The following is a 51,411-nucleotide window of genomic DNA, read 5'->3' as shown; positions in this document are numbered from 1 at the left end:
TGGCCACGCCGGCGGCCTGCAGCCGGCGTGCCAGTGGTGCAGCAAACCACAAACGCACGTCGTGCTTGGTCGCCGGTGCCGGCGTACCCAATTCTTCCAGGCGCCGCAGGCCTGCGAGCACCTGGTTCAACGCCGTGGTTGAGCGCGGCCCGGTGGCCAACAGGCTGGCCAGCGCTTCCTGTTCATGACGCAGCGCCAGCTGCGCGAGCGTGGCGCGAATCGCGCGTAGCGCACGCAGGGCCAGGCTTTCCGTCCACTCGATGTCGGGATCGGCCGACAGCCAACGGTCGGCCACGTCGACCGCCGCCACGCCCTGCAGCCAGGCGCGTATGGCGGCGTACTGGGCACGGGTTACATCGATGGCTTGATTTGAGTTTTTCATCAACTCACCTACTCAATTGGCGTGCCTGAATCTTCTTCGCTCGCGCGCTCGCGTTGCTCCAGCTGGGCCTCGCACTCGGGCAAACAGCAACCGCTGTAGCGCAGCGCGTAGTGGATCTCGTCGTAGAAAGCGACCGGCCGCTTCCTGTCGTCGCTGCCGCTTGCGGTAGTGCGGCGCCTGTTCCGGCTTGGGGGTGAAGGGGGCCGTAACGGCCGTTCATCTTCATGCGGTGCCTCCGGTGCACACTTATCGTGTGATCTAAGCGACACAAAAATTACGACCTATTTTCTGCAAAACCCCGCTTTTGCGGCTAAAACGCCATGCCGATAATAGCATTTATCGGCAAGGGGCGAACCAAGCGTATGCGTTTTTGTCTTACATCTTCGTATTACGTTTTCTGCTAATATTCGGTCAGGACATGCCCATGGAGGGAAACATGCAAGCCCACACCCTGTCTTTCCGCGCCGGCGACGCTTTTGTCACCGAGACGCGCGCGCTGGCCGAGCAGGCCGGCCTGAAGAGTTCCGACTACATCCGCGAAGCCGTGCGCGAGAAGAACGAGCGCATGATGGCCGAGCGCATCGCTGCGCTGTCGCGCAAGCTGTCGGCCAAGCATCTGGCGGAAAACCAAGCCATCGAGGGCTCGATCGCCGATGGCCTCGCCTAAAGTCAAACGCGGCCAGGTCTGGGCCGTCGATTTCGAGCCGCAGACCCACAAGCAGGAGCCGGGCAAGCGCAACCGCCCGGCTCTTGTCATTCAGACCAACCTGCTCAACGATGCTGGCCACGCGACCACCATCGTCATCCCGGGCACCTCGGACGTTGAGCGCGAGGACTGCTTCCCGCTGCGCGTCGCGCTGGGCCGCCTGCCGGGCCAGGCCGTCGACGAGGCGACCGATCTGCTGATCGACCAGATCCGCGCGATCTCGAACGACCGCCTGATGGGCGACAAGCCCATCACGACGCTGAACACGAATCAGCTGCGCCGCGTGGAAGATGCGCTGCGGCTTCTGATGAATCTATGACGGTCAGCCGCGGCACTGTGCAAGGCGCCACACGTTGGATCGGCTGCACCACCTGCGGTGTCCTGCGCGATCACGTTCGCGCTACCGTTCAGCTCACTCCATTCGATGCCGGCCAGGCGGCCGATACCTGGACCTGCACGTTTTGCGGCACCTCCCGTCTGCGGGCAAAGCCCTGCAGCGACCAGGACGACCGCGAGCAGCTAGAGCGTCGCGGCCAACTGCGCTTGATCGACTGAGGCACTCGAACCCTCAGCTCAGTTGAGCTGGGGTTGCGTCAGTCGCGCAGCAGCTTCAGTGGCGGGGCTTTCTTGATGACGGCCTGTTCCTGGCGGTTGATCTCTTCAGCCTGCTTTTGCCTGGCAAGGCTGGCGGCGATTTCCCGGTCACGAGCCTTCTGCGCTTCTATGCTGCGGTAGTAGAGGGCTGCGAGCAACGCTGCGACGAGTAGGGCGCCAATCACGGCCAGGACGGGGACAAGGCTGGGCTCTTTTTGCTGTTCCAATTGGCAGCTCCTTTTCTGGTGTGTATTTACTCAACTTAATTGAGTTATCGCCTTCCGGGCGCCCGCCAGCAGGTGGGCGAGTGGCGGCAGCAGCCGACACGTTCCCACAGCGACGTAGGCCAGCAGGCTGGAGTCGATGTCAGCTAGGCTAGATTAAGCTGTAGCGCTCCGATTAAGTGCGCCATATTCATTTGCGCAAATCAGGGAGTATCCGACATGCGCAGAATTAAACACCATGAAAATCAGAATTGATATTTTTTAATATCAATGTATTTGTTGTTCTTCGACAACGGAAAATATTCGTTGACTCTTTTTTGCAATTGAGTCCGTATGAAAGAAAACCCTCCTAATGGGGGGTCGCGGTGGCGAGAACCAATTGTTGTAAACTTTCCAGTTTAGGCAGTATGGGGTTACTTCACCCGCACTAGGCGGCGTTTATCAAGTCCTTGGTAGCGGCGATCGCTGCCGCATCGTACGCATCCACTTTTTCGTAGTCTGCCAGATGCCCTTTGAGCTTGGCAAAGCTTGCTGGGCTTAGCTTTGCGGCCCGGCGGGCGAAACTTTGGACCTCCTCGCGCAGGTCCGAAATGGACGACGTGGAGAGCTCCCTAGGGCCTCGGCCAAGCACAATCCAGATAGCGTTGTACCCGTATCTATCTTGGATGCCAATGGCATGCTCCAGTCTAATTTTTTGGACATGGCCGCTCAGCCAATGCTCTACCAGCGCTTTAGAAACGCCGGCAGCATTGGCAATGGCAGCGACTGAAACAGCGGTCTCGCTGCGTATGAGTTGCATTCGTTCATAGAGAGGCATCTCATGAAGCTAGCGTGCTACCCACCATAATAAATGCGGCTTCGCGTCCATAGGAAATTATGGTAATGTCTTGCGAACGCGCGAAGCCACCCGACTCGCGCGTGGGGGAGTAAAAAATCTGGCGGAACTTACCGACCAGTCAGAGAAGTGCACCTATTCGGACAAACGACGGGCACCCTCTGCAGCTAAGACAGGGTTCGAGCCTTGTTCGATGGCTTCGAGCTTGTCCAACTGCTCGGCATCGACAAGACACGCAGAGATGATGCTTTCGATGCGGGCTCGACGTTGCGAGCTGAGTGCGCCCACTCGAAGCGCAAGCGCTTGGATGCTGGGCGACAGGTTGTTCGACTGAGGGATCAATGTCTTAGGCCCCTCCCCAAGAACGATCCAGGTAGCGTTGTAGCCGTACTTTCGTTGAATTTTTATCGCGTACTGAAGCTTTATAGATTTGATCTGACCGGTTAACCACATGCTCGCCGTCCCGCTAGAGACGCCAGCCACTTCCCCGAGAGCTCCGATCTTGGTCCCTGTCTCTCTGAGGATGGTTTCGATTCGTTCGCTAAGCATCTTAGAAAACTAAGCGATTACACCCTTTGCTTATTGAGTTTATTTCCTTAGTGTTCTAAGATCGGGGCGTATGAACGCACGAGAACTGATTGCCGCCCTTGGGGGGGTCCCGAAGCTGGTGAAGTTAACCGGCTTGACAGAGGGCCGCATCTACCAATGGCAGACAGGCAACTACATCCCAAGAGCGTGGCTCAAGTTCTTCCGCGCCCGCTACCCGCGAAAGGTGGCATGGGATGAATTGGTTCTGGCTGATCACCCGCCCCGCAAGGTGGGGAGTGTTTTGAAGACTGACCCCGAGGCGCAGTCGAGTCGAGACGGCGATCGGGAAGGGAAGAAATGAAGAATGTCACGACTCACCAGATCGGCATCGTGGCCTTCTGCACTCATTAGGAGGTCCGCGGTGAATAGAAGTCCGTAGCAAGCCGCGCAAAAAGCGGCCCGCCAAGGTGTTTGCACCACCAAGGCGGGCCTAGCCAAAAGCCTACCCCAGTTTCCCAACAGAGGAACGATCTCATGGCTTCCCGCATTCTAGCAAATGCGGGCGCAGTGTTGCGCGCGTGCTTTATAGCATGCTTCTCTACTACGGCGTTGTTTCATACGACGCCCGCTGCCGCCCGCACCAACGTCCTTTGCCCGCTTGATAGTGACGGGCAACCAGGCGCCATCATCTCCTATGTGTCTGCGGGGCCTGGCTCAGCCAACTTGTGTGAACTGAGCAAGGCCAAGACACCAGAACGTGCGCCGACCATTTTGGCGGCGACGGCAATTTCCTTCTCAGCGCCTGATCGCGCCCCAACCCGATCCACTCCGAATTCCGAGGTAGGCGAGCAGCCGGCGGCTTCCAGCAAAGGAACGGGGTCCATGCTGGCTGCAGTCTTCGGTGCCATCGCCATTCGGGACAATAAAGGCGGCGCCACCGAAATCCGCTTCGAGGGTGCACCGCCAGCGGATCTACGCCTCACAGATGTGCAAGGTCGCCTGCTTCCAGCTACTTGGCGCGGCAACATCCTGAGCCTTCCGCCAGTAGCTCGGTTCACGCTGAACGGTTTCAGTCAAGCCGTCGATGTCGCTCGTGTGCAGAGCACTGAATACCAATTTCCTGCCAGCAACTTGACTGGGCTCGAACAGGTATTCGATGAGGGCGATGCTACCTATCTCGCCTTCGACGAGCCCAAAGGCGGCGTTTCGGTGCTTGGCGATGGACATTCGATCAGCGGCACGCTCAAAGGCCGGTACTACAGGCTCAATGGCATCGCAAGGCAGCTCGCTGTTATCGCTGATGGCGAGGTCGTGCATGTCGATCGCATTGCGCGGGTGCGCTTCTATGAGCGGCCTAGCACGGTGCGCCCATGAAACGCCTCGGCCCGATTCTGCTACTGGTTCTGTCTCTGTCGTCTCCAACTGCCCACGCAGATTGCCTGGACGACGCAGCGGCGTACCACCGCGTCGATGGCGCGCTCCTGCGCAGCATCGCGCTGCATGAATCGCACATGAATCCTCTGGCCATCAATCGAAATCGTGATGGCTCGCAGGACCTGGGCCTTATGCAAATCAATTCCGCGCATCTGCCACGGTTGGCCCGCTATGGCATCACGCGGCAGCAGCTGCTCGACGCTTGCATTAACGCGTATGTGGGCGCTTGGATCTTGCACGCCAACATCGACCGGTTTGGCGCGACATGGCGCGCGGTTGGCGCCTACAACGCGACGACACCCGCCAAGCAGCTCAGATATGCCAATCAGATCTACACGCGGTGGCAATCGCTGCAGCGCGCGGCATTGCCTTGATTTCTCTCTGATCTAACGAGTTCAAAACCATGCGCACATTCCATCCATTCCACCGAGCAATGCTCATCTTCTACTTGCTGACTGGCCTTGGCGTGACCGTTGACGCCCAGGCGCGAACAGCGCCGGCCCAGGCCAAAGCAGCTACGGACTGGCAAGAAATGCCTGATGGTACTTGGCAACGAATCGCCGATGCCAAGGGCGCTATGGAGCCGTCTCCTGAAGAAGGCTGGCAACTGCTCGGATCGACGCCGGCCTCACCGAGTAAATCAGTTCAAGTGCGATCGGGAGTCGCGACTGAAATGCCGAACGGTAAGCGTCCATCCGAAATCTCCCGCTCATCCGTGGCACCTGTTTCGCCACCCGCGCCGGCGGCTGATGCCTTCGTACTGGTCAGGGGCAAATCCATGCAGGCGCAACTAGAGGCGTGGGCGGCACGCGCGGGCTGGACTGTGGAATGGAATGTGCCGGACGGCTGGATCGTTCCCAACGATCAGCCTCTCGGTAACGACTTTGCGCGCGCCGCGCAACAGACGATCGAGCAGCTTGCTGCCAACGGTGCCGACGTGCAAGCGGACATTTGGAAAGGCAACCAGGTGATGGTGGTACACCAAGCAGGAGTAGGCGAATGAAAAACTGGAATCCTCAAATCAAGCCCCTGGTGGTAGCACTGATCGCCGTAACTGCTCTGCAGGGTTGCGGCATTACGCAGGTACGTGAGAACCAAGCGGCAATCGTTTCGGACGCACAGGCCAAGCTTGACGGGGCACCTCGTAGCCGCCCGGTAGTCCGGATTCACGATGGATCTTGGCTGATGGGCGAGAAGATCCGCGCAAGCAAACCGCAGCCGGAGATTTTCAGCAAGCAGGTGGTGTTCAAGGGGTCGCTCGCTAGTCTCACTGAAGCGGCGGATTGGATCGCCCAGAACGTTGGCGTACGTGCCACCGTCGAAGCTTCGGCCGCCACTATCCCGCTCCAGATGGCCCGGTCCAGCTCCGGGAACGCGCCCCAACGCATGTCGGATTTGAACGGCCCCCTGCCATCGAGCTACGGCACTGGTGCGGCGCCACTCTCACCGACCGGCGCCGCAATCTCTGCTGGCACGACGGCGAGCGCGGCGGTCGCGCCACTGGTGTTGAGCTATACCGGCAACCTGCGCGGTTTCCTTGAAACGATTGACGCACACTGGGGCGTGTGGGATCGCTACCGCGACGGCACCGTTGCATTTTTCAAGACTGAAACGCGCACCTTCCCGTTGCCAGACCTGGGCGAAGTCGCCTCAATGAATGGCTCGATTTCGGCTAACTCAACTGGGGCGGCTGGCTCGGGATCGTCCGGCACGAGCACGGCATCGACGGGCACCGGTTCATCGAGCGGTTCCGGCAACGGCGGCCAGACAGCGACGCTCGCTGTGGTATCTGATCCGTGGCTGAATCTGGAGAAGATCGCCAAGACAATCGCAGGAGCAGATGCAACAGTGGTGGCCGACAAGCATCTCGGTTCGGTAACGGTCACAGCCACGCCGCCGCAATGTGATCGCCTTGAAGAATGGGTCAAAGGTCTGGACGCCATGTTCGGCAAACAGATCGGCATTGACGTGAAGATCTATGAAGTCCGGTTGTCGCAGGAAGACAACTACGGTTTGAATCTGTCGCTTGCTTACAAGTCCGGCAACGGCCATACCGGCGCGACATTCACTGGAGCTGGTGTTCCAAGCGTAACGAGCACGGCATCGCCAATGACCTTTGGCGCCACCATCGTCGGCGGCAAGTTGGACGGCACCAAGGCCGCGCTCCAAGCGCTGTCCACCTTGGGCAATGTCTCGCGGGTTCTGCAACGCGGTGGCGTCACACAAAACGGCAAGGTTCTTGCGCTGCAGGACGCGACGCTGCAGGACTTCGTGCAAGGCACGCAAACAACGCTAGCCAGCAACGTCGGCTCTACGACGGCTATTCAAACCTCTACCAACATCTCCGGCTTCACCGGCAATTTCCGGCCCAAGGTCATCAATGGCCGAATCATGATGGTCTTCGATATGACCATCTCGGAGCTTCAACCGCTGCAAACCTTTACTTCGGGCAGCAGTGCGAGTCAGTCGACCGTCCAACTGCGAACGATGCCTCTGGCGCGCTTCGAGCAGTCGGTGGGGCTCAGGCCTGGCGAAACGCTGGTACTCACTGGCATGCGCGAGCAATCCACGAGCACAACCAACAACGGTATCGGCTCGCCGTACATGCCGCTGCTGGGCGGTGGCGTCGATGCGCAGAAGAAGGACACGATGATCGCTGTCGTCATCACTGCGCGCCTGCTCTAACCAAGGGAGATTCCGACATGAACAGAACCCTCATGAATGTCTTGGCGAGTGCGCTGCTGGCCGGTATTGCGATTTCCGCTCGCGCGCAGAACGCTTCAGCACCGCAAGCTTCTCTGGCCAGTGCCGGCGCACAGCAAGGCACGTCGTCAGCTGTCCGCCCGGCCGCCGCCGCAGGCGCGCAGCTCGGTCAAGGTGCACGCAGCTCCGAGTCCGATGAGTTGGTCAACCTGCAGAAGCAGATTCCGCTGTGGAAAGCACGTGCCGAAATCGCCAAGTACCAGGCCGAGGTCCGTAAATCGGAGCCGGCCGTGGGATTGGCCGCGCCGCTGCCGGCAGCCACCATGGCAGCAGCACAGGGGGCCGTCCCCGCAGCTGCACCGGCCGCATCCGCGCTTGCTGCAGGGCCGCGCGCGATTTCGCTGCACGCCTACGACGGCAAGTACACCGCGATGGTGGAGGTAAACGGCCAGGCGATTCCTGTACGCGCTGGCGACACGCTTGACGGCGGCTGGAAGGTCGCTGGCGTTGATGACGCGGGCATCAAGATCGTCAACGGCAAGCGTGTGCGTATTCTGAGGCCCTAACCATGGCGCACGCACTTACCTTTTCCGGTGCGAAGGGTGCTTTTGCAGTTGGTTTGTCGTGGCAACACGAGGAAAACCTGCCAAAGGCACAAAGCTTGCGCAAGCTGGCACGTCAGCTCGGGCCCAACGTGCGATGGGGCGTAGCGTTCAAGAATGCGCATGGCACCTTTCAAAGTGCGCTGTGTGAACCAATCGCAGGCGTCAAACCGTCACGGGCCAGACCTCTAGCGGCCATTGTCGCCACTGCGCATCCGCAACCCTGGGCAGGCCTGTATCACCTGGGCGGCGAGCATTACTGGTACATCGCAGTACGCCAGGGGCAAGCTGTCATCGCCGGCGGCGATCAGGTTGGCACGCTCAGCGAACTGGCTGCGATTCGCGCTTATCACCAATCGCTACCAGGCTGGACAGAGATCGAGGGCAATCTAGACGACTTGGCCAACCTTGCACGCCAGGCCACGAGCGTGCCGGCTTTACACGACGTGCAGTCTGGCTCCTGGCGGACTGCCGCGCTTGCCGTAACGGCAACTGCGCTTGTGGTGGGAACTGTCTTTGGCGGCTGGTACTTGTATGACCAACAGCAAGAGGCCGAACGCTTGGCGGCTCAGGCCCGCCAGAAGGCAGCGGCCGCGCGTAAAGCTGCTGCTGCTGCCCAGCAACGCATCCAACCTTGGCTTCGCGAGCCCACGCCGGCGATGTTCTTCGAGGCCTGCCGGGCGGCCTGGCACGAGCAGGAGTTGGCCATGCGTGGCTGGACGCTCGCCAGTTGGCATTGCAAGCCCCGTCCTGGTAACGCCCCCGAAGCTGGCCGCATTGCCATCGAGACATCGTGGAACCGAGAAGGCGGCCTTGCGGCGGATGCGCCTGGCGCACTCTCGGCTGACGGGCAGTCGGCCAATCATTCTCGTGAGGCCTCCTCGCCTTTTGGGCCGCCGGCAAATGTCGACGTGCTCCCCCTTACTGCCGCACGCAAGAACATCTGGATGCTCGCGCAGGAACATGGCTTGACTTTGCGCTTGACCGATCCACCGCCTTCGCCAGCGCAGGCGGACAAGGATGCGCCACCCCCCGATCCTTGGATTCAGGTGACGGCGAATTTCACGCTGGCCGCACCGCCCTGGTTGGATTTGGCCGCGGCTTTCGATGTAGTGCCGGGCCTGCGCGTAGTCGACCTGGGCTACGACGCGCGAGCTCAACAATGGACCGCCAACGGCACGCTTTACACCGCGCGAGGCGCGGCGCCTGTACACGGAGGAATTTGATGTTTGCCTTCCTGAACCGTTTTGTTCGCAAACCGGCGCGGCTCGATCCCGGCGAGGCTGGCCGTGGCGGTGCCGTGGCAGCCACGGACAAGGCCAATTTGGTGCCCGAACCGCCCGAAGCGCTGGCACCCCACGTCGTCTATCCGCGAGTGTTCGGCCCGCGTTTTGAACAGATCGCAGTTGATCTGAACCTGCTCTCTACAGGCCAGGCCCAGGCACTGCGCCAGCGGGCTGCGGGGCAGGGTGGGTATGTCGAATACCTGGCGCCGACGTTCGGCCTATCGTCCGAACAGGTGCAACGTGTGCTGGCCGCGCAGGGTTTTGTCGTGCACGTGGATGCACGTCACTATGGCACCCCGCGCTTTCTGGCATGGGAAGCCGCGCTACGGCGCCTGGGTGCCACGCCCCAGGTCAGAAAAGCCTCCGCTCAGGACCTGGCGGCGCTGCGCCGGGAGTTGGCCAATGCCGGGCGGCTGGACGATACCGATCTACAGACCCTGGCCAAGGCGCGTCAACTGATCGCCGATGCTGCCGCAGTCGGCGCCTCTGACATTCACATCCTGGTGCGCGAGGACCACACCGAGGTCCAGATCCGCATCAAGGGCGATCTGTGGACAGTCGCCTCGATGTCGATGCGCCGCGAGGAAGGTGAACGCCTGACGCGCTCTATGTATTCGGGCTTGGCCACCATCAAGGAGGACAGCTACAAGGCGCTGAACTTCCAGAATGCACAGATCACAGGTGAAGCGTTGCCCGGCACGGGGCTCACCTCTGTTCGGATTATTCGAGGGCCATCATTTCCGGTGGAGTCCGGTGGCGGCTTCTTGGTTGCACGTCTGCAATATCGTGATCTTGCGGCGCAATCCGAGGGCTCCCCAGAAGTTGCGAAGCGCTTGGATTTGTGCACGCCCAAAGCGCCACCGGGCGCTTTCCGCTTGGGAGAGATGGGTTACACGCCGCTGCAGGTGGAACTCGTCTCACGGCTGATGCATCGCCCGATGGGTGCTGTCATCGTGACCGGCCCTACGGGCTCGGGTAAAACTACCACGCTCTATGAATACACGCGGGAACGGGCGCGCCTGCTCCCGCATGACCGCCTGATCACCATCGAGGACCCCACCGAATACCCGATGAACTGGGCGATCCAGCTCGTCACCGACAGCAAAAGCTTTCCGCAGATGCTGACCAAGACGCTGCGCATGGACCCTGATGTTGTCCTGCTCGGCGAGATCCGCGACGCGGACGCGGGCGAGGCCACCCTGCAGGCCGCCGCAACCGGGCACCAGGTGCCCACCACGCTGCACGTGACTGACCCATTCGAGACGTTCACGCGGTTGATGGGCATGGACCATGTGCGGCTGTCACTGGAAATCATCTGCAACCACAACCTGATTATCGGCCTGATCGCGCAGCGCATCGTGCAGATGCTGTGCCCGCACTGCAGTGTACCTCTCGATCAGGCCAGCGAACAGTTGCCAGCCTACATGCTGCGAGCCTTGCATACCTGGGGGGACTTGTCCGGCGTGCGCGTGCGCGGCACGGGTTGCCCGCACTGCGACGGCAAAGGCATCGCTGGTGAGCAAGCAGTGGCCGAGGTGGTGGTGACCAGCGAAGCGCTGATGCAGGATTGCATCGAGCACGGCGTGTTGGTAGCACGTCGTAACCACCGCCGGCGTGCCGGCTCCGATAAGCCGATGATTGCCCACGCGATCGATCTTGTGCTCGCGGGCCGGCTGGACCCTCGCGATGCCCAGCGCCGAGTCGATGCCATTCCGATGCGGGATGAAATCGATCTGCCGCCGGACGAAACGTCGGAGGTGACACCATGAGCGGCCTGTCGTGGACGCTGCGCCGGCGCCTGTATCAACAGGCTTCGTCGCAACTAGATAACGGGATGACGCTTTCGCAGGTGCTTGGGGAGTTCAGCACGCGCTTAGCGCGCCGTGGGCGCAAGCGTGCCGCAGAGGCCGCCGATGAGGTTGCGCGACGGGTGGTGGACGGCGATCCCTTCGTTCTAGCTTTGGGCGACGACCTTTCGGACTTGGAGCGCAGCGTGCTCGATGCCGGCGACCAAGCCGGCCAGTTGCCGGATTCCATGCGCCTGGTGATGGAAGTGCGTGATCTCACCACGCGCCTACGTCAGAAGCTGCAGGCGAGTTTCTTCGCACCCTCCGTCTACCTGGTTAGCTTGTACGCGGTGCTGTTGTTGATTGGTGCCTCGATCGTGCCGCAGTTCCTGGACGTGCTGCCGCTCTCCAAGTGGACCGACTGGGCCTATGCGATGTACCTGATGGGGGATCTCGCCGTCGGCTGGCCGGCACCGATTTGCTTCGGCGGGCTGCTGATCTATGCCGTCTGGTCATGGTGGGCGCTGCCGCGCTGGATTGGACCCGCGCGCGCGTTCTGCGACAGGCGCTTGTTCCCCTTCACGGTGTATCGGGAAATCACCGGCTTCACCTGGTTACTGTCGTTCGTCGCGCTATTGCGCGCCGGCATCCCAGACACGGTGGCGCTGGACAACCAGATTGCGTCCGCTTCGCCGTGGCTTGCCTCGCGTCTGAAACCTATCCGCAATGGGCTGATTGATGGCCTGAGCCTACCGGAAGCCATGCGGGCTACCGGGTACGGCTTTCCATCCCCGGACTTGATCGATGAGATCGGCGCCTACGCCGGCTTTGACGACTTCACCGACAAGATCGCCGTGGCCGTGCGCCAGTACGCGGAAGTCATCGAGCGGCAACTGCTCGCGCGGGGCATGTTGATGTCGGCGGTCTTCACGGGGTTCATGTTTCTCGCTTTCGTGGTGCTGCAGCTTGGCGCCAACTCGCTTTCATCGATTCTCACGTCCGCGATGGGGCAAATCTGATGGCTCGGGCGTGATTTCACTTTTAGAGGTTATTCATGGATCGTCTTCTCGGAAACATTATCGCCATTGTTCTGACGCTCTTGGCGCTCGTCGGACTCGCCTACGCGGGCTACAACGGCTTCCAAAATCACAAGGCGGGCGTGGTAGTCAACGACGTCGCGCAGATGATTACCAATGCCCGTGCAGGGTTCTCACAAAGCAATAACGGCTATGCAAATTTCACCACGGCCAACGTTCCGGCAATGATCAACGGCGGTATGTTCCCGACCGACATGGTGCGTGGCAATACGGTCGTTGATCCATGGGGTAACCCGGTCACGCTTGCTTCGACCAATAACGCCTCGCAAGGCGTGGTCGGCTTCGGTGGCGGCGGCAGCGAGACTGCCTCGCAATGCGTGAAGGTAGCCACCGGCATGAAGGACTATGTATCACTGGACATCAACGGTCAGGTTTTTACTCAAGCGAACCTGCCGGATCAGGTCACTGCTGGTGCGGCCTGCAGCGCCACGGCCACGTTTTCCGTGACGTTCCAGTGAGCATGATGTTTCACAAGCTGGAGTCAGCGCCATGGCTTTCTTGATGCTGCCCATCATCACAGTGCTTTTTTTCCTGGGTGTCGGAGTCCAGGCCTGGCAGCTCGCGCAGGCTGTGCCCGGCGCGGGCGTGCCGGGCCGCATGGAAGCCGCGGCCAACGTGTCGGCACAACAGGCGCTGGTCTTCGGTGCGGCTTGCGTGGCAACAGCTAGCGCGACGCCGGGCCTGATTAGCGTAAGCATTTCACCAGCACTGCCAGCTGGCGTCTCGACGCCGGCTGGCGCGGTATGCATGGCTGCTGCTCGCGCTGGCGGCGGCCGCGACATCTACGGCTATATGCCGGTGGCACCCGGCGCGGCGGGATTCTTGATCCAAAACACCCAGGGCAATGCGGCGTGGTTTCGGGTCAGCAGGCAGGGCACGGCTGTGAACATGATGACCGGCGTGACCTACGCCGTGCCAACCATGATTCCCGTTGGCGCGCTGATTGATTGGGTGCAAACGACTACCTGAGGAATTGATTCATGGACGCCCTATTGGGATACATCGTCGCGCTGGTGCTGTCGATGCTAAGTCTTGCCGGCTTCACGACATGGGCCAAGGTCGGTGTCACTAACGTGCAAACTGCGGCCGTGGCGAGCCAGATGCTCGTCTTCAACAAAGCTGCGCAGCAGTACGTGCAGGACAACGCCGCTACGCTCGTGGCTCAGGCTACAGCTACTACGCCGGTGTCGGTGACCACGGCCACGTTGATCAATTCAACCCCCTCATATCTGCCTGCGGGATTTTCGTCGACCAATGCCTTCGGTCAAACCTGGCTACTACAGGTGCTGCAGCCGTCTGCGAACACGCTGCAATCCCTTGTGACCACACAGGGCGGCCGGGCGGTCACCGACGTCAAGCAGCTGGTGCAGATCGCGGCGCAGGCTGGAGCGCAAGGTGGTTTCGTGCCTTACACCGGGCAATTGGGCGACGCCACCATGACACCTAACAATGCCTATGGCGCGTTCGGCGGCTGGCGTGTGTCGCTCACCGGTTACACGAACCCTGGAAGCGGCCACCTGGCTTCGCTGTTGGCGTTTGGCGGCGCACAGGTCAACAACAACTATCTGTACCGGGTACAGGTTCCTGGACACCCGGAACTCAACCAGATGCAGACAGCGCTCGACATGACGGGCAACGACATCAACAACATCGGCAATGCGAACGCCACACAGGCGCATCTGACCGGTACTGGCGCCCCAAACACGGCATGCGCAAGCGCCGGTGCTATTCGCACCAGCGCGACGGGAACCGGCCTAGTGATCTGCAGCGCCAGCACCGGCGTCTGGGAGCCGATTGGCACCGCAGTAGCTAACGTCACCAATGGCATGCCCTGCAACAACAACGGTCAGATCGCCACAGATGCAACCAATGCCGGTTATATCTGTAAAAACAATCAATATGTGGCGATCAACAATGCGATGGGCAGATTCGCGATCAATCGCCAGTTCACAAATGTTACTGACGGTATGACCTTCGCCAAAGATAGTTGTCCCGGCGGCACGCCTTGGGCCATGTATACGCCGGGGACATTCCTTGTGAACGATACCGGCTATGTGAATCCGCCAATTGAAGGAAACCTTTTCACCGCTATCGACCAAGGCGCGGTCTGGTATGCGCAGGCATCGGCCCGCTCGTCGTCGACCTGGTACAGCGGGAACGACACCGGAAATCTTGGTGGCCAGCTCGTGGGTACGCTGACAACGGGCTGTCAGTATTGACCGAACGTGTGAGGAGAAGAGAAATGTGCAAGAAGCAAGTGGCCTTGACGGTGTTGTCCTGCGCTGCGATCTGCGCCGCGTTATTCGGTGAGGCTCAAGCGCAGCTGGTTAAATTGCCAGCCGTACCGTTCACAGTCGCGGATTGTCATCCGGGCGATCATTGGGGATCGTCGCCAAGTCATGGCGGCTTGCTGCGATGTCTGACAAACAATCCGCCGCCCGCGCCTACGTGCCCGGCGGGCAGCACCCAAACATCAGCTCCTGTGTGGAACGGGGAAGCATGGAGCCAGCCGGTGTGCGCGGTAATTCCGCCGCCTGCTCCACCGTCACCGCCGCCAGGTCACGTGGTTGTGGCAACGGCCACCACCAACAGCTGCGGAACCCTTGGGGCCTTCAATACATATGCTGACGGGACGTATGACGCAAGCAATCCCGATTGGAGCCAGTCTTTCTCTGGTACTTGGGATCAGATGTTCAGCAATGGAGCGGCATATATGAACCAGAACTACGCTCGTTACTATCAGCCGATGTACATCCCCCAGCCTTCGGACCCGAATACCGCGACCCAATACTTGTCGCGTGTCTTCTTTGTCAACAACCCGTGGGCATGTGGTGGTGGCGTGGGCTAAGTTAACCAGACCCGCCAGTTACCTCATTTCTTCGCCTTGGCCCGTGCCTGAAGAATTTCCAAGATGAGGCGTGGGACCGAAACAGTCTCGCCACGCTTCACAGATTCCTGTGAAGCTTCGCGCAGCAAGTCCTGGTGGAGTTTCTGCGGTAGGCGAACCAATACCCCTTTTTTGTCTTCAGTCATGATTGTCCTGATCAAATTTGAGAGCGAATATATTTCGCTGATAGCAAGATAGCATGCTACGATGATATCATGAACACCCAGAGAGGTCGCCTCTCGCCAAAGCTCAACTGGAGAAGAAGAATGCGAAACACCAGCCAAACAATCTGCATCACCAAGTCGCTTGCCTCGCTCTCCCTCGTTGCCGCACTCGCAGCGTGCGGTGGTGGCGGTGGAGACAGTAGCACTTCCTCGTCGACAAGCGGATCTTCAAGTTCGTCAGGAGGATCGACGTCGCAAACCGTAACTGGCACGCTATCAACGCCTCAATACACGAGCGGCAGCGCGCAAATCACGGCCTTCAATCTGCTCAATCAATACCGTGCCCAGTGCGGCATTCCCGCGCTGCAGGAGAACACCGTACTGGATCAGGCAGCACAGAGCCATGCAAAGTACATGGGCCTCAACAGCGCCATATCGGATAGCGAAACATCGGGAAGCACTGGATTTACCGGTGCGTCTTATCAAGATCGAGCGGTGGCCGCAGGATTGCCGACTTCCACGTTTAGCACAGGTGTGAGCGGAGGTGCTTCGATCACAACTAACGGCTTTACGGCTGCTCAAGCAGGGCAGATGTTTGTCAATTCCCTGCTGGCGGGGGTGTACCACGCTGCAATCGTTGCTTACCCTTCCAATACGATGGGGATTGGGGAATACGAAACGCAATCTACCAGCAGTGGTCTGGCTTGGACGAATGCGTGGGAAAGCATCAGCGTGCTGGTCAGCCAGTCTTCGATTTTTAGCAACACGCCGCTTACGTTCCCCTGCCAAGGGGTTACCGGTGTGCCGTATAAATCGACAAGCGAGAGCCCCACTCCGCCGAACGTCTCGAACTCGGGCTGGGGCACGCCGGTTGTCGTGATGGGCAACACGTCCGACACGATCATCCTGCAGAACGCATCCATGACTGGCCCGTCAGGCAGCGTTGCACTTCAGATCCTGAATTCGACAACTGACCCGAACAAAGCTCTTGGTGCATATCAGGCCGTCGCCTACCCGACGTCGCCGCTGCTGCCGAATACGCAGTATTCGGTCACTCTGACCGGCACCGTCAACGGCACGGCGTTCTCGCGTAACTTTACGTTCACGACCGGCAATGTCGTGGGTTAAAGCGCAAACGTCTTCCTGAAAAGAACCCTTCTGCTCAACAGATCACGCCCATGAAAAACGGCCCATAGTCATCTGAACGAATCGCTCGCCAAGGTGTTTGCACCACCGAAGCGCGCGTTACCGCAAAAGCCCCAGTTTCCCAACAGAGGAATGAACCATGGCACTCGCCTTTTCAGCCAAAGCGGGCGCGAATATTCGCGCCGCCTTCCATCATCTCCGTATGCGCGTGCAACGTTGCGCGCTGCGGCTGTCACAGCCTCACGCCAACGTGCGCGCGCTCACGAGCAGTGGCGTTGCCATTCCAGCCTCGCGCGGTGTCGTGTCTCGGGCGATTTTCTGTCTGCCCTCTCTGCCTGCGAGCCAGCTTACCCAGCGGATTTGCCGTTTCTGACTGTCCGTGATTTTCCGGGAGAAGTTGGCATGCACCTGACTGTTCTTGAACGGCAGGCGCTCACAGATGCCGCAGCTGAGGGCTTCGACGAAATCGAAGCAACGCTGCAGCGCCTGCAGATCGTCAATGCCGCGGCATTTCATACGCTGAGCACCTTGGCGACGCGCGTGTTCTTCGACCAGCCTGTTCGCAACGAACCGTGCCTGGCGTATGTACGCGCGCACCAGCCCAAAGGCGATTGATTCCCAACCCGCACTAGCACCAGGAGGACCTACAGCATGGCATCCGTCAACAAAGTCATCATCGTCGGCAATCTCGGCGCCGATCCCGAAACGCGCTACATGCCCAGCGGTGATGCCGTCACCAACATCCGCGTGGCGACCACCGACCGCTACAAGGACAAGGCCAGCGGCGAGATGAAGGAAACCACCGAGTGGCACCGCATCGCCTTCTTCGGTCGACTGGCCGAGATCGCCGGCGAATACCTGAAGAAGGGCTCGCAGGTCTACATCGAAGGCCGCCTCAAGACTCGCCAGTGGGAGAAGGACGGCCAGAAGCAATACAGCACCGAAATCGTCGCAGACCAACTGCAGATGCTTGGCAAGGCGCCCGGCGATCGTGGCACGGCAGGCGCTAACGATTTCGAGAGCGAAGACGAGATTCCGCTGTGATTCATCCACGGAGCCCGTCGATGAACTCGCGCGCCATCTTTCCTGACAGTCTCGCCCAGTTCTGTGCGGCCCGCGCCGGAGAGAAATACCGGCCGCACAACGGCGTCGAAGGAGAGCTTTTCATCGACGCCTGGTGCCGCAACTGCGTGCGAGCTACGCACGCCGGGATGGAACCTCTCGAATTTGATGCGAGCGCCTGCCTCATCGTCGGGGCCACCTTTGCATACACCATCGAGGACGCGCAGTACCCCAAGGAATGGCAGTACGCCCAGGACGGGCAGCCCTGCTGCACGGCATTTGTCCGCGTCGGCGAAGCCATTCCCGCGCATCGCTGTGAGCGGACCCGTGACCTTTTCGATCGGGATGCGTCATGAAGGGCTCTGCATTCCTGCTCGTCATGGCGCTATTGCCGGCGCTGGCCTTTGCCGACTGTATTGACGAAGCCGCCAGGTTCCACCAGGTCGATGCGCGCTTGGTGCGCGCCATCGCCCAGGTGGAGTCGCGGATGCACGCGGACGCCGTTGGCGCCAACAGCGATGGCAGTACCGACATCGGTCTCATGCAGATCAACTCAAGCTGGCTACCCAGCCTGGCGCGCTATGGCATCACCCGGGCGCATCTGTTTGATGCTTGTGTCAACGCCTACGTAGGAAGTTGGATTCTGTCTCGCAATATCCAGCAGCTCGGCCTCACGTGGGATGCCGTCGGGGCCTACAACGCCAAGAGCCCGGCAAAGCGTCTCGCCTACGCGCGAAAGGTCTATCAGGCGTTGGCGACGGCCAGCTCTACGCCGAGCCGCGCAATTGCCAACCCAGTAGCCTCAGTACGGCCTGTGGAGGCGCCGCGTGCTGCTGCGCGCCGCCTGCAGACGAACACGTCATCGGACATCACCATCGTCTCCTGGGAGCCACCCAATGAATGACCAGCAGACACGTGGTTTCGCGTTCGAGGTCCTCCATGACTACCTGCGTGATCTGCAGGAAATGATGGCAGACCCGGAAACCAACGAAATCATGATCAACCGCCACGATGTCGTGTACCGCGAGCGGCGCGGTGTGATGGAGCGCATCGAAGGGCTGGCGATCGCGCCTGCCGCGCTCGATACCGCCATCACGGTTCTGACCAATATCAACGACAAGGATCAGGCGCCGCTGCTCGATGCGCGCCTGCCAGGCCTGCGCATCGCAGCCGCCCGATTCCCCGTGTCAATCCACGGCGACATGATGTCGATCCGCAAGCACTCCGTGCGGCGCATCGCCTTGGATGATTACGTGCGCAACGGTGCTTTCGCCGTGTTGCCCGCCTCGCAGAACCGCTTCATCGGCCGGCAGGATCGGACTGTTCTCGACCACGCCGCTGAAGGCGGCGAGGCGTTGATGCGCTGCCTGCAATGGATCATGCGCCAGCGCTACAACATTGTGTTCTCCGGCGGCACCTCATCCGGCAAGACCACCCTGCTCAATGCGTTGCTCGAAGCGATTCCGGAATCCGATCGCATTGTCACCATCGAGGACACCGCCGAACTGAAGATCGCTTTGCCCAACTTCGTGTCGTTCGAAGCGAACCAGAACATCACGATTCGCAATCTCATTAAGTTCGCACTGCGCATTCGGCCCGACCGCATCTTTGTGGGCGAGGTCCGGGGCGCCGAGGCCTTCGACCTGGTGGAAGCACTGAACACCGGGCATGACGGCTCGATTTGCACACTGCACGCCACGAGCGCGGATGAAGCACCCTACAAGTTGGAGTCGTACATCCGCATGAGCGAGGAAGGCCGCCTGATCGCCACCGAGGATCTCCGCAAAAAGATCGCCTCGACCTTCCGCTTCTTCTTGCATGCCGATCGACAAGGTGATGGCACGCGCGGGCCTGTTGAGCTCCGCGAAGTGCTGGGCGTTGAGGACGGCCGCTACAAGACACGCCTTTTGTTTTCCCGTTTCGCCTAATCAACCAGGAGTCTGTAATGAACGTTCTGTCCCAACTGCACCGCATCACCAACCTCGTTACGCAGGGCTATCTCACCACGCACTCGCGCCTTGCGGACACGAAGCAAGCGATTCACGCGCAGGTGGATCGTCACCGCAGCTTGATCCGCAGCGTGCTGTTGGCGCTCTGGATCGAAGCCATCCCCGGCCTCGCGCGTGCTGGCATCTGGAACGGGGGCCTGTGCAACATCTACCAGCAGGTGCTTGACAACGAACTGATCATGATCGTGTCCCTCGCTGCATTTGCCGGGGCGTTCATCTTGTGGCTGCTCGATGACGGCCACAGCAAGATCAAGCAGAACATCCTGCGCGGGTTCGTCGGCACCATGGCGCTGATCAACATGCCGGTGCTGTGGTCGCAGCTCTTTAACAAGGGCGTGGCCTGCACCGCCTGACGATCATGACGACCGCGATCGAAGCCGGCACGCCGGCGGCGGATACGCCCGCCGACTCCCTGTCCGTGCCCATCCGCAAGACCATGCTCGAAAAGTTCCTGATGGGGGGCATTGACAGGAAGCTCTGCGCCGGCGAGCTCGCCATCCTCATATTCACCGCCGTAGGCCTGCGCAATCCGTGGGTCCTGCTGGCGCTCCCGCCGACGCATCTGATCCTGTGGCTCGCGACGAAACGCGATCCTGACCAATTCAACTGCTATTTGCGCTACAGCAAACAGGGCGACTTCTACGAGCCGCGGCCGATGCTTCGCCAGACACGTAATGCTCGCCCCAAGGGCTTCGCGCGAGGTGAACTGTGCTGAACAACCCTACGCTCTCGCCGTTCGACCGAGAATCGCTCACACAGATCGAGGAACGCCTAGCAGGCCGGAGGCGATCGACCGCTGAGCTCGTGCCGTGGCTATTCAAGTACAGCGATTTCATGATCGCCAACAAGGATTCAGCCTTGATGGTGTCCTTTGAATTCACGGCACCTGATTCCAACAGCATTTCCATGACGGTGATGCGTGAACTTTACGAGCACGTCGCCGCCAGCCTGGGCAACCTGTCGCGCTATCCCATCTCGCTCTGGTGGACGGTCCATCGGCGCTTGGATTCGCGCTATGTCACCCTGCCCATGCCGGACAAGGTTGCGCAGATGGTCGACGACGATCGGCACGCGAATTTCTTGGCCGAAGGCAACTACGTCAACCGGCATTTCGTCACGTTCTCGCTTCTTCCCCAGGTCGGGCTCGACGCATTCGCCTCGCGCGTCATGCATGGCGTTACGCATGACGACCTGTCGATCCCGAGCGCGCTCTGGGAGGCCGTGCGCGCCACGTTTTCCGACCAGTACCAGTTCGCCTACACGCAGTCCGAACTGGAGGCAGCTGTTGAAACCTTTGAATCTATCCTGCACGGCTTCGCTGCCGACAACCCGCACATCAAAATGCGGCGTCTGGCCGGCAAGCGCCTCGGCGGATTTATGCACGCGGTTTGCTCCCCGCCAAGCGATCACATCACTGAACTGGACATCCCGGAAACGCCGGCACTCGACCAGGCGATGTGCGACACGGAAATTACGCCGGGCCACGACTACCTGCACTTCTACTCGAACGGGCGCCAGCGATACGGCATTGCAACGGGGATTCCGGGGAAGCGGGACTACTGGCCAAGCAATGCGTCGCCCAAGACCCTGGACGACCTCCTGAAGATCAAGGGTGAGCTCACCATCAGCCACTGCTTCCGTGTGTCGTCACCCAGCGCAGCAAAGCGTTTCATCGACAGTATCCGCAAGTACCACGAAGGCCAGCGCTTCGATGTGCGCCAGCTGCTCGCGGCGACCCTGCGCGGGACTGATATGGACGCCAAGCCAGGGCGCCAGAACAAAACGCGCCTGAAGGCCGCCGAAGAGGCGAACACACGCGCCGGCAAGGTCGAAATGCTTGAGGAGATCTACGGCTTCTACAACTTCACCGTCATTGCATACTCGCCCGTGTTCGAGGAAACGCCGGCCTCGAAGGGTCTTGCCGGCGAGCAGGCCTACAAGAAAGCCGTGGCGACACACAACGCCGTGGAAGACGTTCTGCGCGCAGCCCAGTTCATACCGGTGCGCGAGACTCTGCACGCCATGTCGGCGTTTGCGACCACCATTCCGGGTATGTGGCGCGAGTGCGCGCGCTGGGCATTTCTCGACACCGAAGCCGTTTCCCGCTTGCTGCCGCTGCGCGGCGTCTCGCGCGGCTCAATGTTCAATGCGCATCTGTCCAAGCAGATGCGCACACGGATTCCGGCGCTGGCGGCGTTTACCACCGAATACGGTACGCCTTTCTGGTTTACCGCCTACCTGATGGACCTTGGCCACATGCTCATCTGTGGCCGCTCGGGCTTCGGCAAGACCATCTTCATGTTGCTGTGCGCGACACTGTTCCGGAAATATCCGAACGCGCGGCTGATCGGCTTCGACATGAATTTGTCGATGCGCATTCCGACTGTCCTGCAGGGTGGGCGCTATCTGCAATTTGCGGCCGATGCCAACACCGTGGCCGAAGAGGAGCGGGCAACCTGCAATCCCTATGTTCTGCTGGGTCATCTCCGCCATCTCAAGTTCCTGGTCGACTGGACCGTGCTGCTGGCCAGCCAGCGAGGCTATCGGCCCACCACGGACGATCGAAAAGCCATCGAGAAGGCGATACGCGCAGCTGCTACGCGCGACCCTCAATTCTGGCGTCTGCGGTTCGTGCACGCCTCCCTGCCCAATGGCCCGCTGAAAAACGAGCTTGACCAGTGGGTGGGCGAGGCGGTCGACGCGCTCTACTTCGATAACGAACAAGACGGTTTCGACGACACGCAGTGGACCTCGATTGCAACGGACAAGGTCCTCAAGGATCACGCCGTTGCGCGCCCGTTCCTCTCCTACGCGACCTACCGTATTCAGGACGAAATCGAGCAACGCCGGTTGCGCGGGGTCATCGCGCCAACCGTCGTCATGCTCCCGGAAATCTGGTCGCTGCTCGATGACAACCAGTTCGCCAAGCAGATCGGTGAATGGATCGTGACCATGCGCAAGCTGCTCGGTTGCGTTTGGATGGACGCACAGACCCCCGAACAAGTCGCCAACTCACCGATTTGGCCCGCCATCCGCGACAACGTTCTGATCCGCGTCTTCGTGCCCGTCAAGGATTTCAAGCCGGATACCAAGAAGGCTTACGAGGAAAAGTTTGGTCTCACGCAGACCCAGCAGGACGCGATCAAGAAGCTCAAAGCCAAGCGCGACTACTTCATTACCGAGGACGGCGGGATCTCCCGCAGCGTCTCAGTTCCCCTGCCTCCGCGCACGGAGGCCATCCTGCGCTCCGAACTGCAGGCGCAGATCCTCTTCGATCGGCATATGCGTTCCGGGGAGCCGGACTGGAAGGAGCGCTACATCGAGGAGGCCACTGCACAGATCGAAGCCGACAAACTCAACCTAGACGACGAGGACCGCCATGCATAAGACCTTCATTCGCAATGACATCGAGGTGCGCGTATTTGCTGCCCCCAAGGCACTCGAACCCGAAACCCGGAAGCAGTACGAAGAACTCAGCTTGACCTCCGCTGAGGTGAATGCAGTCAAGGCCTCGCGTATTGCCCGCACGGCGAAGCGCGCGGCCGCAGCGCTCGCGCTCTGCACGTCAGCTTCAGCATTCGCCGGCAGCGTGGCTGGCTTCGGCGGCGCGACCGAGATTACGCAGTTGCTCAACAACGCCGAACTGGTGTCCTCGGTTGCCCAGCAAGCCCAGATGGTCGAGCAGAACATCCAGGCGCAAATCACCCGGCTGCAAAACCTCGCCCAGGTGCCGGGCGAGCTCATCAACGAGACCATCGCGCCCTACACCCAGCAGCTCGACAACTTCCGGTCCCTCTACTCGGCCGTGACGGACCTGCAACAAGCGGCCCAGTCCACCAGCCAGTTGTTCAGCAATGCCATGTCGGACATGAGCTCGGCCAACTTGAAGCCGTCGCAGTGGCTGTCGGCGCTGTCGTCACTCGCGAAATCGCAAGGCGGCGTGTACCGGGCACAACTCAACCAGGACTTGAATGCCATCAGCTCGCTGGCCAAACGTGCTCAGAACCTGCAAAGCATCCAATCCAAGATCCCAGGCGTCACCGGCAACGTTCAGGGGCTGCAGATGCTGAATCAGCAAACCAACGTCCTGGCCGGCGAAATGATCGATCTGCATGCCCTCATGCAGCGACAAGTCGCCATGCAGATGCAAGACAAGGCGGACCAGTCGCAGAACCGCGACAACGTGGCACAGCTGCTCAAAGCTCGCTCGGCACAGGCTGCGGACATCAATACGAAGGAACAAACCATGATCCAGAACGCCCCGGCATTCCAACTGCCGCGCGATCAATAACCCCTTCTGACTCTCATAAAGAACACGACTTCACCATGCTGATACGGTGGCTCATCCTCCAACTCTGTCGATCACGTGCCGAATTGCGGTGCGTGATCCGCGTCGTGCGCGCGTACCTGGCAGCGCAGCACGCGACCGCCCAGGAGCGGACGCCACCGTTGCGTTTCTCCAATCTGTTTCAACGTGGCGCGCTGCAGCCTCGCCACCGCGTCAAGGACGCGCGTGTGCGCCGCTCAGCGCGCCTGTCGATGGTCTACGCCATTCTCGTTGTGCAAGCGGAATCGCCTCAGATCCTGGCCGCCGCCATCGTCGCCGTGCCGGCCGCGCTGGTGATGGGAACCCTCTACGCAACCGGAGTCCTGGATTAACGCTATGGATGACATCCTCAGCACAATCAACCAACTGTTCGCCGCCGTACAAAGTGCGGGCTCATCTCTCGAAAACCTCTTTGTTTCTGACGGCATCGACTTGCTTGCGGCGCTTGGATTGATCGTCGCGACCTGGCACACCTTGCTGTGGCTGCTCGATGGTGATTTTCCGAACTACTTCTCGATGATGTTGCGCCACGTCGTCAAGGTCGCGGTACTCCTCCTGATCCTCACCACCTGGTCAGGCACGGTGCACAGCTACTTCGTGAGCAACATGCAAACCATGGCCGATCGCGTCGCCGGTGGCAGTGCCGACTCGAATACGCTCGCCAACACCCTGGTCGGCGCCATCCAGACGGTCATGTCCGGCACGCGCACCCAATCGCACACAGTCTGTACCGATGTCCCGGATTACACGCTGGACGGCGGCATTCCTACTGGCACCAGCCACCAGGATTGTCATGACGTCAACGACAACGCATTGGACAACACCAGTTTCTGGACAGCCTTCAAAACGTTGCCAGTTGTGCTGCTCACGCTTCTCGCAAAGGCCATCGCTCTGATCGCCATGGTGCTCTGCGTGCTGATCTTCGTTGTGGTCGTGCAAATGGGCTCGATCCTGCTTCACATCGCCTTTTGCCTTGGTCCCATTCTTGTGCCCTGGTTCGTCTTCCCGCCAACGGAATTTCTCTTCGAGAACTGGTTGAGAGCCGTCATTGGCGCAGGCCTCTACAAGGTCATCGCCTGGATCATGATGGGCCTCGTCATGAAGGGCGTTGTGCCTGGCTTCAATGCCTTGCTGCAGAAGGTCGCCGCGACCAACGGCGTCGGCAGCGAGATCTACTACAACACGGCCTATCTGGCCCTGATCGCCCTCGCCCTCGTCGCCTCGATCGGCGCGTTCTTGATGTGGCAGGTCCCGGCAATCGCCAGCACGTACGCCGGCGGCGGCGGAGCTTCGCTCAAGGGCTTTGGCAAAGGCGCTATTTCGAAGATGGCACAAGGTAACGGAGCATCCTGATGAAACTTTTCTCCTCCAGATCCACCCCTGAAATGCAAATTACTCCGCCGCCCGGAACTGGCCAGGGCGTCCGTGGATGGTTTGCTGCGTTTCAGAAACCAATTCTCGACAAGCACCTGGCAACGAAAGTCGCCATTGTGTTCGCGGCTATCTCCATCGGGCAGACCGTCGCGATCGTCAGAATTAGCGATAACTCTGGCCCGAAGCCCTATTTCGTCGAACGCGACAAGCAAAGCGGTGCCGTCTACTACAGCGAGAAATACGCCGAGGCGTTCACCCCGACCGCCGACAACAACGCCTATTTCCTGCGCAAGTGGGCTACCCGCGTATTCACGATCAACCTGGATGCGCAAGACACCCTGAAGCGACAGATCCCGCTTGCACGCACGTGGACCTCCGGTGCCGCAACCAAGGAGCTCGACACCTACATCACTGAAACCGATCCGGTGGCCCAGCGCGTCGTCAACACGCCCGGGCTGACCCGTCAGTTCGAAGACAACTCCATATCGTTCTCGGCCGACGGCAACATCGCCTACATGATCGTCACTCTGACCGAGAGCATTGCCGGCGTTCGCCAGACGCCCAAGCAGAAGCTGCTCACCATCAACTTCCTCACCGCGCCGCAACAACTCAAGCCGGAAGACAGGAAGGACAACCCGATCGGCATGCGCATCACGGGCCTGTCCATTACTCCGTACACCGGCATTACCCCAGGATCGACGAAATGAAGACGCTACCTCGCGCCATTCTCATCATTGCTGCGATGGCAACGCATGCCGCATCGGTCTATGCCGATGTCCCTGCAGCCGCTCCTCGCCCCCAGGGCGAGTTCGGCCGCATGTCGAAGGTTGCGCCGGCAGCTCGCGCGGCGTCGCCCTGCGCCAAGTCTTCTGCTTTCGGCCCCTTTGCTGAGCAGCAAGACCCGACGCTTGCGACCTACGCCTACGACGCGGATTACACATATCCGATTCCGATGCGGCCCAATCAGCAGACGCACCTGGTGCTGGGTGACGACGAGACGTTGGTGTCGTTCACACTCGGCGACCGAAACAAGAAGCTCTGGCCAACGATGCCATCGGTCACCAAGCGCGACCTCTTCATCGTGCCGGCTGCAGCTGGACAGCGCGCGGCCGCGACGATCATCACGTCGAAACGACGCTACGAGCTTCAACTGTGCTCGGGTGACGACGGCCCGGCATATCAACGTGTGAGTTGGCAATACACAGACACGTTGGGCGATGGTGTCGGCGCAAGTCCGACCGTATTCGGTTTCGAAATTCCGGCTACGCCTGGTGTACCAGGTCGCCCAGAAGCGGGAGGCTCGAAAACGGGGAGCCCGCGCATCGACGCGACGCGCATGAACACGAACTACCGCATCGAGGGCAACGCCGAGTTCAAGCCGGTGATGGTGTTCGACGATGGCCGCATGACGTATTACCAACTGCCGCACGACGCCAAGCTGTCGGCCGTGTTCATCCTGGACAAGGATGGCCAGGGTGAAATGGCGCGCGTGATTCCGCTCGGCAACGACATGTACCAGATCCAGGAGGTTGTCACGTACGGCGCGCTGCTCAAGCGAGGCAAGGACGAGGTGCGGATCTTCAATGGCAAGGGGTCAGGCTGTGGTTTCTTCAGCTGCGATACGAAGCCTGTGAAGAACATCGATGGGGGCGCTTGATGGCCACGCCTGACCGCAATGCGGCCCCCATGACCAATGAGCCTGCCCCGCGCGTTCGTGTGCGACGGGGGCTGGCCAAGACGATCTCCATTTTCTTCGGTGCCACGATTCTGTCGATCGTGTTTGTGCGCTATTTCACGCACCCGCGTGAAACGGCCGACCAACGGGCACGGCGCGAACAGCTCGAACAACTGGCGAAGGAACAGCCGGCTTCGGGAGATGCGCTTGCTCAGAAGCTGGAGAATCAATTCACGCGCGCACAAACGGAGCATCCGGCACCCGCGGCGCCGGCGGCGCCGAAGACGCCGCCATCCGGCCCTGTGCCGAACGGCATGGTAGGCGGCGCATCCGCGCCGGCCGGCGTGCCGGCGGGTGCGCCTGGTTCCCAGGAAGGGCTGACCCCGGAGCAGCGTCTTGCGCTGCAGCGAGCCTCCCAGGAGACCGACACCATGGCGGTGGTGTCCTATGGCGATCGCGAGCAAGGCGCTGCAGCCAGTGCCGGCACCAATCCGATTTCCGATTACATCGCGTCGCTGCAGCGTCAACAGGCCGACAAACGTACCGCGCCTGGTGAAGCTGGGACACCTGCCATTCAAGCGCAGCTCGCCGCGCTTGCGGCGGCCAACAGCCAGAGCCAGAACACGCCCGGTTCCGCAACGAACGCGCGTCACGTCGCGTGGCAGGGACAGCAGACGAACCAAGGCCAGAGCGCAACGTTGACCCCGCAAGCCGCCGAATCGCCGTTCATGGTTATGCCCGGCACGCCCATCCCGGTTGTGCTCAACCAAGGCGTCAACAGCGACATGCCCGGGCAGTACAGCGCGACCGTCGACCGGGACATCTACGACAGCATCAATGGCTCATGCCGATTGATCGCAAAAGGCACTCGGATCGTCGGGGCGAGCAATAGCGACGTAGCGATCGGACAGGAGCGTATGCAGATGGGCGCCGCGCTCATGATCTTCCGTAACGGCGCATCGATGGTGCTCGATGGGTTGAACGGAGCCGATCCGAACGGTGAAGCCGGCGTGTCAGCCGACGTCAACAATCACTTCTTCAAGATTTTCGGCTCCACGTTCCTGATTGCCGGCATCGCTCAATACATCGGCCGCAATCAAAGCCAGCCAACCGGCACGACGCTCAATATCAATGGCGGCGGCGGTGCCACCGGCTTGACCTCCGCTGCTGGACAGGCGGTTTCGCAGACCACGCAGACGATCCTGCAGCGCAACTCCAACATCCAGCCGACATTGCGGCTCGATCCTGGCCAGAAGCTTGTTTTCATCACCAAAGCGCCTATCCGAATTCCACCTAATACCGTTGCTGGGGAGTGCTACCAATGAAATCCTTTGTTCGCTTCATTTGCGCGCTGATGCTCGCCGCCGTTCTGCCCGCCAGCGCATTCGCGGCTCCGAATGCGTACAACTTCGGCTGGACCACCAGCGGCGCCGACATGGTGAAACCGTTCCAGGTCTTCGACGATGGCCAGTACATCTACGTTCAATTCGATGATCCGGCGCACGTGCCCGCCATCCTCACTGAGACGCCCAACGGCACCGCACTTCTCAGCTGGCGCCGCAGCTATCCATACATCGTCATCAGCTATCAGGCCAATGTGCTGATCTTCCGCGCGGGCAACCAGGAAGCTCGGGCAACGAGGTGGTACGTGGATGGTGTGCCACAGGTGGTGTTGCGCGGCGCTGCCGCGCCGGTCAAGACCACGGGCGCAGCGGCGTCACAAGACCAGTAAGCCAGCATGCAGGCCAAAACGTTGCTCTCAGCTCTCGCCTACGCCGCGGCCGGTGCTGGCATCGCGTTCGCCGCCTGGTATCCCGGCAACTGGGTGATCGTGCTGCTTGCGCTGCCGGTGCTCTGGGCGGCAAGCCCGGGCCGAGTTGCAGCGGGCACGATGTGGGCCGGCTACTACCTGGTGGCCGCTCGTGACATCCCGGTCGTATGCGCCCGGTTTTTCTCGGTCCACGGCGAACTGGGTGCGACGCCGGCACTCGCCGTCGGCGTCGCGTTCTGGATCGCCCAGGCCTGCGTGCTTGCAATGCCATGGATGGTGCTCAAGCCGGCGCCGGCATCGCGTCAACGCGGCCTCTGGTGGCGCGCGGCGTTGGCGCTGCTGGTATCGACCGTGCCACCCATCGGCATCGTCGGCTGGGTCTCGCCGTTGCATGTCGCCAGCGTCTTGCTCCCGGGTGCCGGCATCTACAGCCTGGTGTATGCCGTTCTCGTTTTAGCCGGGCTGGCGTGCTATCCCTTGTGGCTGTTCCCTGTGCGTCGGCCCGCCGCGCTCGGCGCTGCGTTGGTGCTCCTGGTTGCTCCTGTGGCCTCATCCGAGGCGCTTCCACGGCCGCCGGCGGGCTGGGTCGCGGTCAATACGGCAATGGGCCAGCTCGACCAGGCCAGCTATGCAGCCCTCTATGCGCGCTCCGAAGCGTTGCAGCTCGCCGCACGCAAGGCGTTCGACGCCGGCGCGCGCGTGGTCGTCTTGCCGGAAGAAATGACCGGTCTGTGGCGGGACTCTACGCAGTTCTGGTGGGATAGCTCACTTACTCAACTCAAGGACTCAAGGCAAACACTCGTCATGGGTGTTGACCTGCTCGTTTCGGAATCACCCCGCCGCTACGCTGACAGCGCCATCGTGCTCGGCGCTGGCGATGGCCGATTCGACAGCCGCCAGCCGGTGCCGGCAGGCCTGTGGCGGCCCATGGCGCCCCTGAGCGCCGTTCTAGGTGACCTTAGCCAAGACTTCCTCACCATCGATGGCCACCGTGCGGCGTTTTCCATCTGCTACGAAGACTTCCTGTTCTGGCCGCACTGGCGCCTGTTCCTGGTTCGCCCGGATGTGCTGCTCGGCCTTGCCAACAACTGGTTTGACGACGGCCTGGCCGTTGGCGAGATTCAGCGTCAAAGCATTTCTTCTATTGCACGCATTGCCGGCGTTCCGCTTCTGCGCGCCGTCAACGTGCCCAACTCACCCACCCTCAACGCAAAACCATGACTGAAAAGAAAGCTCGCCTCATGCTGCCCGTCGCCAAGCCGGTTCCGCAGCACGCCACGCTCAAGTTGACTATTCCAGCGGGCTTGCATGCCGCGCTGCTGCATTACCAGGATGCCTATCGGGAGATGAACGAAGCCGAACTATCCATGGATGACATCGGCGAATACATCCTGCGTCAGCACCTGCGCCGCGACAAGGCGTTTGCCGCATGGGCCGAAACACGCGGCATCAAGCTCGAAATCTAGGTTTCCTGATGTGACGCACCAGACGACTGATACCGAATGGACAGGCCACAACATGCAGCGGATCACGGTCACGCTTGAAATGCATCCTGATGACTACAGGCGAATGCGAGAGGCGGCACAAACGGCGCAGATTCCAGAACCGGAATTCTGCGCGCTGGCCATCCACAAGGGTGTCAAGGTGCTTATGAACTGCCAGGCGGACGTGAGCGCGCTGCTCCATCCACTCAACGCCGGAGCCATGAAATGACGCCGCGCCGCCTACCCTCGTTTGTGCCCGGCCTGGTGCTGGCCAGCACTGTTGCACTGTCTCCGATCGGCAGCTATGCAGAAGGCGTCTCGCTGCAGAACACCGGCACCGTCACCGTCTATTTCTCGCCGGCCGGCGGTGCCGCCGACGCGATCGCGCGGTCCATCGAGGCGGCCCACACGCGCGTGTGGCTTGCCGGCTACGAGTTCACGCACCCACGCATCGCCCGCGCGCTTGCGCAAGCTGCAGATCCGCGCCGGCATGTCGACGTGCGCGTGGTGCTTGACCAGGAGAACGTTCGTTCGTCCTACAGCGTGGCAACCTACCTGGTGCACGCCGGCGTGCACGTGCGGATCGACTGGACGCATCCTCGCATGCACCAGAAGACCGTCGTTATCGACGACAACATCGTGGGCCTGGGCAGCATGAATTTCACGCGCGCCGGCGACGAGAGGAATTCCGAAAATTGGAATGTGTTTCGCGGCAACCCTCAGCTCGCGCAGCTCTATGCGCAGGCATTCCTGCAGCTGCACGCGCAATCAATGCCGTATTCAGATCGTTGAAGGCAACGACATGCTTCTTCTATTTCTCATTGGCGCAACCCTTCTCGCGTTTGTCGCGTGGCTTATGACGACAGGTCGTACTGAGAGAATCCTTCGACTTATCGTAGGAGCAGCCTTCGTAGCAGTAATGGCAACCGTTGCGTGGCCTGTGCTGAAGGATTACAACGCGAACCTTGTCTGCGAACATCCTTGGGCGGATTTTTCGAGTATTCAAATCAAGGCGTTCCTTGAGTCTCGCTATGTCAATGATCCGATATGCGCCATCGCAAAGGAACGCATTTCTAATGCATTGAAACGTCAAGGGGCGATATGACTACGTACACCATCTCGCAGATCGAGCAAGCCATCAACTACTGGCGTGCAGCAGAGCCTGGCGGTGAGTTCGCCTTGAACGCGCAAGCCCGGGCCCTCGCCTGCATCTACGGCCTGATGATCTATGACGGCCGCGCGCACGTCGCGCTGGCGGATCTCACCGTTGGCCAGGTGGAAGCGCTGACCGCTGCGCTGGGCACGCAGTGATTCTCAACGGCAGCGACTCAAGAATGAGCCGGCCTGGCCGGCAAAGGAGACGGATGATGACAACCGGCAACACCACAAAAATCTTTATCAAAGCAAAAGACGCTACAGATGAAGTGCTGGCCGAGATCACGTTGAAGGATGGTCCGCACATGAATGCGCACGGGGATCTCGACTGCACGCGGTACTCGCTTCAGACGGCATTTGCGGAAATCTTCGGCCGAGAGGTGCGGGTCGTGGCCGATTCCGATATTCCGCTTACCGACAATCCAGGTATGGTGTTCCTGCCGTAAGCGCTGGTGAAATTTCGGGTTTCCCATGGAAACAATTGACGACGATGTTTCAGGGCGTCCGCCAGCAGGCGGGCGAGTGGCGGCAGCAGCTGACACGCCCCCCATCAACGCCGGCCTGCAGGCCGGCGTTGATGGGTCTGGCGTCATCGTCGCCAACGATCGTGACCGGCGATCCCTCGCCTGGTTGCGCGAACAGGTCGGCGACGCTGCCATCGAGGCCGCCGTCGCGCAGCTCGCTGGCCAACGCCGGCCCTACGTGTCCAACGTGGCCAAAGCACTCGGCATCGCGATCCCGAGCGACCTTGCGCTGACCAGCGCAGACACCGCCCGGGCCCGCATCGCGGCGTTGCGCTCGCTCATCAAGAAGAAGTGACCACGCAGGCTTGCGCCGGCGCGCCGGCGGCAAGAAAAAAGCGAGAGGGGTGAACCCTCTCGCTTTGGTGCTGCGTTGGCTATAGGAGCCGATTCCCGTGTGTCTCACGGCGTTTCTTTTTGCGTCCAAGCACCGTCGTCGAGCGCCTGTTGTGCCGTCGCTTGTGTGCGGAAATATTCCACAGACTCGCGCGAGCATGGGCCGTCTTCGTCAGCCGTGCCAATGTAATACCCGGCGTTCGACTTGAGAACCCGCAACGGCAGTCGCTTGTTACACCACTGCTTGGCCAGCAAACCATACGTCTGAGTCATGATGGATCTCCAAAGTTGAGTGGAGCCATCCGGGAGCGTCGATCGACGCCCCGCGAATGGCGAAACGTCGATCAATGCCTGGTCATTTTACAACCGGCGTTTTGGAGATGTCACAAGAAAAACGGGGAAGGTTTTCACCCTCCCCGTTCGCGCGGCTAAAAAGCCTTTCCCGCTTGCTGCCTGACGACTTCTCACCATTATTCCCAGCTGGGTTTCATAGTGATTCTGCCGTCCAACCAATAGCACCCCATCAGCTTCAGCTCGTAGCCAGCTCGATGCAAGCGGCTCAGCCGTTGTATCCAGGCCGGCAGTCTGAACCACCAGTGCAACATCAGCGCAGGGTAGGCATCCGAGATCATCCAAAGACGCCCCTGGCAATTGTGCGTTTTCGCATTGCACCAAAGCGATCCCACACACGTGCCTTTTCTGGTGTACAGCGTCATCGACCAAGCTGCGTCTGGATGACTCGGAAGCGCGTCCAGAACAGCCCAGATCGCACCAGCTCCTCTGCCGATCTGTATTGCGCCCTTCATGATCCAGGAGCCATATGCCTCGCTGCTCTCAGGGCGAAAATCAGGCCCTTCAGACAGGCAAGACAGGTTCAGCTCGACTTCAGGGATAAGGTTTGCAGACAACATGATGGCCTCCAATGAAAAAGGCCACTCGGGAGCGTCAATCGACGCCCCGCGAATGGCAGAACGTCGATCAACACCGGGCCATTCTATGCCTGCGATTTTGCGGAGCAAACAGGTATTTTTTTGCTGGTGATGCTGCGTCGTTTTCCGTCTGCAGCCTGGCCGTCAATTGCCACCCTGGGCGTCTCCCTGCGCTTCGCTTCGGGCCGGGCTCTCGTGCTGCGCATCGAGCCAGGCTGTGCCTGTCTCGCCCCGCCAGTGGCGGGCTTCCATCCCTGACGCTTCCGCTGGCCAGCCAGCGGTGCACCCCCTGTTGTGGCGCTCCTTCCAGGAGCGCAGTCCGACGAGCGGCAGCAACGACCGCGCCAGGGCCAGACCCGCGCCAGCGCTGCGCACTGTCACGTGTCTGGCTTGTCCTGTCACGGCCCTTGCCACGCCGCGCGAGGGTGCCGGCATCCGCCGCGCCAGCGCGCTACGCGCACTGTCACGTCGGCCGCTTCTCGGCCCCCTCGAAAACCGGCAGCACACAGCCCGTCAGCCGCGTCTGCATCCCCCCACAACCCCCGCACCTGGGGTGAGGGGGACTTGTGGGGGGATGCTTTGACGACGCGGCCGACAGGCTGTGTCTCACGCTGCCATCACCCCACCCTTCCCCAACCCCTTCCCGTGAGGGAAGGGGCTTATCTCCCCACCCCCCGCCCGCCCCCAGGGGCGGGAGCGAGGAAGGTCCGAGCGAGAGGATCGCTCTCAACAACCTCTAAAGGAGATTCACCATGTCTTACCTGTCGCTGCGCAATGCCAACGTCGTGCGCTCCAAGACCCCGCTGGCCGATGACGACATCCGCCGCGTTGCGCCCTCCATCTTCGCGGACGGCAAGCACGAAAGCCGCTCCGATCGGTATACCTACATTCCCACCATCGACGTGCTGAACGGCCTGCGCAAGGAAGGTTTTCAGCCGTACATGGCAATGCAGACCCGCGTGCGCGACGATGGCAAGCGCGAGCACACCAAACACCTGTTGCGCCTGCGCCATGTCGACCACGTGGTCGACGTGGGGCAAGAGGTAAACGAAATCGTCCTGCTCAACAGCCACGATGGATCGAGCGCCTACCAGATGCGGGCCGGTGTTCATCGCTTCATCTGCTCTAACGGCTTGGTGGTTGGCGACGACTTCGCGGACATCCGTATCCCGCACAAGGGCAACGTGATCGATCAAGTCATCGAGGGCGCATTCACCGTGCTCGATACGTTCGAGGCTGTGGACACGCAGCGCGACGGCATGAAGGCGCTCACGCTCAACGGCGGCGAGCAGCAGGCTTTCGCGCGTGCCGCGCTCGCCCTGCGCTACGACGAAACCGTGGCACCCGCTCCCATCACCGATACCGACCTGCTGAGCGTCCGCCGCATGGATGATCGCGCGCCCGACCTGTGGACCACGTTCAACCGCGTGCAAGAAAACATCATCAAGGGCGGTGTGCGCGGTCGCAATGCGACCGGCAAGCGCACCACCACGCGCGCCGTGAACGGCATTGACCAGGGCGTCAAGCTCAATCGCGCCCTGTGGGTGCTCGCTGAGGAAATGCGCAAGCTCAAGGCCTAGCCCATCGCGGCCAGCGCCCGGGCGGGCGCTGGCCGCTTTCCCTCTTCTCTCATTGGATACCCATCATGCAACGCAACCTGATTACCGTCCCCCTGTCCTGCCTTGTCGATTCCGACGCCAACGTGCGCACCGGCGAACTGCCGAACATCCCGGCGCTTGCCGCGACTATCCGCGTGCATGGCCTCATGCACCCGCTGGTCGTCACCGAAGTCAAAAAGGGCCGCAAGACCTGCTATCCCGTCGCCGCAGGGCGTCGGCGCCGCGCCGCTCTGGAACTGCTGCGCGATCAAGGCGCGATCGATGCCGATCATGAAGTGCTGTGCCTGCTGGCGGAGAGCGAAGCGGAGGCACTGGAACTGTCCACGGCGGAGAACATCGAGCGCGAAGACATGCACCCCGCCGACGAATATGAAGCCTTCCGCAGGATGGTGGACGCCGGCACCAGCATCGAGGACGTGGCAGCGCGCTACGGCGTCACGCCCGCTGTCGTGGAGCGGCGCCTGAAGCTGGCCAAGGTGTCGCCCGCGCTGATCGCCGCCTATCGCGCTGACGATATGTCGCTTGAACAACTGATGGCTATGACCGTCACGGACGATCACGCGGCGCAAGAACAGGTGTGGAAGTTTCAGCCTCACCATGAGCGCACGCCGGAAAAGCTGCGCCGCGCGCTGCTCGGACAGGACACCGTGCGCTCGGACAGCCCCCTCGCCGCCTATGTCGGCAAGGATGCCTATCTCGCTGCGGGTGGGCGCATGCAGGTGGACTTGTTCCAGTCCGCTGCCTACTGGCTTGACGGTGCGCTCGTGCGGGATATGGCGCTGGGCAAGATGGGCGCAGAGGCCGAGGCGATCCGCACCGCCGAGGGCTGGGCATGGGCGCTGGCGCTGCTGAATCCGAGCTACAGCGATATGGACGCTTTCGGCCACGCTCCGACAACCCTGCGCGAACCGACCAAGAAGGAAGCCGCCGCGATCAAGAAGCTGGATACCCGCAAAGCCAAGATCGAGCGCGACATGGGCAGCATGGAGGAACGAGGCGAGGAAGAATCCGAGGCGTATGCGGCGCTGTCTGACGAGTGGGACAAGATCGAAAGCGAATTGAGCGACCTGAGCGACCAGATGCAGGTCGTGGCCGACAAGAGTCTTGCGGGCGTTGTCGTTCTCTTCCAGCACAACACCGTCAAGATTCTGCGCGGCGCGATCAAGCCGGAAGACCGCAAGGCCGCTGCCAAGATCGAGCGCGCCGCCACGCGCGCCGCATCCGGTGACGGTGACGGCACCGACGCTGCACCCGCACCCACCCTTTCAGAAAAGCTCACCCGCGCCCTGACCGCACAACGCACCACGGCCCTGCAGGCGGTGCTGATCGAGCGCACCGATGTTGCGCTCGCCACGCTCGCTTATGGGCTGGTTTCGTCGCTGTGGTCGGAACGCTATTGGCGTGCCAACGCGGTCGGCGTGCGCACCACCGACATGCGCTACACCGTCACACAGGCTGATGCCAGCATCGAAACCTCGCGCGCGTGGCAGCAGATCGAGGCCGCAAGCGAAGCTTGGAAGACCCGCCTGCCGGAAGAACTCGATGCGCTGTGGCCGGTGCTTCTGGCGATGCCGCGCGACGAACTGCTGTCGCTGCTGGCCTTCTGCACTGCCGTGACAGTGAACGGCATCCAGCCGCGCGCGGGCGAGCACGAAACCGATGTGATCGCGCAATCCGTCGCGCTCGACATGGCCGACTGGTGGGAAGCCACCACCGAGAGCTACTTGTCGCACGTGCCCAAGGCACAAGTGCTGGCCGCAGTCACGGAAGGCGTCGGTGCCGCCGAGGCGGCACCGCTCGCCGCGATGAAGAAGGGGCAAATGGTGGAGGCCGCCGCGCGCGCGCTCGCGGGCAAGCGCTGGCTGCCCTCCGTCCTGCAAGCCAGCGCTACGCCTTAGAAAAAGACGGCCCCGCCCGCTCGCGCGGGCAACCCGACAAAGGTGGTCCGAGCCGAGGGCTCGGACCACGCAAGCCACAATCTATTGAAGACCAATCATGACCAAGACCACCGCAGCCAAGTCCGACAAAAACGAACTGATCCGCCACGCCATCACAGCATGCGGCTACCTCGTGCGCTGGGGTTCCCGGCTGACCTTGCCCGAGTTTGCCGCAGCGATCCGCCGCCACTCGACGGACCAACGCGCCGAAGCCGTGGCCGCCGCGCTGGAGTCGGCCACGGGCTTTGTGGCCCGAGACTGGCGCGGCTTGCGCGCGAACTGGCAATGCTGAACGTCTCTGGCCCCGGCCAGCGTGCCGGGGCTGTCATCTGCCCCATCACCGCAGGGAAACACCATGCTCAAGTCCCAAGACGATGCTACCCGCGCAATCAACCTCGCCGCGCGAAACCTGGAAACCACGACGGCGGCCATGCAAAGCAGCGCCGCACTGTGCCTGCTCGATGCGCGCGACCTGATGGCGCGCGGCAACCATGACCAGGCTGTGTGCCGTGCGCGCGATTCGCTCGCGTACAGCGTCGGCATTTTTCATCCCGACTACAAGACCGCAGCCACGATCTAGCGAGACCCATCATGAGCGACTTGGTAAAGAGCGTCAGCATCGCCAATCTGGCGAGCCAGCGCGCGGCAGTGGTGGAACGTGTGCGCCAAGCGCTGGACCTGCTGGGCGAGGCCCAGAAGCTGGCCAGCGGCGCGCATATCGGCTTTCCGCGCCTCGTCATTGACAACAGCTATTCGAGGCGCGGCACCGTGTGCGTGACGGGCGACTACGCGAAGCGTGACGAGGCGGAAACCTGCATCCTGCACACCATCGACGCCGAGGGCTGGAATTACCTGCTTCAGGAGTCCGGGCTGCGCACCTTGATGGATGCCACGGCCCGCGATACGTGGGCAAAACAGATTGCCGAGGGCGAGGTGCCTGAACTGACCGCCGCCAACATCGAGGCGACGTTCGGTCAACTCTACGAGGCGCGCGGCGACATGTTCGAGCGCGGCGTCCTGCAATGCTTCCGCCGACTTTCTTGGGACTACAAAACCAATCAGCCATTCAAGTTCGGCAAGCGGGTCATCGTGACGGGCCTGATGACAGGCGGCTATGCAGGCAGCCGCGCGACGAACGAACTGGACGATCTGATGCGCGTCTTCCACGTGCTCGACGGCCAGCCCGAAGCGGACCACAGGAACGGCATGCACGCGCTGATTTCCGGCGCGCGGCACGAAAGGCGCAGAGAAGCCGAAAACGCCTATCTGCATTTGCGCTGGTTCAAGAACGGGAACGGGCATGCCACGTTCAAGCGGCCCGATCTGGTGGACAAGCTCAATCTCATCTTGGCCAAGCACTACCCGGCCGCGCTCGCGGCCGAGCGGAGGCGGTGATGGGCTTTGCGCTCGATTTCGTATGTCCCTTTGAAACGCGACCGCCCGAGGTGCCGCCGTAGGATCAGGCAGCCGTCATGCCTGGATCGCGCGGCCGCCCAGCTGAGACGCCGGCGGCCGCCGGCGCCCCAGCTCGTGGCACCTGCGGTGCCCCAACCCGGCGCCTCCGCCTTGCGGCCGCGCCGGGCGTGCGGCGCCAGGCCAAAACAAAGGGCGGGAACCTTTCGGTTCCCGCCCTTTGTTCGTTCATATTCCAGGAAGACGCTAGAAGCCATCGCCGTTGCCAGCCGCACTATCGCGCAACTGGCGTGCGGAACGGGATATTTCTGACGGTGGCCACCAGGTGCGGCCATGGCAGAGACAGAGGCGCGCGGCTCGCCCGGTTCAGCGCCGGCTGTGCCGGCACCGAACCATGCGCACCGCCGGCGGCGCCGCGCACCAGGTGCATGCGCACCTGGCGAGCCGCCTGGTTGCTATGCCGCCATCGTCGTGTCTTCCTCCGGCTTTTTCCACGATGCGACACTGTTGTCAATTTGCGTGTGGCAGGTGTACAGCTTGGAAGCAATCCGGCCTGGCATGTAAGCAATGGCGATGCGCTCAGGCAGATTCAGCAACGTGTTGCGCGAAACGACCGGCTGTTCCTCCTTGCCAACCGTCCGATTCGCTTCCCACTGCTCGCCCCCGTGTTTGTTCGCCTTCGTCTGCTCGCGTTGCACCACATTGAGCCATTGCCCCGCCGACAGGTTTTCCGCCCACTCGGCAGTGCGCTCGTCAGCAGCGCGGTAAACGAACTTGATCGGCGTGTTGACCTCGAATTCCCGTGCCAGCGCCTTACCATCGAGCCGCTTGTCGTCCGGTGCTTCCAGGTTCGCAATCGACTGCGCGGCCAGCAGCATGTTGCACTGGTGCTGTCGGATCGTGGCCAGCGCCTCATTGATTTCCGCGCAGGCCAGGAACTTCAGCTCGTCAATGCCGAGCACAACGTGCGCCGGCCGCGTTGCATCGAGCCGCTTAATTTCCGTCACCAGCTCCGATATGTATGCCTTGGTCGCGGCCTTAATCACCGGGTCGGCCAGGTCACCACGCACATACACAATCGCGTTGTTCATCAGGCACTGTTCGATCGAATGGCCTTTGCGCTTCACGGACTGTGAGAACGTGTCGACACGCGACCATTCACGCAAGGAATCGCGCAAGGTCGACAGGTTGTCGCGCCCTGTTTCGGCGTTCTTTTTCACGTATTCCAACAGCGATTTGATCGTGCCGTCAGTGCCTTCGAGCGCGTCATCGAGCAGCCCGCGCTCCTTCGCCTTGTGCACATCGGCGTCCGTGCCGAAAGATTCCAGGTTGAACGCGCGCACGATGCGCGTGCGTCGTTGGCGGAATGCGCCGCCCAGGAACGGATGCCAAACGCCACGCCCTTCCGGATTCAAATCGAGATAGACGAAGCGGCGGCCGGCCGCCTTCGCTTCGTTCTGCAGCAGGTAGGGCAGCCAGTTGTCGCCCTTCGGATCGACGTAAAAAATGCCGAAACCAAACCGGATGCACTGCTTGAAGATGCTCTGCAGCACGATGCCCTTGCCATAGTTCGTCGGGCCGAGGATGGCGTGGTGCGTCGTGCGGAACCTGTCCAAATCGAAGTAAATCGGCTGGCCATCATCGTCCAAGCCGTAGAAGATTTTGCCGTCGACAAAGTAATCTTCCGGCTTGAACTCCTTCGCCTTGAGCGTGGCGACTTCCTCCCGTGCATCGACCAACTTGTCAGTCTCCTGCTCGATGCGAAGCGATCGCCAATACTTTGAAAGCACTGGAACAGCGTAGCGGTCCCACAGGAAACGCAGCGCCAGGCCAACCACGAACGCTCCCGCGACCATCATCCAGTAGCGGCCCAGACGATCAGCGCCCCACTCCAGGAACACGCTAGACGCTTGCCCAGAAGACGTGTCAGCCGAGAGAACGAAGCTGCAATACACCAACAACGGTATCGCCAAGATGCCCCAAAGCGCGGTGTATGCCGCCGCTTTGCGGACCCACAACACAAGATGAGCGACGAATGAGTCCTCGTCGTCCTTCAATGTCCACGGCACGGGATGCAGCAGTCCGACCGTGGCCAACGCCACGGCGAGCACGACCCAATACCACGGACTCGACCACGCCAGCAGGGCCATGATTGCCTTGCCGACCCATGCGTGCATTCCAAGGTGTCCGAGCATACGTCTACCTCATCTTGTTAGAAAACGGTGAAACCAGAGGGGGAAATCCCCCTCTGGTTTAGGCCAGTCAACTGCAAATAGAGCACAGCAGATCCGCCATAGGGCATCACCACTGGACCGGGTAGATAACGGTCTACGGCCGTACTGCAAGACGATGGTTTCCCACACCATCGACCCTGACGCGGGCTTGTGGCCCGTTTGACAACTGACTCTCCAGGTCAACGCCCGGATTGCCACAGCGAGCACGACGCGGTAGCGCCGGACCACTGTTTGCCGACAGCGAAAACATCGCTGCCATTCCCACCGGCCTGATTGCTGCCGGGTTGACTTTTCGGCGCCGAGGCGCCCACTGCTGTACTGCAATCAGTCCATACGGCGGGACTGATTTGACCGCTGATCCAACCGCGATCAGCGTGCCGAGACAGCCATGGTGGACTGTCGTTTTTGCTGCCACCGGCCCCATACGGGCGACCGAACTGCCTGCCGATCCAACTGCTATCGGTTTGACTCCAGCTCACTGCGCTGGCTTGCAGACTGACGCCGGCACCGCTAGGCGGTGCCGTTGCCGATGCCGGGTATCCGCCCGGCCGGGTGTTGGCAATTGCCATCTTCGTAGCTCCTTTTTCAAGGGTTCAATTACACGTTGGAGGACACCGAATTACCCATTCGGTCCGGGCGCGGGTACCAGCCGCGCCCGTTCCAACAACCACCGCGGGAACCACCCCGCTAACTTCACACTTGCGTACGCCGCAGTCTTTCGGACAGGCTTGCGCCTGCTGTTTGCGCTTCAGACGAATCGCGACAAACAGCTACGTGGCTTGCGCCACGCGGCCCTACTCAACCACTCTCCCTCGCATAGCCACCGGGTTACCAGCCCGGTTATGGCCTTAGCGATTCCCACGTTAGTGCAACGCTACTGACGCCAAACTGCGCGCCAGGACTTCACGCCTGCGCCTCCAGCAACAACAGTGAGGTGTTCCCTCTCACCCATTAGGTTTTCAGCGGCCCGAGATTCCAAAGCGGCTCGCTTACCTGTTGTGCCTTCAACAGCTTCGTCTTCAGACAGGCTTGATGCCCCACCACATAGCGACCTCTTCGGCCGCATTTACACGCTTAAGCTATACAGCGACCCCACCAGCTTGCGCCGGTAGGTGCCGCGTGCGCCAGGTTTCCCCTTGCACGCCTGCGCCCTTTCGGAACGCCTCAGCAGCCTACGTGTGTGGCACAGGTTCTACGGTCTCCCGCAGCCCCTGGGCGGTGCTAACGACGGTGCAGACAGCCACCGTCTACCGCTTTCACGCTACACAGGAACTCAGCGCATTTCCTCGCTGAGCCCGTTTCCGTGTCGCCCAAACTCGCCCCTCCCGGGGATTGAGTCGAAGGACGGAGTTACACCGTCCAGCGCTCGTCGTAGTCGTACCAGCGCCATTACGCGCATACGACTTCGGCGTACTCGACGCAGGTGGTAAGCCCGCATCTAGAGCCTTACAGCTTCGTGTGAAGTGAGTGGAATTTTGGGGATGGTCAGCCCCCAAAACGTCGCGGTGGTCTGCCCCCAATCCGTGTAATTTCGCTCGCGCGCAATTACCACTTCGGGCGACCGGTCCTGTACTGCGTACTGCAAAGGGTTGGTCGCCCTCGTGCTGCGTTGCTGGCCGCTTGTGGCGGCCTCGGCAACGCAGGTGATGCTTGCGCGCGTGGGCCGCTTGTGGCGGTCAGCAATCACATTGTAGCGTGATATGTTGGCCGCACGCGCTTCGCGCGGAATCTCTTATAATCAGGTTGGAACGCGGTGCGTTCCAACTGACTGGATTCCTTTGCCTGGGTTGGATTTTTATTATGTTGGAATCGATCCGCCGGAATGGTCGTCAGACCGTTCCGGTGGATCGCTAGATAAGAGCGTGTACACGCTCTCTTTTTGTGCATGCGCCCGACAACTTTTTTGGTCATCCGATACAAGACGCTCCTAATGCAACGCCTGTTGGATTCTGTCCGGCATGGCTATTGCCATTACACGGCCGCACAAGTTCCGGCCGAGAAGGCATTGGCGTTCTGCCAAAAGTTCGCGGAACGCTATGAGGTCGCGCTGAACCGCGACCAACGCGCCTACCGCAAGCGGCTTGGCAAGGGCAATGCCCGGCTGATCCTTGCCGACCTGGCCAAGAACGGGACCCTGCACTGGTTCTTGCTCGTGTCCGATGGTGACCACCCGGCCAGGCAGATGGAGCCGCTACGCGATGCGCTGGAGTCGTCCACGCGCATCCGCGTGGACGACTACGAACTCCTGCGGCTGCCACGCGATCGGAATCATGGCGGCGGCGTCCGCCTGACTTGGCGGATGACCAACCAGCGCTTTGACACCTGGCGCGCTGCCGTCCGGCAACTCGCCCGCTCGCCGCGGGCGGAGCAAGAGGTGCAGGCGGTGATCCAATCGCTGTTCAAGACACCAGGCTTTGGCGCAACCCGCGTCCAGGTCGGCAAGTTGGTCGCTACTCTCGCCAGGGAGTGGGAGCGCGCCGGCCGAGATCCGGCCGCGCTCATCTTGCCGGCCGCCCTACCCTACGTTCGGCGTGTCGCCGACGACGATTACACCGTCATCGATTGGTTCAAGGACCAGGAGGAAATGAAGCATGGACAATCAGAAGCCGCATGACAACGACGCGCTCGTTGTACTTCCCCCGATTCACGATGGGGCGGCCGAGCCTGATACCGTCGTCTTTACTCGCGCTGAGTGGGAGGCCGACGACGAATCGGAGGCGTTTGGCGTGCGCAAGATTGTGCCCAAGGCCAAGGAGAAAACGCCTGGGGTCAAGGCGGTGCTGATCTTTCACGACAGCTTCCTGCGCGCCAAGCGGCGGATGAAGGAGTGCACCTTCATCCGGCCGGTCATCGATCTGCCGGAAATCGTCAGCGCCATGATCGACGTCTGCGACGCCGATCCTGCCGTCATGGAGAAGGTCGGAAAGAAGATGCTCGAACGCCGGGCGCAGCAACTGGCCGAATTGCAAAACGGAGTCAGGTTCGGTCCCAGCAGCGAGAAGCAATCCGGCTAGGCCGACAATCTATTGGGACATTTTCCGGGTTCCGGTCCGCTGCGCCCGACGTGGCCAGCGGCACGCTGGCCACGTCGATCTGGGTCTCGGCAGGGTTGTATTGGGACATTTTCCGTGTCGCCGGGGGCAACCCGGAAACTGCAGCAAGCCCTCGCTAACCTTCTGGCCGAACTACTGGGACAAGCCATTGGGACATTTTCCGGGTTGGGTGCAATCGGCAGTTGCCGCTGACCTGACGGTCAGCAGCAGCTGCCTCTCCGTTGCTGCGGAGGCCTATTGGGACATTTTCCGGGGTGGTTCGGGCGTGTGGATGCGTACGGCCGGCGTCGGCTCGCCGCCCTTGCTCCGACCGGGACACGGCTATTGGGACATTTTCCGGGTGAAGTCGGCGGCACCTGGGCCGCCGCCTGTCAGAAAAGCGCCCCTTGGGGCGAGACGCGAAACCGGAAGTCCAGCTTGACGACTTTGCGACCGGCCGTCTCGGGTTCCCATTCGATGTGCAGGCCGTTTTTCTCCCGCAGCTCCTTCACGGCCGGCTCGATGACGCGCCGGCGCAGATCCTTGAAGTTCTTGCGCTGGCTTTCGGACGCATCCATTGCCCGATGAAATTCCTCGATCGTCGGCGTGTATCGGCCGGTGGCCGCCCAGGACTTGAAGCACTCGAACAGGCGCCAGGCGTAGACCGAGCGCAGAGCGGCCGCCTGGCGCAGCTTGTAGGTCGTGAATTCCTGGCGCAAGCCGAACAGGTGCGGCACCACTTCCTGGAACCAGACCAGCTCGATCCAGCCCTCGCCCTTGTGATACTTCGCACTACCCACCCAGCGGAACTTGAATTCCTCCGGCCCTCTGCGGGTTTCCCGCACCGTGCGCACGTAGCGGTTGAACAGGCTGTCGCTAGCCCCCTGCAGCTGCTCGTATGCCGTGTTGGCATCCACGCCGAAGGCCTCGGCGTACTCGGCCGCAGAGAGCCGCACCCGCCAGGCGCCTTCCCTTCGCAGCTCGACAAACGGGATCGAGTCGTTCTTTGCGATGCACGCTGCAATTAACCGCTTTTCGGCAAGCGTCAGGCTGTGTGCTGCCCGCGTGAGCGCGTTGCTCATGGTGACGTTGCGCTCGGCCAGCGCCGGCTCGCTGTACGCGACCGGCTTGTCTTCCTCGACTAACATTGGGTCATCTTCCGGGGTATTGGGACACCAACAAACATAGCCCAATCAGCGTATTGGGTCAACAACTGTTGTGTGCCACCTGTGGATGGTGCCCGGAAAATGTCCCAATACGCCTGTGGACAGCACCCGGAAAAAGACCTAGAAACCCGGAAAATGACCACTTTGCGCCCGGAAAAAGGCCCAATAGACCCGGGAAAAGGCCCAACGAGGCCATTTTTCCCGCGTTAAATCAATGAGTTACGCCGCCTAAAACGATTTAAAAACGGTAAAACGTAAACCAAAAACACGCGTGCGAGGCTTGCCTGTGGATAACCGCTTCACCGCGGCCTTTAACCCCACCCGGGCGCTTCGCGCCCACCCGTGAGGGTTGTTCATCTACGCCCCGCACGCGGGGCTATCACGCGCGCAAGCGCGCTTGACTGCCCCGATCGCCAGCACAACCGCAGAGCCGGATTGCCCCGGCTACGCCGGGTCGGCGCTCTCCCCACGCCTTCGGCGGGGGTCCCCGGGCGCCTCAATCCGGGCGCGACGGCGCGCGCAAACACCTTTCCGCTCATCCAAAGCACGTTGCTGGCAGAGAGAGGGTCGGGTTGGCCACCGCGAGGGCTCTAGGACGCGTATACGGGCGCTCAGAGCGTTTTTTTCGGACTGGTTGACCCTCCGGGGTGTCCTGGATGGGTCGATGTGGTCCAAAAAAGCGCTCGGAGTGAAAAATATAGAGCGTGTACACGCACTCATCGCGATAATGGCGACACATTCCATCGGGAGGGGGAAGCTGATGCGCCATGCCAATCGTGAAGCCTGGTTGAACCATGTTGCGCGCCGCATGGCGCCAATGTTCGCAGCGCTCGATGCCCCGCTGCCTGGTCGGATTCGGATCGCCATCGGATTCACGTCGACAGGCCAGCGCGGTAAGCGGATTGGCGAGTGCTGGGACACCAGCTGCAGCGAAGATGCACACTTCGAGATCTTCATCCGGCCTGACCTGGTGGAGTCGGCCGACCTGATGCCCATGCAAGTCGCCGCGATCCTTGCGCACGAGCTCGTGCACGCCGCGGTCGGCCTCGATGCTGGCCACCGCAAGCCCTTTCGGGATGTTGCGGTCGGGATTGGCCTGAAGGGTCCGATGCGATCAACGACGGCCGGCCCGCGCTTTGAGGAAAGCGTCACGCCAATCCTGGACGACGCCGGGCCACTGCCGCATGCGCGCTTGCGGACCAGGCCAGACGCAGATAGCTCGGACGATGGCGAGGCGCCAGGGATCAAGACGACGGCGCCGAAGAAACAGACGCGGCGGCACATCAAGTGCAAGTGCGGCAGCTGCGGCTACACGGCCCGGACTTCTCGGAAGTGGCTAGATCTCGTCGGGGCGCCCCTCTGCCCCAAGCATGGCGCCATGGCCGTGTGCGCGCAGGACGATGGCCAGGACTAGCTCCGCGTAAAAACTCAACTCAGCGCATCAATGTGGTTGAGGCACTTAAAAACTTAACTCAAAAGAGTGACGCATCGGCGCAACTCATCAACTCAAATGAGTTGATAAAGTGATGCGTTACTCTTATACTTAACTCTGTTACTCAACTCAAATGAGGTGATGATGTGAGTATGATCGTGCTTGTGGCAGCAGAGAAGGGCGGTACGGGGAAGTCCACCATTGCCAGCAACATCGCCGTGCATCTGGTTCGCCAGAATGTCGATGTTGTCCTGGTCGATACCGATGGCCAAGCGACATGCGCTCGGTTTTCCGAACGACGCGACGAAGCCGGTATCGGCCCAGCGGTGCCGTGTATCCAGCGGACGGGCGATGTCGCGGCGACGCTGCGCGATTTATCGCGGCGCTACCAGGTGATTGTGGTAGATGCCGGCGGCCGCGATTCCCGCGAAATGCGGTCGGCAATGGCTGTTTCCAACCTGTTGCTGGTGCCTACCCGCGCCAGCCAGGCCGATCTGGAGACGCTGCCGAAGGTCAACGAGTTAGTCAGCTTGGCCCGAGGCCTGAATCCCGACCTGAAGGCCTTCGCGGTGCTGTCGATGGCGCCCTCCAATCCGACGATTCGAGAGGTGGACGACGCGCGCGAGGCGCTAAGCCAGTTCGATCAGCTCGAACTCGCGGACACCATCATCCGCGACCGAAAGGTCTACCGTGATGCGTTACTCAACGGAAATGGAGTGGTTGAGTTGAGTAATTCCCAGGCGTGCGCCGAGATCCAGCTGCTCGCCCAGGAATTCTTTGAGGTCGCCGCGTAGGCGTGAGTGTTTAAGTAACAACTCTTTTGAGTTACGCAAATGAGTAAATTCAAGATTGCCACCAAGAGTTCCGATGCCGGTAAGCCGGTGTCGAGGGACGAATTTGTCGGCGGCGCTGCGATGGTCCAGTCGCAGGTCGGAAACCGGCCCCTTAAGCCCGTGCGCGTGAACTTCGACCTGGACCCGGACGAACATCGGCGTTTGAAGATGCGAGCAGTTGAGGCGGGCATTTCCATCGCAGATCTCGTGCGTGGTCTGATCCGCAAGGAAATCAGTTAGCTGATGCGCAACTCAATGGCTTAACTCAATAACTCAACTCATGAGAAAGACATGGCCAAGATGACGGATGCTGAACGAGCCGCCCTGGAACGCCTGATCGCACACGCGATGCGCGACAGCGGGCAGAGCCGACGTGTCGCCGACTTTCTGTTGGCATGGTGGAACCCGGGCCAATGCGGTGGGTTCGATATCACCGTGGCCTGGGGGCTCGACGACGAGATCGTGGAAGACGTGGTGGTCGTGTTTGGCTATGCCGCACGGAACAACCACTATCCGGACACCTTGGGCTATGGCTCGCAATTTGAGGCCATTGTCAGGGAGTGGCGACCGGAACTGGTATCCGAAGAAGGTCAGTGATTCCCTGGGGAACGCCGGCAGCGCCGGCATAACGAAAAGAGGACAAGAAAATGGTTAAGGATCTCGGAATTCATCCGCCCAACACGCTCATTCTCGATAGCGTGACCTTCTGCGTGGACTTTTCTAAGGTTTCCATCGAAGGCGGTCACCCGATGGGACCTGTGTTCGCATATGGGGCGGCAAGAGCAGTCTTGTCTGCCAATGACGCAGAGCGGCTTGTTGCTGCTGGCGTCAAGGACAATCGCTAGATAGAGATGGGCCGGGCATCCTGGAGGATCAGGATTTGCGAGTGCCTGTCGAACCTCGCCAATGACAACCAGATGGATGGAGGATGAAATGTATGCCGTAATCGAAAAGTCGCTCGGTGGGCTGACGCTTCCGTACTACCTGCGCCACCTTTGCTTTGCCCTGATTTTCCCGCTCATGTTGCTCGCCCAGGTGAATCACCAGCCCGGCAGCGGTGGGATGTTCCTACTCGCCGTGGTAAACACCCTGCTATACCCGTATGCACGGTTCCTCTATGAACGAGTTTGGGGCTTCATCATGGGGGATACCAAGTTCATGCTGGGCGTTCTCTGGGTGTCGCTGGGGAAGCTAGCCACCATGATGGCGTGCTGGTGCTTGGCCGTTTTCCTGGCGCCCATCAGCCTTGTATACCTCTACTATCTGCGCGAACGAACAGTGCAACAGTGACCAGCTGCGTGCAAGAACCGGAAGAAGGGCTGAACAATGCCAGTAAAAAGATTGCCGCCAGTTCCTGCAGGCGTGTCGATGTACTTTTACATGAGATTCGCTGCAGGCGACGAGACGATCGGCGACGAGTGGTATCGGTTTAAGACGATGGCGGACATGCCACCTTGCTTGAAGCATGATTACCCGACACGTGATCTTGAATTTCGGGTTCCTCCGCTGTGCCACAGTTTTGAGATCGTCACCATAGATCTGCGCGCCGCCCTCGCAACGTTGCCGGACAACGAGCAGTTGAACCTCAATCCGGCGCGGTGGAGTCGTGTTCGGCGGGATTTAAGCGAAGGCTGGTGCTACACACCGTGGATGGGCGTGGAGCAGGGACGAGCAAGTCTGACGGACGGCCGCCACCGCATCGTTGCGATGATGAAATTTTTGGAGCTGGAGTACGCCGAGTTCGCTGTTCAACCCGAACACATTGCAACAGTGCGAGCGCAGGTCAAAACGCGCTGACGCGAGCCACTGTGTGAGTAATTGCGGAAGGGTCACGATGAAGAACCAAATTTTCGGACGAAAGGTCGGCTCTGGAAAAGACATGACTTGTCTAATCAGGGGTGACGGGGCATCGAGCGGCGGCAAGCCCGTCGACCCAGGTGTCATTGATGAGTTCGTCGTCGCGAACACGCGACGCGCGGTCAAACTGCTCCGAGAGAAGGGTGTGGAGGGTTACGTCCTGTTCGAGGGCGACCCGACACCATACGAATTCACGCCGGACGCAGATTTCGTCTATCCGGCTGTCATCGACTAGGAAAACATCGAACTGCGGGTGTACCTATCCACGGGGGGCCGGCAGGCCATTCAGACACCCACACATTGGAAAAAAACGATGGCGCGCGAGTGCCCCGCACGACCGGTAACCATAGAGGATTGATCGCATGAAATGGAGCGTAGAACAGATCGCAGTCCTGAAGGCAAGTATCACCGCCGGGGATAACGTGTACTTGCGCCTCAACGAGGGCGCTGCGCCGGAGAAAGTCGTCCGCATCGAGGAGGACGAGCTGGACGTGCGGGTGTACTTTGGAAGCGGCAGCACTTATGTGCGACTGAGCAATTTGCTCGATGACGACGACCTGCCCGCGCTGGATCGATTCTTCATCATGCACCCGCTGCCGTGGAAAACACAGGGAATAGGGCGCCCGAAAAATCTTCTTGCATCCTGCAAAAGTGCTCCATAGACTGGAACCTGTCTTTAGACGTCCTGCCATTCGTGGGTCGTCTAACGACGCTCCACGGATGGCCTCTTTTACCTTTGAAGGAGGTTCATCATGTTGAATGCAGCTACCAAGACCACTGCCGTCCTGTTCCCGGTTTCCGACGATCGCCGCACTGAAAATGGTCCGCTGTTCTCGGGCTCCATCAAGCTCGAAGATACGCAGATCCCGCTGGCAGCCTTCCTGAAGGATGCCGAGAGTGGTGAAAGTCAGTTCCTGGACCTGGCGGTGGGTGCAAGGGGGCAGCAGCACTTCTCGGGTCGGCTTTTCCGCAACACCGAGAAGAAGAACGCCAAGTCGCCCGATTACACGGGTTATCTGATCGTTCTGCCCATGACTCCCGACGTGAAGAATGAATACACGAAGGAAGAATGGGAAGCTGCTCCGCGACTGAAGGTGTACGGTCGTCGCGCGCGAAATGCGGACAATACGCCGCGTATTTCGCTCGACATCGCACCGCCCAAGTCCGATGCACCCGTTGGTGATAGCGAGCTCGCGTTTTAACACGTGGAGTTGGCTCTGTGCCGACGCAGCACCAAGCGAGAGGGTTTCCCCCTCTCGCTTTTTCATTTGCCGGCGTGCCGGCACAAGATGACTCTTCCGAACACCAGCGCGGCCAAAAAGCGAGCTTGCAGAGGGGAGGTCTGCCTGGTGCTGGTGGCCATGGGCACAACTTGGTGGTCATCCCCGCTGCTCGGTCCCGCGAGGCGCGCTGGCCGCGCGACAGTCTCCCAGATCCTCGCAACCCTCTCCATGTCCCCCAGGGGGACCCCTAGCGGCTCTAACCAGGCGCGGACACTCCCGACGCTAGACGCTGAACAGCTTGGCGACTTCGCGTTGGCGCCGGCGGGCGCCGGCCTTGTCGTAGATCGCCGAAGTCGCAGGCGAGGCGTGCCCCAGGTAGCTTTGCCTCACATCGAGCGGCACGCCGGCCTCGGCGCCCGCAGTGCCGAAAGCGTGCCGGAACGCATGGGGATGCAGATGGATTGCCTGGGCGCGTAGATCTGGGTCGGTTTGCTCCAGGTGCGCACGGAAAGCCTCGCCGGCGCGAGTGACCAGGTGGCGCAGCCCTCGGTCGCTGTAGCCGCGGCGGCCGTCGGCGGCCTTGGCCAGCGCACGCGGGCTGGTGCAGGGCTCGGCAGGTGCCAGCAGCGGGCCCTCTGCAGCGTGTTCGTCCCCCAGATCTCGCCAGTGCGCCACCAGGGCGTCATGTGCGCGGCGGCTGATTGGCACCATCCGCGTTTTGGTTCGCTTGCCGACGATGCGTAGCTCGCCCCACAGCGGGCCATCGCCGCCGGCGGGCCGCAGGCCCGATCGTTCGGCGCCGGCGGCCTCGAACACACGCATGCCGGAATCGTGCAACAGCAACACGGCGGCGCGGATGGTGCGCCAGCGCACGTCATCGGCGGCCTGCGCGTCTAGCCATGGCTGCAGCGCTTGCCAGACCGCCGGCGGCACCGCGCGCTCGATGTCGATATCGAGTGCAGCCACGCGCAGCGCTGGCATGCCGTCCCATGGGTTCGAGTCCAGATAGCGGCGGCCAACCAGCCACTCGCATAGGGCCGCCAGGACCTGCTCAGCATAGGCGCGGCTGCGCGTCGACAGCGGCCCTTGGAACGGCCGCCAGCCCGGCAGTGTGCGTGCGACCTGCGGCCCGCTCCAGCGTGGCCCGAAATCCTTCTGTGCCAAGAAGGCTCGGTACGCCAGGCAATCATCGGTCAGCAGATCGCTGAAGGCCTTGCCGCGCTCCAGGATGGCCCAGGCCAAGCAGCGTTCCGCTTCCTTGCGATACGCGCGCCAGGTGTGACCACCGGCTGGCCACAGCGACAACCAGGTCTGGATTGCCTGGTAGTCGTTGAGTGCGTCGATGCGGCAGCGGTTGATGTCGCCCCGGTTGATGCCGGCGCGGCCATCGAGGGCCGCCGGCAGGCGGATCGCTTCGAGCGGCACCGCGCGCCCGGCGTGCGGCACGAGCTCGGGCGAGGGGAGCGCGGCAGGCAACGATACGCCAGTGACGTGGGCGCCCAGGCGCCCTAGTGTCGCTTCAGCTGTAGCCAGGGTGCGCACAATGGTCGCCGCAGCGGCCGGGCCGATGCGTGGCACACGGCGCCACCAGGCTCGGCCCAGATCGTTGGCCAGCGTCATCAGCTCGCCCAGCGTGGCCACGCCGGC

The 51,411-nt window shown here is 61.2% G+C and carries 66 protein-coding genes and 1 pseudogene; 58 read left to right on the top strand and 9 right to left on the bottom strand.

Going from position 1 to position 51,411, the window contains the following annotated elements; translation table 11 throughout:
* Positions 1-818 precede the first annotated feature (818 nt).
* The 3 genes from RP6297_RS22660 to RP6297_RS22650 are packed head-to-tail and all read left to right on the top strand — an operon-like array spanning position 819 to position 1,643.
* Complete coding sequence (locus RP6297_RS22660; protein WP_012759886.1) at positions 819-1,049, top strand: hypothetical protein; 231 nt, start codon at positions 819-821, stop codon at positions 1,047-1,049.
* A complete protein-coding gene (locus RP6297_RS22655; protein WP_009242057.1) occupies positions 1,036-1,407 on the top strand; it encodes a type II toxin-antitoxin system PemK/MazF family toxin in 372 nt (123 codons plus the stop codon). Before RP6297_RS22660 ends, RP6297_RS22655 begins: the two co-directional genes overlap by 14 nt.
* Positions 1,404-1,643, top strand: a complete 240-nt coding sequence (locus RP6297_RS22650) for a hypothetical protein (RefSeq protein ID WP_009242056.1) — start codon at positions 1,404-1,406, stop codon at positions 1,641-1,643. The genes RP6297_RS22655 and RP6297_RS22650 overlap by 4 nt, the downstream gene beginning before the upstream one ends.
* Positions 1,644-1,681: 38 nt before the next feature.
* Here RP6297_RS22650 and RP6297_RS22645 read toward each other — a convergent pair whose 3' ends face one another.
* The 3 genes from RP6297_RS22645 to RP6297_RS22635 form a co-directional block, all read right to left on the bottom strand.
* Positions 1,682-1,909: a hypothetical protein gene (locus RP6297_RS22645; protein ID WP_009242055.1), complete on the bottom strand. Its 228-nt coding sequence runs from the start codon at positions 1,907-1,909 to the stop codon at positions 1,682-1,684.
* A 424-nt stretch (positions 1,910-2,333) separates the two neighbouring features.
* Positions 2,334-2,723, bottom strand: a complete 390-nt coding sequence (locus RP6297_RS22640) for a hypothetical protein (RefSeq protein ID WP_009277722.1) — start codon at positions 2,721-2,723, stop codon at positions 2,334-2,336.
* Positions 2,724-2,876: 153 nt separating this feature from the next.
* Entirely contained in the window at positions 2,877-3,194 is a 318-nt protein-coding gene (locus RP6297_RS22635; RefSeq protein WP_223293331.1) for a hypothetical protein, read from the bottom strand.
* Between the two features lie 166 nt (positions 3,195-3,360).
* On the opposite strand from RP6297_RS22635, the gene RP6297_RS22630 reads away from it, so the two are divergent.
* The 13 genes from RP6297_RS22630 (at position 3,361) to RP6297_RS22745 (ending at position 15,026) form a co-directional block, all read left to right on the top strand.
* Positions 3,361-3,630: a helix-turn-helix domain-containing protein gene (locus RP6297_RS22630; RefSeq protein WP_009242052.1), complete on the top strand. Its 270-nt coding sequence runs from the start codon at positions 3,361-3,363 to the stop codon at positions 3,628-3,630.
* A gap of 173 nt (positions 3,631-3,803) precedes the next feature.
* Positions 3,804-4,643 carry a hypothetical protein gene (locus tag RP6297_RS22625; protein ID WP_009242051.1) on the top strand — a complete coding sequence of 280 codons (840 nt, stop codon included), beginning with the start codon at positions 3,804-3,806 and terminating at the stop codon, positions 4,641-4,643.
* Entirely contained in the window at positions 4,640-5,077 is a 438-nt protein-coding gene (locus RP6297_RS22620) for a lytic transglycosylase domain-containing protein (RefSeq protein WP_009242050.1), read from the top strand. The genes RP6297_RS22625 and RP6297_RS22620 overlap by 4 nt, the downstream gene beginning before the upstream one ends.
* Before the next feature lie 29 nt (positions 5,078-5,106).
* Positions 5,107-5,706: a toxin co-regulated pilus biosynthesis Q family protein gene (locus tag RP6297_RS22615; protein WP_080517557.1), complete on the top strand. Its 600-nt coding sequence runs from the start codon at positions 5,107-5,109 to the stop codon at positions 5,704-5,706.
* Entirely contained in the window at positions 5,703-7,388 is a 1,686-nt protein-coding gene (locus tag RP6297_RS22610) for a pilus assembly protein PilN (protein WP_009242048.1), read from the top strand. Before RP6297_RS22615 ends, RP6297_RS22610 begins: the two co-directional genes overlap by 4 nt.
* Positions 7,389-7,405: 17 nt before the next feature.
* Positions 7,406-7,972: a type IV pilus biogenesis protein PilP gene (gene pilP / locus RP6297_RS22605; RefSeq protein WP_009242047.1), complete on the top strand. Its 567-nt coding sequence runs from the start codon at positions 7,406-7,408 to the stop codon at positions 7,970-7,972.
* A gap of 2 nt (positions 7,973-7,974) precedes the next feature.
* Positions 7,975-9,234, top strand: a complete 1,260-nt coding sequence (gene pilO2 / locus RP6297_RS22600) for a type 4b pilus protein PilO2 (protein ID WP_009242046.1) — start codon at positions 7,975-7,977, stop codon at positions 9,232-9,234.
* The gene (locus RP6297_RS22595; RefSeq protein ID WP_009242045.1) at positions 9,234-11,063 is read left to right on the top strand and encodes a GspE/PulE family protein; all 1,830 of its coding nucleotides are present in this window, start codon (positions 9,234-9,236) and stop codon (positions 11,061-11,063) included. The genes pilO2 and RP6297_RS22595 overlap by 1 nt, the downstream gene beginning before the upstream one ends.
* Complete coding sequence (locus RP6297_RS22590; protein WP_004636268.1) at positions 11,060-12,100, top strand: type II secretion system F family protein; 1,041 nt, start codon at positions 11,060-11,062, stop codon at positions 12,098-12,100. The genes RP6297_RS22595 and RP6297_RS22590 overlap by 4 nt, the downstream gene beginning before the upstream one ends.
* Before the next feature lie 35 nt (positions 12,101-12,135).
* Positions 12,136-12,636, top strand: a complete 501-nt coding sequence (locus tag RP6297_RS22585; protein ID WP_004636266.1) for a type 4 pilus major pilin — start codon at positions 12,136-12,138, stop codon at positions 12,634-12,636.
* 43 nt (positions 12,637-12,679) lie between these two features.
* On the top strand, positions 12,680-13,147 hold the full coding sequence (locus RP6297_RS22580; RefSeq protein WP_223293330.1) for a hypothetical protein: 468 nt from the start codon (positions 12,680-12,682) through the stop codon (positions 13,145-13,147).
* A gap of 11 nt (positions 13,148-13,158) precedes the next feature.
* Positions 13,159-14,397 (top strand): shufflon system plasmid conjugative transfer pilus tip adhesin PilV, encoded by a 1,239-nt coding sequence (pilV, locus tag RP6297_RS22575; RefSeq protein WP_009242043.1) that lies wholly within the window; start codon positions 13,159-13,161, stop codon positions 14,395-14,397.
* 494 nt (positions 14,398-14,891) lie between these two features.
* Positions 14,892-15,026, top strand: a complete 135-nt coding sequence (locus tag RP6297_RS22745) for a hypothetical protein (RefSeq protein ID WP_021197836.1) — start codon at positions 14,892-14,894, stop codon at positions 15,024-15,026.
* Positions 15,027-15,049: 23 nt separating this feature from the next.
* Here RP6297_RS22745 and RP6297_RS22570 read toward each other — a convergent pair whose 3' ends face one another.
* Complete coding sequence (locus RP6297_RS22570; RefSeq protein ID WP_004636259.1) at positions 15,050-15,211, bottom strand: hypothetical protein; 162 nt, start codon at positions 15,209-15,211, stop codon at positions 15,050-15,052.
* A 120-nt stretch (positions 15,212-15,331) separates the two neighbouring features.
* Here RP6297_RS22570 and RP6297_RS22565 point away from each other — a divergent pair, with 120 nt between their 5' ends.
* From RP6297_RS22565 to RP6297_RS22440, 25 genes and pseudogenes are all read left to right on the top strand, one after another.
* A complete protein-coding gene (locus RP6297_RS22565; RefSeq protein ID WP_009277725.1) occupies positions 15,332-16,357 on the top strand; it encodes a CAP domain-containing protein in 1,026 nt (341 codons plus the stop codon).
* A 157-nt stretch (positions 16,358-16,514) separates the two neighbouring features.
* Positions 16,515-16,748, top strand: a complete 234-nt coding sequence (locus RP6297_RS22560) for a hypothetical protein (RefSeq protein WP_004636254.1) — start codon at positions 16,515-16,517, stop codon at positions 16,746-16,748.
* A gap of 29 nt (positions 16,749-16,777) precedes the next feature.
* On the top strand, positions 16,778-16,990 hold the full coding sequence (locus RP6297_RS22555; protein ID WP_009242042.1) for a hypothetical protein: 213 nt from the start codon (positions 16,778-16,780) through the stop codon (positions 16,988-16,990).
* A gap of 36 nt (positions 16,991-17,026) precedes the next feature.
* Positions 17,027-17,389, top strand: a pseudogene (gene ssb / locus RP6297_RS22550) (single-stranded DNA-binding protein); the annotation flags it as partial.
* Between the two features lie 50 nt (positions 17,390-17,439).
* The gene (locus tag RP6297_RS22545) at positions 17,440-17,793 is read left to right on the top strand and encodes a hypothetical protein (protein ID WP_004636248.1); all 354 of its coding nucleotides are present in this window, start codon (positions 17,440-17,442) and stop codon (positions 17,791-17,793) included.
* A complete protein-coding gene (locus RP6297_RS22540) occupies positions 17,790-18,341 on the top strand; it encodes a lytic transglycosylase domain-containing protein (protein WP_009242040.1) in 552 nt (183 codons plus the stop codon). The genes RP6297_RS22545 and RP6297_RS22540 overlap by 4 nt, the downstream gene beginning before the upstream one ends.
* A complete protein-coding gene (locus RP6297_RS22535; protein WP_004636244.1) occupies positions 18,334-19,365 on the top strand; it encodes a CpaF family protein in 1,032 nt (343 codons plus the stop codon). Before RP6297_RS22540 ends, RP6297_RS22535 begins: the two co-directional genes overlap by 8 nt.
* A gap of 17 nt (positions 19,366-19,382) precedes the next feature.
* Positions 19,383-19,799 (top strand): hypothetical protein, encoded by a 417-nt coding sequence (locus RP6297_RS22530; RefSeq protein WP_004636242.1) that lies wholly within the window; start codon positions 19,383-19,385, stop codon positions 19,797-19,799.
* Between the two features lie 5 nt (positions 19,800-19,804).
* Positions 19,805-20,161: a VirB3 family type IV secretion system protein gene (locus RP6297_RS22525; protein ID WP_004636240.1), complete on the top strand. Its 357-nt coding sequence runs from the start codon at positions 19,805-19,807 to the stop codon at positions 20,159-20,161.
* Complete coding sequence (locus tag RP6297_RS22520; RefSeq protein ID WP_009242039.1) at positions 20,155-22,833, top strand: VirB4 family type IV secretion system protein; 2,679 nt, start codon at positions 20,155-20,157, stop codon at positions 22,831-22,833. Before RP6297_RS22525 ends, RP6297_RS22520 begins: the two co-directional genes overlap by 7 nt.
* Positions 22,826-23,737, top strand: coding sequence for a hypothetical protein (locus RP6297_RS22515; protein WP_004636237.1), 912 nt, complete (start codon positions 22,826-22,828; stop codon positions 23,735-23,737). Before RP6297_RS22520 ends, RP6297_RS22515 begins: the two co-directional genes overlap by 8 nt.
* Positions 23,738-23,772: 35 nt before the next feature.
* Positions 23,773-24,105 carry a hypothetical protein gene (locus tag RP6297_RS22510; RefSeq protein ID WP_009242038.1) on the top strand — a complete coding sequence of 111 codons (333 nt, stop codon included), beginning with the start codon at positions 23,773-23,775 and terminating at the stop codon, positions 24,103-24,105.
* A gap of 4 nt (positions 24,106-24,109) precedes the next feature.
* Positions 24,110-25,126 carry a type IV secretion system protein gene (locus RP6297_RS22505; protein WP_004636233.1) on the top strand — a complete coding sequence of 339 codons (1,017 nt, stop codon included), beginning with the start codon at positions 24,110-24,112 and terminating at the stop codon, positions 25,124-25,126.
* Positions 25,126-25,854, top strand: a complete 729-nt coding sequence (locus tag RP6297_RS22500; RefSeq protein WP_009242037.1) for a VirB8/TrbF family protein — start codon at positions 25,126-25,128, stop codon at positions 25,852-25,854. Before RP6297_RS22505 ends, RP6297_RS22500 begins: the two co-directional genes overlap by 1 nt.
* A complete protein-coding gene (locus tag RP6297_RS22495) occupies positions 25,851-26,804 on the top strand; it encodes a TrbG/VirB9 family P-type conjugative transfer protein (RefSeq protein WP_009242036.1) in 954 nt (317 codons plus the stop codon). Before RP6297_RS22500 ends, RP6297_RS22495 begins: the two co-directional genes overlap by 4 nt.
* On the top strand, positions 26,804-28,147 hold the full coding sequence (locus RP6297_RS22490; protein WP_009242035.1) for a TrbI/VirB10 family protein: 1,344 nt from the start codon (positions 26,804-26,806) through the stop codon (positions 28,145-28,147). The genes RP6297_RS22495 and RP6297_RS22490 overlap by 1 nt, the downstream gene beginning before the upstream one ends.
* Positions 28,144-28,554, top strand: a complete 411-nt coding sequence (locus RP6297_RS22485; protein WP_009242034.1) for a TrbG/VirB9 family P-type conjugative transfer protein — start codon at positions 28,144-28,146, stop codon at positions 28,552-28,554. Before RP6297_RS22490 ends, RP6297_RS22485 begins: the two co-directional genes overlap by 4 nt.
* A gap of 6 nt (positions 28,555-28,560) precedes the next feature.
* A complete protein-coding gene (locus RP6297_RS22480; protein ID WP_009242033.1) occupies positions 28,561-29,814 on the top strand; it encodes a carbon-nitrogen hydrolase family protein in 1,254 nt (417 codons plus the stop codon).
* The gene (locus RP6297_RS22475) at positions 29,811-30,059 is read left to right on the top strand and encodes a DUF2274 domain-containing protein (RefSeq protein ID WP_004636222.1); all 249 of its coding nucleotides are present in this window, start codon (positions 29,811-29,813) and stop codon (positions 30,057-30,059) included. Before RP6297_RS22480 ends, RP6297_RS22475 begins: the two co-directional genes overlap by 4 nt.
* A 10-nt stretch (positions 30,060-30,069) precedes the next feature.
* On the top strand, positions 30,070-30,306 hold the full coding sequence (locus tag RP6297_RS22470) for a hypothetical protein (RefSeq protein ID WP_223293337.1): 237 nt from the start codon (positions 30,070-30,072) through the stop codon (positions 30,304-30,306).
* On the top strand, positions 30,303-30,869 hold the full coding sequence (locus RP6297_RS22465; RefSeq protein ID WP_009242032.1) for a phospholipase D family nuclease: 567 nt from the start codon (positions 30,303-30,305) through the stop codon (positions 30,867-30,869). The genes RP6297_RS22470 and RP6297_RS22465 overlap by 4 nt, the downstream gene beginning before the upstream one ends.
* Before the next feature lie 10 nt (positions 30,870-30,879).
* Positions 30,880-31,182: a hypothetical protein gene (locus RP6297_RS22460; protein ID WP_041668849.1), complete on the top strand. Its 303-nt coding sequence runs from the start codon at positions 30,880-30,882 to the stop codon at positions 31,180-31,182.
* Entirely contained in the window at positions 31,179-31,388 is a 210-nt protein-coding gene (locus RP6297_RS22450; RefSeq protein ID WP_009242031.1) for a DUF3717 domain-containing protein, read from the top strand. Before RP6297_RS22460 ends, RP6297_RS22450 begins: the two co-directional genes overlap by 4 nt.
* A gap of 53 nt (positions 31,389-31,441) precedes the next feature.
* Positions 31,442-31,678 carry a hypothetical protein gene (locus RP6297_RS22445; protein ID WP_021197843.1) on the top strand — a complete coding sequence of 79 codons (237 nt, stop codon included), beginning with the start codon at positions 31,442-31,444 and terminating at the stop codon, positions 31,676-31,678.
* Positions 31,679-31,703: 25 nt separating this feature from the next.
* Positions 31,704-32,051, top strand: a complete 348-nt coding sequence (locus tag RP6297_RS22440) for a hypothetical protein (RefSeq protein WP_009242030.1) — start codon at positions 31,704-31,706, stop codon at positions 32,049-32,051.
* A gap of 104 nt (positions 32,052-32,155) precedes the next feature.
* Here RP6297_RS22440 and RP6297_RS22435 read toward each other — a convergent pair whose 3' ends face one another.
* On the bottom strand, positions 32,156-32,362 hold the full coding sequence (locus tag RP6297_RS22435) for a hypothetical protein (RefSeq protein ID WP_009242029.1): 207 nt from the start codon (positions 32,360-32,362) through the stop codon (positions 32,156-32,158).
* A gap of 197 nt (positions 32,363-32,559) precedes the next feature.
* Complete coding sequence (locus tag RP6297_RS22430) at positions 32,560-33,000, bottom strand: hypothetical protein (RefSeq protein ID WP_004636209.1); 441 nt, start codon at positions 32,998-33,000, stop codon at positions 32,560-32,562.
* A 770-nt stretch (positions 33,001-33,770) separates the two neighbouring features.
* Between RP6297_RS22430 and RP6297_RS22425 the strand changes: the two genes are divergently transcribed.
* The 5 genes from RP6297_RS22425 (at position 33,771) to RP6297_RS22405 (ending at position 37,969) form a co-directional block, all read left to right on the top strand.
* Complete coding sequence (locus RP6297_RS22425) at positions 33,771-34,598, top strand: DUF932 domain-containing protein (protein WP_009242026.1); 828 nt, start codon at positions 33,771-33,773, stop codon at positions 34,596-34,598.
* Positions 34,599-34,663: 65 nt separating this feature from the next.
* Positions 34,664-36,535: a ParB/RepB/Spo0J family partition protein gene (locus RP6297_RS22420; RefSeq protein WP_009242025.1), complete on the top strand. Its 1,872-nt coding sequence runs from the start codon at positions 34,664-34,666 to the stop codon at positions 36,533-36,535.
* Positions 36,536-36,632: 97 nt separating this feature from the next.
* Positions 36,633-36,866: a hypothetical protein gene (locus RP6297_RS22415; RefSeq protein WP_004636925.1), complete on the top strand. Its 234-nt coding sequence runs from the start codon at positions 36,633-36,635 to the stop codon at positions 36,864-36,866.
* A 63-nt stretch (positions 36,867-36,929) separates the two neighbouring features.
* Entirely contained in the window at positions 36,930-37,154 is a 225-nt protein-coding gene (locus RP6297_RS22410; RefSeq protein ID WP_004636923.1) for a hypothetical protein, read from the top strand.
* A gap of 11 nt (positions 37,155-37,165) precedes the next feature.
* Positions 37,166-37,969, top strand: a complete 804-nt coding sequence (locus tag RP6297_RS22405) for a DUF4942 domain-containing protein (protein ID WP_004636921.1) — start codon at positions 37,166-37,168, stop codon at positions 37,967-37,969.
* Between the two features lie 473 nt (positions 37,970-38,442).
* Here RP6297_RS22405 and RP6297_RS22400 read toward each other — a convergent pair whose 3' ends face one another.
* Positions 38,443-40,137: a type IV secretion system DNA-binding domain-containing protein gene (locus RP6297_RS22400; RefSeq protein ID WP_223293336.1), complete on the bottom strand. Its 1,695-nt coding sequence runs from the start codon at positions 40,135-40,137 to the stop codon at positions 38,443-38,445.
* 2,014 nt (positions 40,138-42,151) lie between these two features.
* Here RP6297_RS22400 and RP6297_RS22395 point away from each other — a divergent pair.
* Together RP6297_RS22395 and RP6297_RS22390 are read left to right on the top strand one after the other, a co-directional pair.
* Positions 42,152-42,835: a hypothetical protein gene (locus RP6297_RS22395; RefSeq protein WP_223293335.1), complete on the top strand. Its 684-nt coding sequence runs from the start codon at positions 42,152-42,154 to the stop codon at positions 42,833-42,835.
* Positions 42,813-43,235, top strand: coding sequence for a hypothetical protein (locus tag RP6297_RS22390; protein WP_009242022.1), 423 nt, complete (start codon positions 42,813-42,815; stop codon positions 43,233-43,235). The genes RP6297_RS22395 and RP6297_RS22390 overlap by 23 nt, the downstream gene beginning before the upstream one ends.
* 410 nt (positions 43,236-43,645) lie before the next feature.
* Here RP6297_RS22390 and RP6297_RS22385 read toward each other — a convergent pair whose 3' ends face one another.
* The gene (locus RP6297_RS22385; protein ID WP_009242021.1) at positions 43,646-44,401 is read right to left on the bottom strand and encodes a replication initiation protein; all 756 of its coding nucleotides are present in this window, start codon (positions 44,399-44,401) and stop codon (positions 43,646-43,648) included.
* 778 nt (positions 44,402-45,179) lie between these two features.
* On the opposite strand from RP6297_RS22385, the gene RP6297_RS22380 reads away from it, so the two are divergent.
* From RP6297_RS22380 to RP6297_RS22335, 10 genes are all read left to right on the top strand, one after another.
* The gene (locus RP6297_RS22380) at positions 45,180-45,833 is read left to right on the top strand and encodes a hypothetical protein (RefSeq protein WP_009242020.1); all 654 of its coding nucleotides are present in this window, start codon (positions 45,180-45,182) and stop codon (positions 45,831-45,833) included.
* A gap of 170 nt (positions 45,834-46,003) precedes the next feature.
* Positions 46,004-46,645: a division plane positioning ATPase MipZ gene (locus RP6297_RS22375; RefSeq protein ID WP_004636905.1), complete on the top strand. Its 642-nt coding sequence runs from the start codon at positions 46,004-46,006 to the stop codon at positions 46,643-46,645.
* A 39-nt stretch (positions 46,646-46,684) separates the two neighbouring features.
* Entirely contained in the window at positions 46,685-46,924 is a 240-nt protein-coding gene (locus RP6297_RS22370; protein WP_004636903.1) for a plasmid partition protein ParG, read from the top strand.
* A gap of 51 nt (positions 46,925-46,975) precedes the next feature.
* Complete coding sequence (locus tag RP6297_RS22365; protein ID WP_009242019.1) at positions 46,976-47,281, top strand: DUF7673 family protein; 306 nt, start codon at positions 46,976-46,978, stop codon at positions 47,279-47,281.
* Positions 47,282-47,331: 50 nt separating this feature from the next.
* On the top strand, positions 47,332-47,529 hold the full coding sequence (locus RP6297_RS22360) for a hypothetical protein (protein ID WP_004636900.1): 198 nt from the start codon (positions 47,332-47,334) through the stop codon (positions 47,527-47,529).
* A gap of 88 nt (positions 47,530-47,617) precedes the next feature.
* The gene (locus RP6297_RS22355; protein ID WP_009242018.1) at positions 47,618-47,974 is read left to right on the top strand and encodes a hypothetical protein; all 357 of its coding nucleotides are present in this window, start codon (positions 47,618-47,620) and stop codon (positions 47,972-47,974) included.
* 78 nt (positions 47,975-48,052) lie between these two features.
* A complete protein-coding gene (locus RP6297_RS22350; RefSeq protein WP_009242017.1) occupies positions 48,053-48,481 on the top strand; it encodes a hypothetical protein in 429 nt (142 codons plus the stop codon).
* An 82-nt stretch (positions 48,482-48,563) separates the two neighbouring features.
* Positions 48,564-48,776 (top strand): hypothetical protein, encoded by a 213-nt coding sequence (locus RP6297_RS22345; protein ID WP_223293333.1) that lies wholly within the window; start codon positions 48,564-48,566, stop codon positions 48,774-48,776.
* 127 nt (positions 48,777-48,903) lie between these two features.
* The gene (locus RP6297_RS22340; RefSeq protein ID WP_009242015.1) at positions 48,904-49,203 is read left to right on the top strand and encodes a hypothetical protein; all 300 of its coding nucleotides are present in this window, start codon (positions 48,904-48,906) and stop codon (positions 49,201-49,203) included.
* Positions 49,204-49,293: 90 nt separating this feature from the next.
* The gene (locus RP6297_RS22335; protein ID WP_009242014.1) at positions 49,294-49,743 is read left to right on the top strand and encodes a hypothetical protein; all 450 of its coding nucleotides are present in this window, start codon (positions 49,294-49,296) and stop codon (positions 49,741-49,743) included.
* 303 nt (positions 49,744-50,046) lie between these two features.
* Here the strand turns inward: RP6297_RS22335 and RP6297_RS22330 are convergent, their stop codons facing one another.
* Complete coding sequence (locus RP6297_RS22330) at positions 50,047-51,405, bottom strand: site-specific integrase (protein ID WP_263046449.1); 1,359 nt, start codon at positions 51,403-51,405, stop codon at positions 50,047-50,049.
* Positions 51,406-51,411: the final 6 nt, after the last annotated feature.

This window comes from Ralstonia pickettii, from assembly GCF_016466415.2.
Lineage (GTDB): Bacteria > Pseudomonadota > Gammaproteobacteria > Burkholderiales > Burkholderiaceae > Ralstonia > Ralstonia pickettii.
This window is presented reverse-complemented; position numbering and strand designations above follow the sequence as displayed.

Coding starts and splice junctions, on each gene's coding strand:
- RP6297_RS22545 (WP_004636248.1), top strand. CDS start 17,440: ATGAACTCGCGCGCCATCTTTCCTGACAGTCTCGCCCAGTTCTGTGCG.
- RP6297_RS22745 (WP_021197836.1), top strand. CDS start 14,892: ATGAACCAGAACTACGCTCGTTACTATCAGCCGATGTACATCCCCCAG.
- RP6297_RS22385 (WP_009242021.1), bottom strand. CDS start 44,401: ATGTTAGTCGAGGAAGACAAGCCGGTCGCGTACAGCGAGCCGGCGCTG.
- RP6297_RS22660 (WP_012759886.1), top strand. CDS start 819: ATGCAAGCCCACACCCTGTCTTTCCGCGCCGGCGACGCTTTTGTCACC.
- RP6297_RS22345 (WP_223293333.1), top strand. CDS start 48,564: ATGACTTGTCTAATCAGGGGTGACGGGGCATCGAGCGGCGGCAAGCCC.
- RP6297_RS22655 (WP_009242057.1), top strand. CDS start 1,036: ATGGCCTCGCCTAAAGTCAAACGCGGCCAGGTCTGGGCCGTCGATTTC.
- RP6297_RS22485 (WP_009242034.1), top strand. CDS start 28,144: ATGAAATCCTTTGTTCGCTTCATTTGCGCGCTGATGCTCGCCGCCGTT.
- RP6297_RS22435 (WP_009242029.1), bottom strand. CDS start 32,362: ATGACTCAGACGTATGGTTTGCTGGCCAAGCAGTGGTGTAACAAGCGA.
- RP6297_RS22590 (WP_004636268.1), top strand. CDS start 11,060: ATGAGCGGCCTGTCGTGGACGCTGCGCCGGCGCCTGTATCAACAGGCT.
- pilP (WP_009242047.1), top strand. CDS start 7,406: ATGAACAGAACCCTCATGAATGTCTTGGCGAGTGCGCTGCTGGCCGGT.
- RP6297_RS22595 (WP_009242045.1), top strand. CDS start 9,234: ATGTTTGCCTTCCTGAACCGTTTTGTTCGCAAACCGGCGCGGCTCGAT.
- RP6297_RS22450 (WP_009242031.1), top strand. CDS start 31,179: ATGACTACGTACACCATCTCGCAGATCGAGCAAGCCATCAACTACTGG.
- RP6297_RS22570 (WP_004636259.1), bottom strand. CDS start 15,211: ATGACTGAAGACAAAAAAGGGGTATTGGTTCGCCTACCGCAGAAACTC.
- RP6297_RS22480 (WP_009242033.1), top strand. CDS start 28,561: ATGCAGGCCAAAACGTTGCTCTCAGCTCTCGCCTACGCCGCGGCCGGT.
- RP6297_RS22650 (WP_009242056.1), top strand. CDS start 1,404: ATGACGGTCAGCCGCGGCACTGTGCAAGGCGCCACACGTTGGATCGGC.
- RP6297_RS22635 (WP_223293331.1), bottom strand. CDS start 3,194: ATGTGGTTAACCGGTCAGATCAAATCTATAAAGCTTCAGTACGCGATA.
- RP6297_RS22625 (WP_009242051.1), top strand. CDS start 3,804: ATGGCTTCCCGCATTCTAGCAAATGCGGGCGCAGTGTTGCGCGCGTGC.
- pilV (WP_009242043.1), top strand. CDS start 13,159: ATGGACGCCCTATTGGGATACATCGTCGCGCTGGTGCTGTCGATGCTA.
- RP6297_RS22460 (WP_041668849.1), top strand. CDS start 30,880: ATGCTTCTTCTATTTCTCATTGGCGCAACCCTTCTCGCGTTTGTCGCG.
- RP6297_RS22415 (WP_004636925.1), top strand. CDS start 36,633: ATGACCAAGACCACCGCAGCCAAGTCCGACAAAAACGAACTGATCCGC.
- RP6297_RS22375 (WP_004636905.1), top strand. CDS start 46,004: ATGATCGTGCTTGTGGCAGCAGAGAAGGGCGGTACGGGGAAGTCCACC.
- RP6297_RS22440 (WP_009242030.1), top strand. CDS start 31,704: ATGGAAACAATTGACGACGATGTTTCAGGGCGTCCGCCAGCAGGCGGG.
- RP6297_RS22505 (WP_004636233.1), top strand. CDS start 24,110: ATGGATGACATCCTCAGCACAATCAACCAACTGTTCGCCGCCGTACAA.
- RP6297_RS22405 (WP_004636921.1), top strand. CDS start 37,166: ATGAGCGACTTGGTAAAGAGCGTCAGCATCGCCAATCTGGCGAGCCAG.
- RP6297_RS22420 (WP_009242025.1), top strand. CDS start 34,664: ATGCAACGCAACCTGATTACCGTCCCCCTGTCCTGCCTTGTCGATTCC.
- RP6297_RS22430 (WP_004636209.1), bottom strand. CDS start 33,000: ATGTTGTCTGCAAACCTTATCCCTGAAGTCGAGCTGAACCTGTCTTGC.
- RP6297_RS22535 (WP_004636244.1), top strand. CDS start 18,334: ATGAATGACCAGCAGACACGTGGTTTCGCGTTCGAGGTCCTCCATGAC.
- RP6297_RS22530 (WP_004636242.1), top strand. CDS start 19,383: ATGAACGTTCTGTCCCAACTGCACCGCATCACCAACCTCGTTACGCAG.
- RP6297_RS22475 (WP_004636222.1), top strand. CDS start 29,811: ATGACTGAAAAGAAAGCTCGCCTCATGCTGCCCGTCGCCAAGCCGGTT.
- RP6297_RS22445 (WP_021197843.1), top strand. CDS start 31,442: ATGATGACAACCGGCAACACCACAAAAATCTTTATCAAAGCAAAAGAC.
- RP6297_RS22340 (WP_009242015.1), top strand. CDS start 48,904: ATGAAATGGAGCGTAGAACAGATCGCAGTCCTGAAGGCAAGTATCACC.
- RP6297_RS22355 (WP_009242018.1), top strand. CDS start 47,618: ATGTATGCCGTAATCGAAAAGTCGCTCGGTGGGCTGACGCTTCCGTAC.
- RP6297_RS22560 (WP_004636254.1), top strand. CDS start 16,515: ATGGCACTCGCCTTTTCAGCCAAAGCGGGCGCGAATATTCGCGCCGCC.
- RP6297_RS22370 (WP_004636903.1), top strand. CDS start 46,685: ATGAGTAAATTCAAGATTGCCACCAAGAGTTCCGATGCCGGTAAGCCG.
- RP6297_RS22565 (WP_009277725.1), top strand. CDS start 15,332: ATGCGAAACACCAGCCAAACAATCTGCATCACCAAGTCGCTTGCCTCG.
- RP6297_RS22360 (WP_004636900.1), top strand. CDS start 47,332: ATGGTTAAGGATCTCGGAATTCATCCGCCCAACACGCTCATTCTCGAT.
- RP6297_RS22350 (WP_009242017.1), top strand. CDS start 48,053: ATGTACTTTTACATGAGATTCGCTGCAGGCGACGAGACGATCGGCGAC.
- RP6297_RS22410 (WP_004636923.1), top strand. CDS start 36,930: ATGCTCAAGTCCCAAGACGATGCTACCCGCGCAATCAACCTCGCCGCG.
- RP6297_RS22400 (WP_223293336.1), bottom strand. CDS start 40,137: ATGGCCCTGCTGGCGTGGTCGAGTCCGTGGTATTGGGTCGTGCTCGCC.
- RP6297_RS22335 (WP_009242014.1), top strand. CDS start 49,294: ATGTTGAATGCAGCTACCAAGACCACTGCCGTCCTGTTCCCGGTTTCC.
- RP6297_RS22555 (WP_009242042.1), top strand. CDS start 16,778: ATGCACCTGACTGTTCTTGAACGGCAGGCGCTCACAGATGCCGCAGCT.
- RP6297_RS22390 (WP_009242022.1), top strand. CDS start 42,813: ATGGACAATCAGAAGCCGCATGACAACGACGCGCTCGTTGTACTTCCC.
- pilO2 (WP_009242046.1), top strand. CDS start 7,975: ATGGCGCACGCACTTACCTTTTCCGGTGCGAAGGGTGCTTTTGCAGTT.
- RP6297_RS22490 (WP_009242035.1), top strand. CDS start 26,804: ATGGCCACGCCTGACCGCAATGCGGCCCCCATGACCAATGAGCCTGCC.
- RP6297_RS22580 (WP_223293330.1), top strand. CDS start 12,680: ATGCTGCCCATCATCACAGTGCTTTTTTTCCTGGGTGTCGGAGTCCAG.
- RP6297_RS22620 (WP_009242050.1), top strand. CDS start 4,640: ATGAAACGCCTCGGCCCGATTCTGCTACTGGTTCTGTCTCTGTCGTCT.
- RP6297_RS22585 (WP_004636266.1), top strand. CDS start 12,136: ATGGATCGTCTTCTCGGAAACATTATCGCCATTGTTCTGACGCTCTTG.
- RP6297_RS22540 (WP_009242040.1), top strand. CDS start 17,790: ATGAAGGGCTCTGCATTCCTGCTCGTCATGGCGCTATTGCCGGCGCTG.
- RP6297_RS22465 (WP_009242032.1), top strand. CDS start 30,303: ATGACGCCGCGCCGCCTACCCTCGTTTGTGCCCGGCCTGGTGCTGGCC.
- RP6297_RS22380 (WP_009242020.1), top strand. CDS start 45,180: ATGCGCCATGCCAATCGTGAAGCCTGGTTGAACCATGTTGCGCGCCGC.
- RP6297_RS22500 (WP_009242037.1), top strand. CDS start 25,126: ATGAAACTTTTCTCCTCCAGATCCACCCCTGAAATGCAAATTACTCCG.
- RP6297_RS22425 (WP_009242026.1), top strand. CDS start 33,771: ATGTCTTACCTGTCGCTGCGCAATGCCAACGTCGTGCGCTCCAAGACC.
- RP6297_RS22610 (WP_009242048.1), top strand. CDS start 5,703: ATGAAAAACTGGAATCCTCAAATCAAGCCCCTGGTGGTAGCACTGATC.
- RP6297_RS22510 (WP_009242038.1), top strand. CDS start 23,773: ATGCTGATACGGTGGCTCATCCTCCAACTCTGTCGATCACGTGCCGAA.
- RP6297_RS22640 (WP_009277722.1), bottom strand. CDS start 2,723: ATGCCTCTCTATGAACGAATGCAACTCATACGCAGCGAGACCGCTGTT.
- RP6297_RS22495 (WP_009242036.1), top strand. CDS start 25,851: ATGAAGACGCTACCTCGCGCCATTCTCATCATTGCTGCGATGGCAACG.
- RP6297_RS22525 (WP_004636240.1), top strand. CDS start 19,805: ATGACGACCGCGATCGAAGCCGGCACGCCGGCGGCGGATACGCCCGCC.
- RP6297_RS22630 (WP_009242052.1), top strand. CDS start 3,361: ATGAACGCACGAGAACTGATTGCCGCCCTTGGGGGGGTCCCGAAGCTG.
- RP6297_RS22365 (WP_009242019.1), top strand. CDS start 46,976: ATGGCCAAGATGACGGATGCTGAACGAGCCGCCCTGGAACGCCTGATC.
- RP6297_RS22615 (WP_080517557.1), top strand. CDS start 5,107: ATGCGCACATTCCATCCATTCCACCGAGCAATGCTCATCTTCTACTTG.
- RP6297_RS22515 (WP_004636237.1), top strand. CDS start 22,826: ATGCATAAGACCTTCATTCGCAATGACATCGAGGTGCGCGTATTTGCT.
- RP6297_RS22395 (WP_223293335.1), top strand. CDS start 42,152: ATGCAACGCCTGTTGGATTCTGTCCGGCATGGCTATTGCCATTACACG.